The 57,671-nt window shown below is 46.5% G+C and carries 57 protein-coding genes (2 of these 57 only partly in view); 32 read left to right on the plus strand and 25 right to left on the minus strand.

Annotation, left to right across the window (positions count from 1 at the left end):
- Together H6626_07980 and H6626_07985 are read right to left on the minus strand one after the other, a co-directional pair.
- Positions 1-1,286, minus strand: the 5' portion of a protein-coding gene (locus H6626_07980; protein ID USN46162.1) for a DUF3857 domain-containing transglutaminase family protein. It extends 607 nt beyond the left edge of the window; only the first 1,286 of its 1,893 coding nucleotides appear in the window; it begins with the start codon at positions 1,284-1,286; its stop codon lies off the left edge, out of view.
- A 20-nt stretch (positions 1,287-1,306) separates the two neighbouring features.
- Positions 1,307-3,751, minus strand: coding sequence for a transglycosylase SLT domain-containing protein (locus H6626_07985; GenBank protein USN46163.1), 2,445 nt, complete (start codon positions 3,749-3,751; stop codon positions 1,307-1,309).
- A gap of 186 nt (positions 3,752-3,937) precedes the next feature.
- On the opposite strand from H6626_07985, the gene radA reads away from it, so the two are divergent.
- Both radA and H6626_07995 read left to right on the plus strand, forming a co-directional pair.
- A complete protein-coding gene (radA, locus tag H6626_07990; GenBank protein ID USN46164.1) occupies positions 3,938-5,350 on the plus strand; it encodes a DNA repair protein RadA in 1,413 nt (470 codons plus the stop codon).
- A gap of 12 nt (positions 5,351-5,362) precedes the next feature.
- The gene (locus H6626_07995; protein ID USN46165.1) at positions 5,363-5,968 is read left to right on the plus strand and encodes a CPBP family intramembrane metalloprotease; all 606 of its coding nucleotides are present in this window, start codon (positions 5,363-5,365) and stop codon (positions 5,966-5,968) included.
- 220 nt (positions 5,969-6,188) lie between these two features.
- Here H6626_07995 and H6626_08000 read toward each other — a convergent pair whose 3' ends face one another.
- Positions 6,189-7,634 carry a hypothetical protein gene (locus H6626_08000; protein USN46166.1) on the minus strand — a complete coding sequence of 482 codons (1,446 nt, stop codon included), beginning with the start codon at positions 7,632-7,634 and terminating at the stop codon, positions 6,189-6,191.
- A gap of 303 nt (positions 7,635-7,937) precedes the next feature.
- On the opposite strand from H6626_08000, the gene tadA reads away from it, so the two are divergent.
- Positions 7,938-10,442: a Flp pilus assembly complex ATPase component TadA gene (tadA, locus tag H6626_08005; protein ID USN46167.1), complete on the plus strand. Its 2,505-nt coding sequence runs from the start codon at positions 7,938-7,940 to the stop codon at positions 10,440-10,442.
- Positions 10,443-10,536: 94 nt separating this feature from the next.
- Here tadA and glpK read toward each other — a convergent pair whose 3' ends face one another.
- The gene (glpK, locus tag H6626_08010; GenBank protein ID USN46168.1) at positions 10,537-12,024 is read right to left on the minus strand and encodes a glycerol kinase GlpK; all 1,488 of its coding nucleotides are present in this window, start codon (positions 12,022-12,024) and stop codon (positions 10,537-10,539) included.
- 33 nt (positions 12,025-12,057) lie between these two features.
- On the opposite strand from glpK, the gene H6626_08015 reads away from it, so the two are divergent.
- The gene (locus H6626_08015) at positions 12,058-12,825 is read left to right on the plus strand and encodes an acyltransferase family protein (GenBank protein USN46169.1); all 768 of its coding nucleotides are present in this window, start codon (positions 12,058-12,060) and stop codon (positions 12,823-12,825) included.
- Positions 12,826-12,846: 21 nt separating this feature from the next.
- Here H6626_08015 and H6626_08020 read toward each other — a convergent pair whose 3' ends face one another.
- Complete coding sequence (locus H6626_08020; protein ID USN46170.1) at positions 12,847-13,080, minus strand: hypothetical protein; 234 nt, start codon at positions 13,078-13,080, stop codon at positions 12,847-12,849.
- Here H6626_08020 and H6626_08025 point away from each other — a divergent pair.
- Positions 13,068-13,661, plus strand: a complete 594-nt coding sequence (locus H6626_08025) for a TlpA family protein disulfide reductase (GenBank protein USN46171.1) — start codon at positions 13,068-13,070, stop codon at positions 13,659-13,661. The two genes, H6626_08020 and H6626_08025, sit on opposite strands and share 13 nt — an antisense overlap.
- On the opposite strand, the gene H6626_08030 is transcribed toward H6626_08025, so the two are convergent.
- The 4 genes from H6626_08030 to H6626_08045 form a co-directional block, all read right to left on the minus strand.
- Complete coding sequence (locus H6626_08030) at positions 13,624-14,061, minus strand: hypothetical protein (protein ID USN46172.1); 438 nt, start codon at positions 14,059-14,061, stop codon at positions 13,624-13,626. The two genes, H6626_08025 and H6626_08030, sit on opposite strands and share 38 nt — an antisense overlap.
- A gap of 94 nt (positions 14,062-14,155) precedes the next feature.
- Complete coding sequence (locus tag H6626_08035) at positions 14,156-15,436, minus strand: imidazolonepropionase (GenBank protein USN46173.1); 1,281 nt, start codon at positions 15,434-15,436, stop codon at positions 14,156-14,158.
- A gap of 335 nt (positions 15,437-15,771) precedes the next feature.
- Complete coding sequence (locus H6626_08040) at positions 15,772-16,152, minus strand: type II toxin-antitoxin system death-on-curing family toxin (GenBank protein ID USN46174.1); 381 nt, start codon at positions 16,150-16,152, stop codon at positions 15,772-15,774.
- On the minus strand, positions 16,149-16,361 hold the full coding sequence (locus tag H6626_08045; protein ID USN46175.1) for a hypothetical protein: 213 nt from the start codon (positions 16,359-16,361) through the stop codon (positions 16,149-16,151). The genes H6626_08040 and H6626_08045 overlap by 4 nt, the downstream gene beginning before the upstream one ends.
- Positions 16,362-16,760: 399 nt before the next feature.
- Here H6626_08045 and H6626_08050 point away from each other — a divergent pair, with 399 nt between their 5' ends.
- Positions 16,761-17,147 carry a nucleotidyltransferase substrate binding protein gene (locus tag H6626_08050; protein ID USN46176.1) on the plus strand — a complete coding sequence of 129 codons (387 nt, stop codon included), beginning with the start codon at positions 16,761-16,763 and terminating at the stop codon, positions 17,145-17,147.
- The gene (locus tag H6626_08055; GenBank protein USN46177.1) at positions 17,144-17,449 is read left to right on the plus strand and encodes a nucleotidyltransferase domain-containing protein; all 306 of its coding nucleotides are present in this window, start codon (positions 17,144-17,146) and stop codon (positions 17,447-17,449) included. The genes H6626_08050 and H6626_08055 overlap by 4 nt, the downstream gene beginning before the upstream one ends.
- Before the next feature lie 189 nt (positions 17,450-17,638).
- Here H6626_08055 and H6626_08060 read toward each other — a convergent pair whose 3' ends face one another.
- Positions 17,639-18,079: a hypothetical protein gene (locus tag H6626_08060; protein USN46178.1), complete on the minus strand. Its 441-nt coding sequence runs from the start codon at positions 18,077-18,079 to the stop codon at positions 17,639-17,641.
- 318 nt (positions 18,080-18,397) lie between these two features.
- Between H6626_08060 and H6626_08065 the strand changes: the two genes are divergently transcribed.
- Together H6626_08065 and H6626_08070 are read left to right on the plus strand one after the other, a co-directional pair.
- On the plus strand, positions 18,398-19,036 hold the full coding sequence (locus H6626_08065) for a hypothetical protein (GenBank protein ID USN46179.1): 639 nt from the start codon (positions 18,398-18,400) through the stop codon (positions 19,034-19,036).
- Entirely contained in the window at positions 19,029-19,898 is an 870-nt protein-coding gene (locus H6626_08070; protein ID USN46180.1) for a nucleotidyl transferase AbiEii/AbiGii toxin family protein, read from the plus strand. Before H6626_08065 ends, H6626_08070 begins: the two co-directional genes overlap by 8 nt.
- A 412-nt stretch (positions 19,899-20,310) precedes the next feature.
- On the opposite strand, the gene H6626_08075 is transcribed toward H6626_08070, so the two are convergent.
- From H6626_08075 to lptG, 8 genes are read right to left on the minus strand one after another with little or no spacing between them, the layout of a single operon-like run.
- On the minus strand, positions 20,311-20,946 hold the full coding sequence (locus H6626_08075; protein USN46181.1) for a hypothetical protein: 636 nt from the start codon (positions 20,944-20,946) through the stop codon (positions 20,311-20,313).
- Positions 20,937-21,827, minus strand: coding sequence for a MipA/OmpV family protein (locus H6626_08080; protein ID USN46182.1), 891 nt, complete (start codon positions 21,825-21,827; stop codon positions 20,937-20,939). Before H6626_08080 ends, H6626_08075 begins: the two co-directional genes overlap by 10 nt.
- Before the next feature lie 2 nt (positions 21,828-21,829).
- Complete coding sequence (gene hutU, locus H6626_08085) at positions 21,830-23,479, minus strand: urocanate hydratase (protein USN46183.1); 1,650 nt, start codon at positions 23,477-23,479, stop codon at positions 21,830-21,832.
- Positions 23,473-25,005 carry a histidine ammonia-lyase gene (gene hutH, locus H6626_08090; protein ID USN48983.1) on the minus strand — a complete coding sequence of 511 codons (1,533 nt, stop codon included), beginning with the start codon at positions 25,003-25,005 and terminating at the stop codon, positions 23,473-23,475. The genes hutU and hutH overlap by 7 nt, the downstream gene beginning before the upstream one ends.
- Before the next feature lie 20 nt (positions 25,006-25,025).
- Positions 25,026-25,733: a ribulose-phosphate 3-epimerase gene (locus tag H6626_08095; protein USN46184.1), complete on the minus strand. Its 708-nt coding sequence runs from the start codon at positions 25,731-25,733 to the stop codon at positions 25,026-25,028.
- Positions 25,672-26,619, minus strand: a complete 948-nt coding sequence (locus H6626_08100) for a methionyl-tRNA formyltransferase (GenBank protein USN46185.1) — start codon at positions 26,617-26,619, stop codon at positions 25,672-25,674. Before H6626_08100 ends, H6626_08095 begins: the two co-directional genes overlap by 62 nt.
- Positions 26,620-27,231, minus strand: a complete 612-nt coding sequence (def, locus tag H6626_08105) for a peptide deformylase (GenBank protein USN46186.1) — start codon at positions 27,229-27,231, stop codon at positions 26,620-26,622.
- Between the two features lie 25 nt (positions 27,232-27,256).
- On the minus strand, positions 27,257-28,336 hold the full coding sequence (gene lptG / locus H6626_08110) for an LPS export ABC transporter permease LptG (GenBank protein ID USN46187.1): 1,080 nt from the start codon (positions 28,334-28,336) through the stop codon (positions 27,257-27,259).
- Between the two features lie 65 nt (positions 28,337-28,401).
- On the opposite strand from lptG, the gene H6626_08115 reads away from it, so the two are divergent.
- Genes H6626_08115 through H6626_08140 form a run of 6 tightly spaced genes read left to right on the plus strand, consistent with a single transcriptional unit; the run spans position 28,402 to position 32,728 of the window.
- Positions 28,402-29,460, plus strand: coding sequence for a response regulator (locus H6626_08115; GenBank protein USN46188.1), 1,059 nt, complete (start codon positions 28,402-28,404; stop codon positions 29,458-29,460).
- Positions 29,457-30,311, plus strand: coding sequence for a carboxylating nicotinate-nucleotide diphosphorylase (gene nadC / locus H6626_08120; GenBank protein USN46189.1), 855 nt, complete (start codon positions 29,457-29,459; stop codon positions 30,309-30,311). The genes H6626_08115 and nadC overlap by 4 nt, the downstream gene beginning before the upstream one ends.
- On the plus strand, positions 30,304-31,026 hold the full coding sequence (locus tag H6626_08125) for a biotin synthetase (protein USN46190.1): 723 nt from the start codon (positions 30,304-30,306) through the stop codon (positions 31,024-31,026). Before nadC ends, H6626_08125 begins: the two co-directional genes overlap by 8 nt.
- A gap of 12 nt (positions 31,027-31,038) precedes the next feature.
- The gene (locus H6626_08130) at positions 31,039-31,599 is read left to right on the plus strand and encodes a thioredoxin family protein (GenBank protein USN46191.1); all 561 of its coding nucleotides are present in this window, start codon (positions 31,039-31,041) and stop codon (positions 31,597-31,599) included.
- A gap of 1 nt (position 31,600) precedes the next feature.
- Complete coding sequence (locus tag H6626_08135) at positions 31,601-32,197, plus strand: hypothetical protein (protein ID USN46192.1); 597 nt, start codon at positions 31,601-31,603, stop codon at positions 32,195-32,197.
- Positions 32,198-32,728: a GyrI-like domain-containing protein gene (locus tag H6626_08140; GenBank protein USN46193.1), complete on the plus strand. Its 531-nt coding sequence runs from the start codon at positions 32,198-32,200 to the stop codon at positions 32,726-32,728.
- Here H6626_08140 and H6626_08145 read toward each other — a convergent pair.
- Positions 32,707-33,837 (minus strand): hypothetical protein, encoded by a 1,131-nt coding sequence (locus H6626_08145; protein USN46194.1) that lies wholly within the window; start codon positions 33,835-33,837, stop codon positions 32,707-32,709. The two genes, H6626_08140 and H6626_08145, sit on opposite strands and share 22 nt — an antisense overlap.
- A 214-nt stretch (positions 33,838-34,051) precedes the next feature.
- On the opposite strand from H6626_08145, the gene H6626_08150 reads away from it, so the two are divergent.
- Positions 34,052-35,146 (plus strand): helix-turn-helix transcriptional regulator, encoded by a 1,095-nt coding sequence (locus H6626_08150; protein USN46195.1) that lies wholly within the window; start codon positions 34,052-34,054, stop codon positions 35,144-35,146.
- Positions 35,147-35,209: 63 nt separating this feature from the next.
- Here the strand turns inward: H6626_08150 and H6626_08155 are convergent, their stop codons facing one another.
- The 4 genes from H6626_08155 to H6626_08170 form a co-directional block, all read right to left on the minus strand.
- Complete coding sequence (locus H6626_08155) at positions 35,210-37,471, minus strand: aconitate hydratase (GenBank protein ID USN46196.1); 2,262 nt, start codon at positions 37,469-37,471, stop codon at positions 35,210-35,212.
- A 121-nt stretch (positions 37,472-37,592) separates the two neighbouring features.
- A complete protein-coding gene (locus H6626_08160) occupies positions 37,593-38,759 on the minus strand; it encodes a DNA topoisomerase VI (protein USN46197.1) in 1,167 nt (388 codons plus the stop codon).
- Positions 38,760-38,770: 11 nt separating this feature from the next.
- Positions 38,771-40,648: a DNA topoisomerase VI subunit B gene (locus tag H6626_08165; protein USN46198.1), complete on the minus strand. Its 1,878-nt coding sequence runs from the start codon at positions 40,646-40,648 to the stop codon at positions 38,771-38,773.
- A gap of 127 nt (positions 40,649-40,775) precedes the next feature.
- A complete protein-coding gene (locus tag H6626_08170) occupies positions 40,776-41,075 on the minus strand; it encodes an HNH endonuclease (GenBank protein ID USN46199.1) in 300 nt (99 codons plus the stop codon).
- Between the two features lie 92 nt (positions 41,076-41,167).
- On the opposite strand from H6626_08170, the gene H6626_08175 reads away from it, so the two are divergent.
- The 5 genes from H6626_08175 to H6626_08195 all read left to right on the plus strand — a co-directional run bounded on the left by H6626_08175 (position 41,168) and on the right by H6626_08195 (position 45,920).
- Positions 41,168-41,395, plus strand: coding sequence for a BolA/IbaG family iron-sulfur metabolism protein (locus tag H6626_08175; protein USN46200.1), 228 nt, complete (start codon positions 41,168-41,170; stop codon positions 41,393-41,395).
- A gap of 19 nt (positions 41,396-41,414) precedes the next feature.
- A complete protein-coding gene (gene grxD / locus H6626_08180) occupies positions 41,415-41,726 on the plus strand; it encodes a Grx4 family monothiol glutaredoxin (GenBank protein ID USN46201.1) in 312 nt (103 codons plus the stop codon).
- Between the two features lie 64 nt (positions 41,727-41,790).
- Positions 41,791-41,976, plus strand: a complete 186-nt coding sequence (locus H6626_08185) for a DUF2892 domain-containing protein (protein ID USN46202.1) — start codon at positions 41,791-41,793, stop codon at positions 41,974-41,976.
- A 12-nt stretch (positions 41,977-41,988) separates the two neighbouring features.
- Positions 41,989-44,718 (plus strand): hypothetical protein, encoded by a 2,730-nt coding sequence (locus tag H6626_08190; GenBank protein ID USN46203.1) that lies wholly within the window; start codon positions 41,989-41,991, stop codon positions 44,716-44,718.
- A 14-nt stretch (positions 44,719-44,732) separates the two neighbouring features.
- A complete protein-coding gene (locus tag H6626_08195; protein USN46204.1) occupies positions 44,733-45,920 on the plus strand; it encodes a hypothetical protein in 1,188 nt (395 codons plus the stop codon).
- 171 nt (positions 45,921-46,091) lie between these two features.
- On the opposite strand, the gene H6626_08200 is transcribed toward H6626_08195, so the two are convergent.
- Entirely contained in the window at positions 46,092-46,637 is a 546-nt protein-coding gene (locus tag H6626_08200; GenBank protein ID USN46205.1) for a hypothetical protein, read from the minus strand.
- Positions 46,638-47,053: 416 nt separating this feature from the next.
- Between H6626_08200 and H6626_08205 the strand changes: the two genes are divergently transcribed.
- The 9 genes from H6626_08205 to H6626_08245 all read left to right on the plus strand — a co-directional run bounded on the left by H6626_08205 (position 47,054) and on the right by H6626_08245 (position 54,575).
- Positions 47,054-47,791, plus strand: coding sequence for a hypothetical protein (locus H6626_08205; GenBank protein USN46206.1), 738 nt, complete (start codon positions 47,054-47,056; stop codon positions 47,789-47,791).
- Between the two features lie 34 nt (positions 47,792-47,825).
- On the plus strand, positions 47,826-48,203 hold the full coding sequence (locus tag H6626_08210; GenBank protein ID USN46207.1) for a hypothetical protein: 378 nt from the start codon (positions 47,826-47,828) through the stop codon (positions 48,201-48,203).
- A 129-nt stretch (positions 48,204-48,332) separates the two neighbouring features.
- Positions 48,333-49,007 carry a hypothetical protein gene (locus tag H6626_08215; protein USN46208.1) on the plus strand — a complete coding sequence of 225 codons (675 nt, stop codon included), beginning with the start codon at positions 48,333-48,335 and terminating at the stop codon, positions 49,005-49,007.
- A gap of 49 nt (positions 49,008-49,056) precedes the next feature.
- Positions 49,057-49,932 carry an endonuclease/exonuclease/phosphatase family protein gene (locus H6626_08220; GenBank protein ID USN46209.1) on the plus strand — a complete coding sequence of 292 codons (876 nt, stop codon included), beginning with the start codon at positions 49,057-49,059 and terminating at the stop codon, positions 49,930-49,932.
- Positions 49,933-50,114: 182 nt separating this feature from the next.
- Complete coding sequence (locus H6626_08225; GenBank protein USN46210.1) at positions 50,115-50,819, plus strand: response regulator; 705 nt, start codon at positions 50,115-50,117, stop codon at positions 50,817-50,819.
- Positions 50,820-50,831: 12 nt separating this feature from the next.
- Entirely contained in the window at positions 50,832-51,209 is a 378-nt protein-coding gene (locus H6626_08230) for a response regulator (protein USN46211.1), read from the plus strand.
- On the plus strand, positions 51,206-52,570 hold the full coding sequence (locus H6626_08235) for a HAMP domain-containing histidine kinase (GenBank protein USN46212.1): 1,365 nt from the start codon (positions 51,206-51,208) through the stop codon (positions 52,568-52,570). Before H6626_08230 ends, H6626_08235 begins: the two co-directional genes overlap by 4 nt.
- A gap of 234 nt (positions 52,571-52,804) precedes the next feature.
- The gene (locus H6626_08240) at positions 52,805-53,143 is read left to right on the plus strand and encodes an Hpt domain-containing protein (protein ID USN46213.1); all 339 of its coding nucleotides are present in this window, start codon (positions 52,805-52,807) and stop codon (positions 53,141-53,143) included.
- Positions 53,144-53,198: 55 nt separating this feature from the next.
- The gene (locus H6626_08245; GenBank protein ID USN46214.1) at positions 53,199-54,575 is read left to right on the plus strand and encodes an FAD-binding oxidoreductase; all 1,377 of its coding nucleotides are present in this window, start codon (positions 53,199-53,201) and stop codon (positions 54,573-54,575) included.
- A gap of 7 nt (positions 54,576-54,582) precedes the next feature.
- Here H6626_08245 and serA read toward each other — a convergent pair whose 3' ends face one another.
- The gene (gene serA / locus H6626_08250; GenBank protein USN46215.1) at positions 54,583-55,797 is read right to left on the minus strand and encodes a phosphoglycerate dehydrogenase; all 1,215 of its coding nucleotides are present in this window, start codon (positions 55,795-55,797) and stop codon (positions 54,583-54,585) included.
- Positions 55,798-56,238: 441 nt separating this feature from the next.
- On the opposite strand from serA, the gene H6626_08255 reads away from it, so the two are divergent.
- Positions 56,239-57,513 (plus strand): sigma-54-dependent Fis family transcriptional regulator, encoded by a 1,275-nt coding sequence (locus tag H6626_08255; GenBank protein ID USN48984.1) that lies wholly within the window; start codon positions 56,239-56,241, stop codon positions 57,511-57,513.
- Positions 57,513-57,671: the start of a phosphatidate cytidylyltransferase gene (locus tag H6626_08260; GenBank protein USN46216.1), read on the plus strand. It continues 768 nt past the right edge of the window; 159 of the gene's 927 nt are visible here — the first part of the coding sequence; the start codon lies at positions 57,513-57,515; its stop codon lies beyond the right edge, outside the window. Before H6626_08255 ends, H6626_08260 begins: the two co-directional genes overlap by 1 nt.

Below are 57,671 nucleotides of genomic sequence, written 5' to 3' on the forward strand. Positions count from 1 at the left end.
ACATCCACCTCGTGTAAAACCTCAATGCTGCCGCCTTCAGCCAACTGAATTTCAGGCACCTCACTCAATTCGTTGACACCGGTTTTTAAGACCAGAGCTTGTCGGTGATGGGTGTCTGGTAGCGGAGCTTTTGAGTAACTGATGTAATTTGTCGGATCCACCCATAGCTTTTTGTTTTCAGATTCAATATAGACAAAAGCATGATTGAACATACCCACTGACGGCAGCTTCCAGGCCACATACATGGGATCTGTAGTTCGATAAACCAACGACACATAGGCCTTATACCCCAGACTCCGCAGCAGCTTAACTAAACTCACTGAGTAATCTTTGCAGTCTCCGTAACCCGATGACGCGATCTCCGCCAGTGGCCGGGCAATATAACGCCCCTTCACCGTGCGCCAGTCGCCCAAATATTTTATTTGGTCGCTCAACTGGCTCATCAACAGATTAACCTGATCCTCGAGGGCCTTTGCTGTTGCCGCCGTTTCTTTGATTTTAACGTAGTTATCAGGAAGAGGTTCAGAAAGAATGGTCTCGTAGGACTTCGTAAAATAGTCGGCAAACCGTTTCCAGTTCTTTTCTGTGGAGACCTGAACCCATGTATAGTTGGTTGGATCCATGGCTACGAATTTTTCTTCTGTCACTTGCTGAAAAATGGGCTTCTTCAATTGCATTTTTAAAATATGGCGACCGTTTTTTGTGGTCTTTCTTATAGACACCGTCCCATTTGGATCATTTTCCTGTACATGGAGCCTCAAAGCAGAATCGATGACCACTTGCGATGACTGTAGCCACTCGTTCCAACCAAACCCCACCCAATACGAAAAATGCCCTGGCATCACCACCTCGAGGCTTTTCTCCTCGTATGTCAAATGCACCCGGCTGCCCACTTCTAGTTTTTCAAACGCGATACGAATTCTATTCACCTGGTCAAAAGCCAAAGACCCCGCATCAATGGCTCGCTCTTCGATATTTTCTTTTGGCACCGCAAACGTCTTTGCTCCCGTTTCGGTGAATGCCTCTTTCACAGTTATTTTTGAAATACCCGCGTTGTAAGTGAGTGGATAGCGGCTCATTTGTAGGACACCACTTTCACTGAGAATTTCAATGACCAACTCAACCCTTGTTAAATAGGTCCCACTGGAATCCACCGTTATGTATTGATCTTTTTTAAGAAACTTAATGTCATTTTCAGTCGGGTCCATCCAACGAGCTTCCGCCAGATGGCAAGGTCCAACCCAAAGGCCAATTAACAGCAACGGGGCCACTAGGAGTTTCTCCATAATGCCACTCTCCTTAAGAGTTATTGAATCGACTCCCAGGTTTCGCGGGCTGGAGGTCTTGATGAGACCTTTACTGGAATATGTTGAGATAGCCAAGCCAAAGACGCTGGCTGGCGACTATAAAGTTCATTGTATATGCCATAATATCTCACAACTTTTTTCACATAATTTCTTGTTTCCACAAAAGGTATATGCTCAATGAATTCGTCCATTTCAAGGTGCCCGAACTTGCTCAGCCACTGTTCCGTCCGGTGAGGTCCTGCATTGTATGAAGCCGCCACCAAAGGGATTTGCTGTTGGAACTTTTTCATCAAGCGACCCAGGTAGCGGGTCCCAATTCGCAAGTTCACAACGGGTTTTGTGAGGTCTCGCGAATTAAATGTTTCATCGCCCAACAGCCTTGCAACTTGCTCGGCCGTAAAGGGCATGACCTGCATCAAGCCCCTTGCACCCGCTGGAGATATCACATCTTCTCTGTAAAAACTCTCGGCACGCATGATGGACCACACCAACTCTTTTGGCACAACAAACTGGCTTGAGTAATTCTTCACAAAACCTTCATAAGCCTGAGGGTAGGCTGTTCGCCAAATCGAGCGAACGCCATTGATACCGTGGCGACTTCTGTCGTTTGAGAAATAGATCTGGCTCACATAGGCAGATCGATTGAAATAGCCCATTTCTTCGTAGGCCGCCATCAACATTTTTAAATAGGCTGGGTTGCGGGTTTTCACTTCAATGGAGTAAAGCTCTAAACGAGCCAAGTCGAAATGGCCGGCGCGAATTTGCTGCTGAGCCCTCTCCATGTACTGTGTGAACTTTGGCTCTGACGCCAAGCTACTGGCCACATCCGTCTTTAGCCAACTTTCATCCATCAAACTGTCGCCATTTTCTTCTTCACTGTCTTCTTTAGACTCTTCATCACCATCAAGTGCCAACAGCTCTTCGGATTCTGCTTCTTCAGATACGGCACTCTCTGGGGCTACCACCGCAGTGGTCGCGACGGGCTCAACAGATGCTGGCACTCGAACATTGGGTAAATCGGCCAATCGAGTCAGGCCTGGTAATTGGTGAGAGGCTGGTAAGACTTTTAGCCGGTAGAACGAAGCCATACTATAAAAACTCAAACCACGATCCGCTGCTACCTCCGCAAAAAGCTTTCGACTTTCTGAGAACTGTTCGAGTCGTAAATGACTCATAGCCAACCAATACTTCACTTTTTCTTCAGGGTATTTTGACCAACGACGACGATTTTTCTCACGAAGCACCAAAAGCTCTGAAAAAGCTCCGACGGCCCCATCGTAATCACCCCGTAAGTACCGTATCCACGCCAGATGCCACTGAGCATCTCGACTCAATCCTGATTTTTTATATAGTTTTATAAACTGTTCAAACTTTCGGCTCGCCCCATCGTAATCCTGAAACTGATAGCTTAAAAAAGCTGCCGAAAAAAGAGCTTTGCGGCCCGCTTGTGATTTAGGCCGCTGCTCATAGGCTTTGTAGTAGATGCCCACAGCGTCTTGGTAGTGCCCGGCTCTTGATGCCGCCTTAGCTAATAACATCAGATAGTCGAAGTTTTTCTGTTGAGCTTGAAAGTACGGCGTCAACACCTGAAAGGCTTCTTCCACATAGCCCTCTTGGATATAGAACTGAGCGAGTATTTCATCATAAATAAATTTATCTTTGGGTTTAGATTTCTGAATGAGAGAGTCTATCTCTTTACGGGCCCGATCTGAATTGCCGGAGAGCTGCAACCGGCGAATTCGAGATTTCAAATCTGAAGTTCGCGCCGAACAACCTATGATTTTACCGTTCACTTTTGCAAGCTCTAGTTGATAGGTCCAATCATAAACCAGCGGATGATCTGGATGCTTTGAGTAGAGCTTTCGCGCCCAGTTGCATGCCCTGGTGTTTCGATCTCGCTCCTGCTCCACTTGCACCATTCGCCACAAAACCTCTGGGTGCCTGTGGGTGTATCGCCACTTTCTCTCTAGATAGGACAAATGGTCGTAGGCGGCCTTCCATTTTTTCTCTCCCATATCTAGGCCACTTAAAAGAAATCGAATTTCATAGCGAATGCTACTTGACGGCTTCAAGCCCAAGGCAAGATCAAGATGAAAACGAGCGTCCTTCACTTGATTTTTTTTTACATAGACTTCACCTAAATAAAAGTGAGCATACACTGCCTGCACGCTGTTCAGTTGCAAACTTTTTTTAAAATACTCAATGGCTTCGTTGTATTGCTCTAGATCTTTGGCCCACACGCCGAGCGTGAAGTATTTTAGTCCCAAATCAGTTCGACTCAGTTGGCTGTCATCAACCGCACCCAGCGCCGACAACGCCTCTGCGAGCTTACCGCTTAACGCCAATGATCGACTCTTGTAAAACACATCAGTGACTTCGGTCTTTGCATCACCTTGGGACACAGCCATAAACATAAAAAGTAAGACAAAGACAAAATGCCGCAAAACTCTTCTCCCCCCTCAAATACCCCTATGAGGCCTACCGACCCCATCCCTATATGATACCGAAATTGCCGGTTTTTTTTAAGGCCAGCTGATAAAATGTGCCAATGATACTAGACCCCAATAAGGAACAGTGCGCCGACAGCGATTCGTTTTGTCTCCCTAGGGGTATGGTGGTAGTGACTTGGTATGGCGAAAACAAAATCACTATTTTTTTGTCAGTCCTGTGGCGCAGAACACCCTAAGTGGCAGGGGCAGTGCCGAGAGTGTGGCGCCTGGAACACCTTGGTTGAAGAACGCATCTCCACCTCGACCAAAGGCGGGCGCGGCTGGAGTGTTGCGGGCAATGAATCGGTGAGTTCTCCTAAAAAACTGGTGGCGCTGGACTCTGAAGACGTTTCCGTTGAGTCGTCAAGTCGGTGTGCTACGGGCTTTTCAGAATTAGACAGGGTCCTCGGTGGAGGCCTGGTTCGAGGCAGTTATATACTGCTTGGCGGAGATCCTGGAATTGGAAAGAGCACGCTGTTACTGCAAATGGCTGGCGGGCTGGCTAAGAATAATTTAAAAGTCATGTACATCTCAGGTGAAGAAAGTGTGGGTCAAACGGTTTTGCGCGCCCAACGCCTCGGAGTAAAAGAAAAGTCTGTGCATGTGGCCAGCGAAAGTCGCTTAGAAAACATCTTGGCTCTTGCAAAAGATGACGAGCCCGATGTCCTCATCGTTGACTCCATTCAAACGGTTTATTTGTCTGACATCACCTCTGCACCAGGATCCGTTTCACAGGTCCGCGAGTGCGCTAGCCAATTGATGGCGCTGGCAAAAGGACAAAACATGAGTGTTTTTGTCATTGGCCATGTGACCAAAGAGGGTTCTATTGCTGGTCCGAAGACACTTGAACACATGGTCGATACGGTCTTGTCTTTTGAAGGCGATAACAGTCATCAGTTTCGCCTGCTTCGAGCATTAAAAAACAGGTTTGGTGCCACCAATGAACTCGGCGTGTTTCAAATGAACTCACAGGGACTAGAAGAGGTGGAAAACCCCTCTGAGTTATTTCTTGAAGAACGAGGTACTGATCTGCAAGGCTCCGTTGTATTTGCCGCGATGGAGGGCACTCGACCTTTGCTTTGCGAAGTGCAGTGTTTGACCTCGCCAAGCCCCATGGCCATGCCCCGACGAACTTCATTGGGCTTTGACACGAACCGCGTGCATCTACTTGTGGCCGTCTTGGACAAACATTTAGACCTGGAACTGTCTCGAAGCGATGTATTCGTCAACGTGGTCGGCGGCCTTCGACTGAGCGAACCGGCTGCCGATTTGGCGGTGGCCGCCGCCATGGTGTCCACATCGTCACATCGAGAGATCAATGCCCATGCCTGCTTTTTTGGCGAAGTGGGTCTGACTGGTGAAATTCGCGCCGTCACTTTCGCTGATTCACGACTCAAAGAAGCTGAAAAGTTGGGTTTTCGATATTTTGTGTTACCAGCCTCAAATAAAAAACATTTGCGGCAGTTAGAGCGGGAGCTCTCTGGCGAAATTTTTTGGCTAAAGCACATCTCAGAGCTACCTCGTTGTCTAAAATTGATGCTGGAAAGCAAATAGACTGATTCGTATATGAAATCCGTAACTAGTATAACTGCGATCCTTTTTGAACTGGGTTTACTTGTTGTCGCCATGCCACTTTTTATTTTTTGGCTCTCTCCTGAGGAGCGAATTTTAGGAGAATTCAATGCCTACCTACTCGTGCAGGTGATGTGGGGAATGATTCCCCTCCTTTTACTGGGGTGGCTTATGACCCATCCTCAAATTAAAAAGTGGGGCCCAGTTCAAAGAATTCATGAATTCATTGATCAGTCGTTTCTAAGAATATTGATTGATAAAAGCCATCCTCTCACTTTACTCGCCCTTTCTTTAGCCGCAGGCATCGGAGAAGAGTTTTTGTTTCGAGGTGTCTTGCAGGTAAAACTGGGACTCATAGCCGCCTCCATTCTATTTGGGCTAGCCCACACCATCACGTTCACCTATTTTGTTTTTGCCACAATTATGGGACTTTACCTCGGTTGGATTTTCGAACTCACCCAAAGCCTATGGCTAGTGATAATGCTCCACGCCGGATACGACTTCTGGGCCCTCCTGCGCCTTAGGACCCAAAAGGTCTCGGATTCCCAAAAGGTATCGGATTCCCAAAAGGTATCGGATTCCCTTTGGGAATCCGTTTAAAGTTGGCGTTAGATATAACGATATCTTCAGATGCGAGTGACGATATTTCCTTAGAAAAAAGGATTTCTACTGAAAGCACATAAAGATAGGTTTTCCCTGTAAGCCCATTGGCGAAAGCCATTTCGGCTGACAACGACCCACTCGAGCTAAATCGCCCCTTGATACTATTGTCACCCAAGCAGCAAAAAGAGTACTGACCACATTGTCAACCTCAAGGCGTTCACCAATAGTTCCCCTTATAACCCCTTAAATCAGGCATAATCACGCCCTCGTCAATTGACCAAACACTATCAAAGTCAAACCCAATAAACGTGGCCTGGTTATACATATTTACAGATGGCACGCCAGACCCAATAGATAAAACGCAATTTGTACATGCAAGGTCATTGGCAAAGAAAACATTTGTGTAAATTCCGCCACCTGATGACCCAATAATATATCCCGCATCTGGCCCTGAAGTCGCCACGACATTCATCGCAACAAAACAGTTCTCAATATTGTTATTGCCGTGCAAACCGATAAGGCCTCCCACCTCATTTGCGCCTTCAACGACGCCCACCGCATAAGAATTAACTAATTTCGACAAAACACCACCACCGCCCAAAACGCCGCCCACCTTATTGCCCGACGGAGATGTAATAATCCCACCCTTAAATGCCAGGCCATAGACCCCGACCGTTAGAGAGGAGCCTTCTCCGATAATCCCGCCGACATAGTCACCCGTGGCTGTCACATTGCCTTCATAAGATGCCGTATCAATACCGTCATCTATACAACCAACGACACCTCCAACTCTTGTTGCTCCAGTAACGTTACCGCCAATTACAGAGACATTTTTGATAAGCCCAGATATTCGCTTATCTCCTATGACAGAGCCCACGCAATCAACGGCGTTTTCAATTGTAACTGAATGAAACGTCAAATCTCGAACGGTACCACTCGCCCGCCCCACAAAACCGATGTCACCATTGCCTCCCCCATCGATATGCATGTTAAAAATGGTGTGACCAAATCCATCGATAAAGCCATTAAAGACATTGATGCCGCCGCCGATTGGCGTCCAGTTATTTGTTGGAACAGCGCCGCCTTCGGAAAGGTCTATATCGTTTTGAAGTATATAGAGCTTATTTGAGCTAGCAGGCCCATAGGGAATAGCCTGTAAGTCCGCTTTAGAATTAATCTTCACGACGGTAAAATTTGCTGTATCATAGAGTTCTGTGTTGATCGCTAATCCACCCTGAGTAACTGTAACTTGCCTCCATCCAGGATTAATCCCTGAACCAATATAGGGCATATCTGCAGATGGAAGTTGGGAAACATCAAAACTAAAGTATCCACCGCCTTCAACGAGGCACTCGGTGACAAGAAACTCCGAGCTCGAGGATTGAATGCCTGCCCCGCCCAAGGCAACTTGACCTCCCGACGGGTCACAATTGCCGGTAATTGTGAAGATAGCATCAAAATATCGATCAAGAAGATTTGATGTTGCTAAATTTGAGGGGCCGGTAAACTGCAAGGTGTTGGTAATATCAGGGCTGCCCCCCGGCGTTCCTGACGCTTCTATGATTCTGCCGTTAATTCTATTGTCCGCCAACTGGCACCCAACAAGTACACTAATTACAATGGACACTGCCAATCTTAATGCCGCAGCCTCACGTGCTATCACTCTACTCTCCCAAAACGAAACTCTAGCAGAAGGTATCCCTTTACTTTTTGCGTTGCACAGCTGCTACTCCGCAGCGCTGTGCAACGCAAAAAGTAAAGGGATACCTTCTTATGGAATCACATTTCTTCTCGGCAGACTGGGGCCCGAACTTTAGGACGGGCTGCCGTTTTTTTAAGTTTTTGTATAAAAATGGGCCAAATTTAGTGTGAGGCCCAATTTATTTTGAACACCTTTGTCTAGATTCTAAAACTTGGCTTTTCTGTATCGAGCTCGTTGCCGAAAAGACGGTACCAGGAGCACCTTATGATTCATTCAAATGATAAGATCAAAGACCATGTTAAAATTTTGCAAGATTGCTTTTTATTTAAAGACACACCTGTAGATATTTTGCGCGAGCTGGCGCAAAACTTAGAAGAACAAAACTTTGATAAAGGTGATCCCATCTTTTTAGAGCGAGAAACCAGTCAAAATGTTTATTTTGTAAAATCAGGCTCTGTGGAAATCACTAAAAACACTCGCAGTTTAGGACAAGCCATACAAGTACGAGTCATCAAACATCGAGAACACTTTTCAGAACTTTCGGTCCTCACAAACTCCGTACACTCAACCAGCGCCTTTGCGCTTGAAGAAACCTCTCTTTTGGTGCTTAACGGCTCTGTTTTTGTCGATCGCATTCAAAATGATGTGGTGCTCGGCAAAAGCCTTGTGGGTTCACTCGCCCGACAGATTCAGAGTAACCTGAGAAGTAGCTATGCTGTTAGAAAGTTTGACGAAACGCAACTGCGGTTTGACAATAAAATGATCAAACTACTGCCAGCATCCCATGTGACCAAATACAAAGTGATCCCGGTAAAACTAGAGAACAACAACCTTCACGTGGCCATGGTGATGCCACCCAATCCTGGCTTTTTTGAGGAATTTGAAAAAAGTCAGAGTAAGGTAAATCTTCTCCTATCAAATATCGAAGAAGAAGATTTCGAACGACTTCGTAAACCTATGTTAAACAACTACTTGGGTTTTCAAAGAACCATTCACCGAGATTTAGATGAAACTGCACCAGAAGCACCATCTACTGAGGCTGAAATCGTCGAATACCTGGAATTTTCTCTCATGTTTTCGCAGCTTTCAAAGGCCGATCTTGAGCTTATCGCTCCCCATCTACAGTATCGCCGCTTTTCTCGCGACGAGCGTATTTTTTCTGCTGACACACCCTGCAGCGAAATTTATTTAATTAAATCGGGTAAAGTGGATTTGATTAAAAAAGTTGAAGGTCATCCCCTTTATTGCCATGTGGAAACTCGCGAAACCTACGATAGCATGGGTGAAACCTGCATTCTCACGAACACATGGCATAACCTTCACGCTTCAGCCGTGACCGACTGTGAAGTCTATGTGCTGCATCGAGAGGCACTCGAAAAGCTCATGAACCTGTCAGATTTTTTAACTCCACTTGCAATCACTTTAGCTGCCAGACTACAGTCACTCAATCGCCTGCCCGGAATTGAATTAAACGTGAAGGACGAAACTGCATTTACTTCGCTGACTGAAATCACCATCGTTCGCCCGTTTGGAGAAGAAGACACCTCTCACCGGGTCAAACTACAAAGCTCCGAGCCCGAGCACTCGCTTCAAGAAATCTTAGATTTTGCGCAAGAACAAAGAGCTAGCGACATTCATTTTGAATTTCTAGAAACAGGAATGCGAGTGCGCCTTCGTGTGGACGGCGTGATGATTCAGCCCTGGCACGAAATATCCAGTGATTTGGGAAAACAAATCGTCAACCGAACAAAAGTAATTTCACAAATGGATATCACCGAAAAACGCCGACCTCAGGATGCCCAGTTTTCTTTTCGGTCAGGAAAGAAGCCAATGAGTGCTCGGGTATCCACCGTCCCCACTCGCTATGGCGAGAAGGTGGTGATACGACTGCTGGGCCGACGAAGTTCTGTTATCCCTCTAAACCGACTTGCTCCTGAGAAAAGAGTGATTAAGTTTTTAAATAACCTCAGTCAATTTCGCCAAGGGTTATTTCTTGTCGCTGGCCCCACAGGATCCGGAAAAACCACCACTTTGTATTCGTTACTTTCTGAAATCAATAAACTACAATATAACATCGTCACCATAGAAGACCCCATCGAACTGGAGCTTCCTGGCATTAACCAAATTCAAATCAACAAGGACATCGACCTCAATTACGACGTGGTTCTAAAGCACGTACTCAGACAAGATCCGGATGTGATTCTTGTTGGCGAAATCCGAGATGCACGTTCTTTACAAATGGTGTTTGATGCCGCCCTCACAGGCCACCTTGTTCTGGCCACCATCCATGCCTCTAACTCAGTGGACATATTGCCACGACTATTGGATTTGGGTGCGTCTCCGGCGCAAATTTCATCAAGCTTGATTGGAGTAATGGCGCAAAGACTAGTTCGAAGTATTTGCCCTGAGTGTCGCACGCAGCGAGCGATCACCAACGATGAGCTAAGACTGTTTAAAGACTGCCTGCCTGAACTTTCAGTGGGACCCAATATCTCTTACGGAAAGGGCTGCCACAGCTGTAACTACACCGGATATTTCGGTCGAATTCCGATCTTTGAGTACTGGGCCAAATCGGAGCTGATTCGAGTGGCATTGGCCAGCCCTGACCCTGTGGCTGAACTCAACCAAGCCCTGCGCATGGAACCCTTTGAGACACTGGCAGAGTATGGCTTTCGAATGGCAGCCAGCGGATTAACGACAATTGAAGAAGTGCTCGGCGTCACTTATGGACTAAGCCAGCGCCACTCGAACTTATTAAAAATTGCGTAGGTATCTCCAAAAGGTATCGGATTCCCTTTGGTAGCAATAGTGCGTCACTTGAGTGACGCACTATTGCTACCAAAGGGAATCCGATACCTTTTGCCTAGATCACAGTTTTAATGGCTTTATGCCACGACTTTAAGCGCGCAGTTTGTTGTTTTGCTGTTATTTTTGGTTGAAACCCTTGATCTACTTGCCAGATTTCTTTGATGTCTTTTTCTGAACTCCAGTATCCAATACCTAAACCAGCCAAGTAGGCCGCACCTGCCACCGTAGTTTCAATCAATCGGGGACGATAGATTTTTGCGCCCAAGTAATCGGCCTGCAACTGCATCAATAGGTTATTGGCTGATGCCCCGCCATCGACTTTGAGATTCTTTAGCTTCTTTCCAAGGTCTTTTTCCATGGCGACCAGTATATCTACGTTTTGCAAAGCCATGGCATCGAGGGTGGCTCGTGCAATATGACTTCGATTGGACCCTCGAGTCAGACCAGTGATCGCTCCGCGCGCTTCTGGACTCCAGTAAGGAGCACCCAATCCTGCAAGAGCAGGAACAAACTCCACCCCTTCCGCGCTCTCCACCTGTGAGGCCAACTGTTCGATCTCAGCAGAACTTTTGAAAAATTGCATCTCATCCCGTAACCACTGCACAGCAGCTCCACAGATAAACGCACCCCCTTCAAGGGCATAGGTGAATTTCTTTTGATTTTTCAATTGCCAGGCCACAGAGGTGAGTAAGCCATGTTTAGATGTGACCTTTTCATTGCCCGTGTTCATTAAAATAAAACTGCCCGTGCCAAAGGTGCACTTGGCCTCGCCCATTTTAAAACACGATTGACCAAAAAGTGCGGCCTGCTGATCTCCGGCCATCCCTGAAATCGGTATACCATCAGGCAATCCCGGTACATTTTTAGTTTGTCCTAACTCACCACTTGAGGGGCAAATTTCAGGAAGCAAATTCTCAGGCACAGAAAATATCTTTAATAGCTCCTTGTCCCACTCACCCGATTTTATATCCATCAATTGCGTGCGCGATGCATTTGAAACATCGGTTTTGTGAGACGCTCCAGCTGTCAAACGCCAAAACAAAAAACTATCTATTGTTCCACCGGCAAGTTGCCCGGACTGCGCTTTCTTGCGAGCCCCTGTCGCGTTTTCAAGGAGCCAGCGAAATTTAGAGCTTGAAAAATAGGGGTCTATCACCAAACCCGTTTTTCGTTTTATGTATTTTTCTAAACCTTTTTTCTTGAGACCTTGGCAAAATTCAGTAGTTCGTCGACATTGCCAAACAATGGCATTGTGAATGGGCTTTCCGGTCTCACGCTCCCAAATCAAAGTGGTTTCTCGTTGGTTAGTGATACCAATACCGGCAATTTCTTCACCCCGAATTTGCGCCTCATCCAGCACCTGCCTGATGCAAGTGAGCACTGAATCCCATATATCTTCGGGGTTGTGCTCCACCCAGCCCGGCTTTGGATAATGCTGCCGAAATTCTTTGTTCACTTTCGCCTTCGGTAGCCCGCGCTGATTGATAATTGCCACGGTGGTTCCGGTTGTACCCTGATCGATGGATAGTATATACTTTGACATGTTTACCTCTTCGCCCATGAGCCAGGTACCATAATGAAAAAGTTTTGGCCAAAGCCCAATAAAAAAATCGACATGAATCAGAAAGCTTCCGACGCCCTGCTTTATCGAATGATCCCCCACGCGTTAGGCGATCTGTTTTCTCGGTACTTTCGACTTGAAGTGGCGGGCGCCGAAAACCTGCCACGTACAGGGTCTGGAATCATTACCCCCAATCACTCAGGATATGCGGGTGTGGACGCGCTTATGATCACCTATGAAATCTACAAAGGCACTGGCCGTATACCTCGGGTGATGACCCACTATTTTTGGTTTTTAAGCCGCCTCACATCAAACCCCATGCAGAAAATGGGATTTGTAAATGCCACAACCACCAATGGAATTTATCACCTGAATAAGAAAAACCTCATTTTGTTATTTCCCGAAGGCGAGTACGGAAACTTTAAGCCCACCAGCCAAGCCTATAACTTGCAGGAGTTCCGCCGTGGGTTTGTAAGAATGGCGATTAAAACACAATCTCCCATAATACCCACTGTGGTTATTGGTGCCGAAGAAACCTTTATTAATTTGGGCCAAATAAAATTAGAAAAGTGGTTTAAGAATTTTGTTTTGCCACTCCCGTTAAATTTGGTGCCGTTGCCCGCTCGATGGAAGATTCAATTTCTACCGCCAATCCACCTACCCTACTCGCCCGATGCCGCCGATGACAATGATCTAGTGCATGAAATCGCTTCTGAAATCAGGGAAGATATGCAGCTCGCCATCAACAAAGCCGTAGAATCTCGCAGCACCATTTACGTTTAGTGAATTTCAAATGAGTCGAAATTACGGCGCATCTGCCGTGTCATCACCTATGGTTTGAATGATCGCACTCCAGGTTTTAATCAAGAACCCCTGATCGTCAGGGTCTGGATTCCGACTCACCACGAGACGTGTGATGATCAGCGCCAAACTCACGCCCACCATGAGCAACAAGACATACTCCACCACTATTTGCCCACGACTTTGGCTTTGACGCCTATCGCCTTTAACACTATCTTGTGGCCGTGAATCAAACATCTAAAGCCCTATTTATTATGAAAACCGCAGCAACGGCCCTTCTCTTTGCAATTTTGGCTCTGCTGTTTATTTATTCTAGTATCGATCCTTCGCAAAATCGACAGCAAACCCCTCAAAGCCAGACCTCTTTGTTATTGCATGAGAGTCGGCTCCAAGCCCCCCGCCTTGACGTTCTTGTTGATGGTACAGAGGTCGAACTCCAGCAAATGCTCGGACAGGTGGTGTATGTGAACTTCTGGGCTTACTGGTGCCCTCCCTGTATTGAAGAGTTGCCCCTGTTGAACACCATCAGCCAGTCGGCTTTGACCTCGGGAGCCTTTTCATCTTTGATCATTAATCTCGACACGGATGAACAAAATATTGTGAAGGCGCAGAAATTTTTGCAGGAAGCGGCCCCTGAGCTGAGTTTTGTACGTCTTTCCACTCATTCGCAAGCAAAAGACAATTATTTGGTGAATTCTCTTCCTCTGCACATCCTAATCGACAAAAAAGGACGTGTGGCACTCAGGTACACAGGCACCCTTGTGGACAAAGGCGACCTGTTTATAAAGCTTGTGCGTCAACTGCAAGGCGAAGATTAGGGCCTGCTTGAGCCTTCCACTGCGATAGGGTCTGCCGCAACACCGAAAACGCGCTGTCAAAATCTGTCTCGTCATTGGGGTTGCAAACTCCAACTACATGATCTTCGCCCCAGCGTTCGTTGGCGACTAAACCTTCAATGGGAGATTGATCAAATGATCTCTCAAAGGTTTCGGTCGTCGGATATAACATCACGTAGACCGTTCGCCCACGCAGGTGACTGGCATCTTTGTAAAACTGCAGCAAATCACGCATGTCTTTTTGCATGCAAAAATAAAACTTCAGCGCCAATGTTTCTTGGTATTGCGCAAAGTAAATACGTACTGGTCCGTCAAAAATTGCACCGTTGAAAGCCGGCGAATAGAATTTTGACTGAGTTAAAAACGACACCGCTTGACCCATGGCTTTTGCCCCCCAAATAAATCTTCCCCTCAAACCTAAGACTAGAAAATTTTTTTAGCTAAATGCAAAAGCTTTTTCACTTTCTTACATAAATTTATCGGTGCTGAAAGATGTTTTTGCCCTGTTTCCAGGTGGCCCCAACTGGATGAAAGCCCACCTGGTAGAACAAATCCCGCCAAGAACCATCGATCACAACAAAGTCGCAAATTCGTCCCGGCAACAAGGCGCCAAGGTCTCGACCATGGTCTAGGGCATGGGCCGCGCCCAACGTGTATGCCACTATAACTTCAGGTAAAGACATTTTCATCTCTAGGCGGGCCAGCATTCCCACAAGCGACAAATCCTGCGTGGGCGAGCTCCCTGGATTATAGTCTGTGGCTAGAGCCACACGAGCCCCGGCTTCAATTAAATCTCTGGCCGGTGGATAGTTCATTTGCAAATAAAAATCAGCAGCAGGTAACAAAACACCTGTTGTCTCTGATTCTGCTAATTTTTGAATGTCTTTTTTGCTGACTTGCACCACATGATCAGCAGATAGGGCGCCCATCTCAATGGCCACCTCAGTTCCGCCCTGTCTTGTGAGCTGCTCCACGTGAGCAGACACTTTAAAACCATAAGCACGAGCTGCTTGAAAATACCGACGGGCTTGATCTGTTGAAAAATATCCTTCATCAACAAAGGCATCCACTCGATCTATCAGTTTTTTTTGCGCTAAAATCGGCAAAACATTGTCTATGACATGCACCAAATAAGACTCAGAGTCGGCGAATTCAGGAGGTACCGCATGCAGCCCCAGATAGGTGGCCACGGTTCTTACGTTTTGTAATTGCCTTGCCGTCCGTAATATTTTTGTTTCTGTTTTTAAATCTAGTCCATAGCCACTTTTTATTTCTAAAGTAGTCACTCCTTGCCTAATGAATCGATCTGCACGTTCTTGGGCGAGGTCAATCAAATCCTGTTCCTTGGCCTTGCGGGTAGCCCGCACCGTCGACAAGATTCCTCCGCCCTTTTTAGCTATTTCTTGGTAACTGGCCCCCTGAGTTCGCATTTCAAATTCATCAGCACGGTTACCAGCAAAAACTAAATGCGTGTGACACTCCACAAAGGCCGGCATCACTGTGCCACTCTTCAACGAAATTTCCTTGGGCTTGCCAAATTCTTTCCAAATGTTTTTTGAGAGTTTTTTCTGTGGCCCCACCCACAACACGCGGCCTTTATGACAAACCATAGCGGCATTTTTTATAATACCGAGGTCCTTCTCTAAAACCCGACGAGCGCCTTTTTTTACAGCCCCCTTGAGGGTCAAAAGCTCTTGTATATTGGTAAATAGGGTAACCTTAGACACACTCACCGCCTTAGTTTTTGCAGCGGCCATTGTATGCTGAGTTTGCAGGAGTTGTCATGGCCTCTCCCGAAAGGTACCCGGTTCAATTTTGATTTGCAGTGCGCTAATGCCCCCCCCAATGTTAAGGCAAGCCTTTTTGTGAAACTTTTTTGCGATATTGCGAAGCTACGAGTATCGCATTGGGTTTTGTTAATTGATCACGGGGGGCGCCGATACTCAATAACCGAGCCCTTGTTTGGGTGGGCGGGCCCGAATACCGTCTCCTGAATCGAACATTTGTTGCGTGTGAAAAAGCAGGGGCGACCAAATGTGACGCCCTGTAAACAGGACGGATACCTAACAGAAAGAAAATCACACCAAAAGCCTCAAATGACCTGCATATGCTTTTCCAACCACCTAGCGATTTCTTCAATTTCAGCTTTATTTTCAATCACTCGATGGATGAGGAAGGATTCTCCGTTGTCGGGATCGACCCTTAGCCTAAATCCATTCAGGCGTAAAAAAATAGCCGTGGTAGCAAAGGCCACTCGTTTATTGCCATCTACAAATGCGTGGTTCTGGGCTAAGCTTTGCAAAAGCGCAGCGGCCTCTAAGGACAAACTAGTGTAGTATCCCGTTTGGGGGCGCATAAGAGCACTCTCTAGCAAACCCAAATCACGAACACCTTTTGTGCCACCAAAACGCTCGATGAGCCTCGTGTGCAACTCTAAAGTTTCGGCAAGGGTCGGATAAAGCGTAACTTTCATTTCGCTAATCGTTTTAATAACTCTTGATGGTCATCTAAAACTTCATCCATCGCAGCGCGAAAGCCAGGTCGTATTTTTGCCCGATGGATATACTCTTCGACGGCTTCAGTGACCACACTTGAAATACTGCGGTCCGTAGCTTTTGCGTAAGACCTCAATTCTTTTAAGACTTTTTCGTCTATTTGAGTGGCAAACTTCTTGGCTTTCATAGCTATCTCCTGGCTCAACAGGCTATCATGAAAATTCATGATTTGTCAAGTTCTCTATGAGAATTCACTGATCGCCTATAAAGCTCATTAAATTTGGTCATGGTTTGTGGACCTTAGCTTTTTCTCACAGGTATCGACAGCAGCAGCAATTGCCTGCCCATTTCTAACATTCTCAAGCAGCTGATCTATGAACGCGCATGAGGCCACAGATGATTATTAAGGCGGCCAGCAGGTCTAAGGTAACGCCCTGCAAATCAGAATTGAACCGGATACCTCTAGCCCTTGCTTTGAGCAGAGGTTTGAGTGAAAATCGTGAAGTTAAAAACGGATTGAGCTGGATGGGCGGTTTAAAGAGGTGTCTACTCAGGTTTCCCGTCAGCTCCTGGAGCAGGACGCTGAATGGCTAAAGTAAGTCTCATTGAATATGAAAAAGCTTTGTCGACGCTCAATGAATCATTAGAGCTTTATAGGAATTCAGGTAGTGGATCGGTAGAGCAGCGTGCCTTCCGGGACACTTGTATTCAGCGCTTTGAGTTTTGTGTGGAGCTTGCTTGGAAAGTGTCCAAAAAGGTCATGGGTACAGGGAGCACCGCTCCCAAAATGGTAATCCGAGAAATGGCACAAAACAATTTCATCGACAATCCCCAGTTGTGGTTGTCCTTTGTAGATGCCCGCAATAAAAGTTCACATACTTACGATGAAGATATTGCCGCAGAAGTGTTTACTGTGGTGAAGATGTTTCCGCAGGAGGGCGTTCGACTTTTGGAGTCGCTAAAAGCCCGATGATTCAGGGTCTAACTCAAGCCGAAAACGAGCTTCTAGAGCATCTAGCCATCCGACCTCTAAAAGAAATGGGCTGTGAAGTTTGGGTCTTTGGATCGCGGGCGCGCGGTGACCATCGAAAGTTTTCAGATATAGATTTGTTGTTTAAACTTCCGGTGGGTCAAACACTGCCTCATGGCTTTGTATCTGAATTAAATGAGGCGCTTGAGGAGTCAAATCTTGTATATAAAGTGGATTTGGTTGAGGAGAAAGACCTGGCTGAATCCTACCGTGATGGTGTGTTTAAGAACCGAGTATTGCTATAAAAGCCCGATTCGTATCGGGTACCCGGTTCAATTTTGATTTGCAATGCATCAGCATAGAGTCAATGAATTGGTCTGCCGGGTAAGGTCTAGGCTGAATCCACGGCTCGGTTTATCAAAGTCCGCCCAGAACCCCTTGACTTAAGACGAGCGCCTGCATGCATACGGAATTGCTGAGCAGAGCCCGACAGGCTAGATCTTGAAAGGCAATTGGTCTGTGGGTATTTTTTCCTGTTCAATTAAAACTCCCTCCCGACAAACTAACTCATAGGTCTTCTGCAGTGAACCCAAATTTTTGAATGGCCCGTAATATTCCTCTTTACGAACTGATAAATGCTTGTACTCGCCCACTGTGGACAAGCCCATGAGCACGGGCCGAACGTCAGGGATTCGCTCCATTAGGTAGCCAACAATCTCGTAGCCTTCCTTATCAATATCTCCCCAATAAAAAAATGTTGAAGGCAGCCTTTCATGAAATCCCACTAGCTGGGCCACCTTCCAGCCTCCTCCAAAGATCAAAAGCGTATTGCAACACTGTCGGTGTAGAAAACGAAAAGTCTCAAGATTTTCCACAACTAGAGTCTGCGACAACGATGAAAAATCATAGTCATTGACCCAATCACTTGACAACACGCCGTGAAAGCTGACAACGTCATGACTCTGAACTCGGCAGCGTGGAGCGAAGAAGCGAAACTCCGGATGACTTCTTAGTATTCGAAATCGCCTAAAAAAAGTCGACCAGTGAGACTTTTCCTGGCGCCCTTAATGACGCCGATAGTCGACCGTAATCCCTGACTGAAACTTCGCTACCCCTATGTCCCAAGGAAACCGGCCGTCACTCGCTTTCTCCCTCTTATTTTAACCGGTACATTAGATTTATTCTAATATACTGGACTTTATTTTGAAATAAATAACTAGTATATTAGAATTTATCGAACTTAGTGGTTGAAAATGAATAAGTACGAACTTAGGCAAAAAATCGGCAGAGAGGAGTTTAGTTACCAGAGTCTGATGGTCGCACTAAAGGCCTACAAAGCGCCCCTGCAGAAAATCAATGAGCTCTTGAAATCAGGACAATTAATCCGAGTCAAAAAAGGATTGTACGTCCTGGAACCAGACCCATTCGCGGCCTACAACCCTCTGCTGTTGGCCAATCTTATCTATGGTCCTTCTTATATCTCTTTTGAAACAGCTCTTTCCATTTGGGGTCTTATCCCCGAACGAGTCGAAGAAATTAAAAGCGTGACTAGTAAACGAAATAAATCATTTACCACTCCGATAGGACGCTACAGTTACCGCTATGTGAATCCTAAAAAGTATAAGTTAGGTATAATGCGAATGGAACAAGCCCCATCGGAAAACATTATTATAGCGAGTCCTGAAAAAGCTTTGGTTGATACAATGACATTAGCACTTAAATCTACGGAATTTTCATTTAAAGACCTTTTGGTCGACTTAAGAGTCGATGAATCCAGACTGGTCGAGCTTGTCCGCCCGGCAAGAGTGCGGAAAATAGTTCGACATTATAATTCACGACAGTGCCAAGAATTTTTGAACTACATAGAAAACCAAAAGGAATCGAATGGATGAGGTCATTGTAAGTATGCTGAATGCATACAGCTGCAAAACCAAACAGGACTACGAAAATGCTTTCAAAGAAATTATTCAAGAGGTGGCACTTCTTGGACTTTGGCGCTCCAAATTTTTTGAATACGCCGCTTTTTATGGAGGAACTGCCCTGAGGGCGCTTTATGGTTTGAACCGTTTTTCAGACGATCTGGATTTTTCGTTACTGATTACCAACAAAACTTTTGATATGGCTCCGCACCTTACCGCCATAAAAGATGAACTTGAGTCTTTTGGCTTTGAAATCAAAGTCGAATCAAAGAGCAAAAAAGTCGATTCAAACGTTGAAAGCGCCTTTCTTAAGGCTGGAACAAAAATTCAGTTTTTGAACTTGCGCGTACCAACTGACATTGCCAAACAAGTCCCACACAATGAAACGCTTAAGATTAAATTCGAAGTGGACACAGATCCTCCAAGTGATTTTTCAGTGGAAATGAAAAACCTCATGAGTCCCATTCCCTTTCAGGTAAAAACCATGACATTGGATTGCCTTTTTGCCGGAAAACTTCACGCTGTATTGGCGCGAAAATGGAAAACACGGATAAAGGGCCGCGACTTCTATGACCTCCTATGGTACTTGGGACAAAAGGTCGAGCCAAACTTACTTCATTTGAAATCACGCCTTGTGCAAAGTGAAAATTGGAATGTAAAAGATGAATTTTCGAAAGCAGATTTAGGTCGTTTACTCACCAAGAAAATTAAAGAAACAAATTTTTTGGATGCTAAAAACGATGTAGCACCGTTTATAAAGGCGCGAGAGCTCGCCAGTTTAGACTTATGGAACAAAGAATATTTCCTGGAAGTGTGCTCTCCTTTGTTCGGCTGATGTTGGATCAACAGCAGTGTAGCGAGAACAGCCGCCTCGCTACAACACGCCAAAATCAAAAAGGCCGCCGCTCTATTTCACATTTTGTTCACGGACTGTTCAGGCGTCTCAAAAGAAGACAAGTGAACACCCGTTAAACACAGTTAATGCGCTGAAATTATTAGTTTTTTTTAATCAAAAAAAAGATAAAAAAAGGCAAAATTTCACTAAAGTTTTCTCACAATGAGCCGAATAGGCCTTAAGTCTAGTGTCTTATTATGAGGCGGGGCTGAAACTAGTGCCTCCTAGTTTCTAACGAGATTCCCCTGTTACCCGGCCTCAGTGATTTGCACAGATGCTTAAGGATTTAAAGATTCATAAATTTAAATCTTTAAGTTCAGACCTCTCACGCCCCCAATGGACTGGGGGTTTTTTATTCTGAGGCGTAGAAGAAAGCCGGAATCCAAATTTCATCAAATCCCAGTGTTCGGGTTTCCACCTGCAGTGATCCGTTGGTGAGAATTTTGAATCCATTTTTGAACATCTTATTCTCAAGATTATAATCGTGAGAGTCCATGATGGTCGAAAAATATTTGCCATCACCAATTTCTTCGATTTTTGTGTAGTAAAATCGAAAATCCTGATGACCCAGATCAAAGATAACTTTTAATAATCGGTCACTCATGACTATCATCAAGCCGTTCCACTCATTCAAAAGTGTCCCATGTTGTGTCACACTCGTTGGTGCCAACGTGTACAAATACGCCGACGATGATTTCGGGCCAAGCTCAAGCGGATCCATTGACGTAGAAAAATGAGCCAATCCAAAAACGATCTCAGCTATGAGCTTGCGCTCAGAAACATCTAACAGCTCATAGTTGAGAACCAAACGCTTTAAGTGATCAAGTTCTCCCAGAATATCCCGATCCACATCATTTCCGCGCAACAATATCTTACAGTAAGGCAATCCCTCCACTGTTTGATCAAAGGGTCGTGGCTCTGCTTGCGATATTTCAGAAAAAATCAATGCACCACCAAAGAGTGCGATGATAAAAAACCTCAATACCATTGGCCGGCCGTCTCTTCTGAATGATAAAAATTCCAAATTACCCCCACCACCAGACTTGATGTGTGAGTGGTTTTTAACAGCGGGCTCGATGAGTTGGCAACGCCGTGGTAGAAACTCTTAACGAAGGCTGTAAAAAATAAAACTCTATCGGTAAATCGGTTGGTGACGGCCACCGAGACCTTGCTTCCCAACAAGCCTGGCCGCGCTTCATAGGCCGGGCGGGATGCCGTGGCGTACTCAAGGGGCACTTCATAGTAATATTGCATCAATGGACGCGTCGCATAAATGAGCGACCAGCGGGTAAAAAACTTAACATTCTCGTCAAACAACGACTCATGGGTAAAATCAAAGCCGGGTTGAAATACAAAACCCCTGTCATCCACGCGGGTAAAATCCGTAGAAAACACCCATCTTAACGGAAAGTTCAGATCGAGAGCCACAATGGCTGAATCCTTAACCGCATGGTAGACAAGACTCGGTCCCACCTCCCCGGTCCAATCAAGACTGGGCATTCCTTCACGGGCTCGATTGTCTTTTGATTTTGATGGAAACCCGGCCCCCATGCTCACGTCAAACTCTAAGCGGTCTGAATTGAAAAACCGGCCTCTGACTCCGTCTTCCTGGTCAGCGCGCAAAACCTTACCTCGATAGATAAAGTAAGGCACTCCCAACGTTCGAATTCGCCCTTGCTCCGCGCCCGGATAGTCGGGAGTATCAAACAGCCCGCCCATGATCCCAACTTCATAAAGGGGCTTATCCATGTCTTCACGCAAATAGGCCAACGCGGGTGAACCAAGGCCCTGCAACGTTAAGCACAAAAGAATTGCCCCAAAGGGGCGCTTCAATAAAAGATCAAGACCACTTAAAATAACCATTCTCAATTTTAGATCCACAATGATTTAGCACCCCGCTCACGAGCGGTATTGATCGCAACGTCATATCCAGCATCAATGTGCCGAAACAATCCCATGGCAGGATCTGCCGTCAACACTCGCTCAAGGCGTTCCGTCGCTTTTTCAGTCCCGTCACAAACAATCACTTGTCCTGCGTGCAGACTGTAGCCCATCCCCACGCCACCACCATGATGAAAACTCACCCATGTGGCTCCACAAGCCGTATTGATCAATGCATTTAAAATCGGCCAATCAGCCACCGCATCAGACCCATCTCGCATGGCCTCAGTTTCGCGGTTGGGTGAGGCCACCGAACCGCAATCGAGATGATCTCGACCTATCACAATGGGCGCCTTCACCTGTCCCGAGGCCACAAGTTCGTTAAATCGTTTTCCCGCTTTGGCCCGCTCGCCATATTCGAGCCAACAAATTCTGGAGGGCAGTCCTTGAAAAGCAATTCGCTCTTCAGCCATCGTTAACCAATTTAACAAATGAGTTTTCTCGGGAAAAAGTTCCCTTAAAGCATCGTCAGTGACTTTAATATCATTGGGATCTCCAGACAAAGCCACCCAACGAAATGGCCCGCTGCCCTTACAAAACAAAGGGCGAATATACTCGGGCACGAATCCAGGAATATCAAAAGCATTGGTGACACCTTCATCTTGCGCCACCGCCCGAATGTTATTTCCATAATCGAAGGTAATGGCCCCCTGCTTTTTCATCTCCAACATACCTTGCACATGTTTGGCCATGCTCGCCTTTGCCAAACGCACATACTCTTTTGGGTTCTCACTTCGCAAAATCGATGCGGCCTTGATATCAAAGCCTTCTGGTATATAACCCTCAAGGGGATCGTGAGCGGATGTTTGGTCAGTCAATAAATCAGGTACAAATTTTTTATCAATGAGCTGATGAATAACTGTGGCCATGTTACCAAGAAGAGCTACGGACCGCGCCACTCCCTGTTCTTGGTATCGCTTTATTCGGGTAAGGGCATCATCGAGATCATCTGCCACTTCATCCACGTATTTTGTTTTAATACGTTTTTCAATGCGATCCGGATCCACTTCCACTGCCAAAACACAGGCACCGGCAAATACTCCAGCGAGTGGTTGTGCGCCACCCATTCCGCCAAGGCCTGCTGTTAGAATGACCCGCCCCTTAAGGTCACCACCAAAATGGCGCCGACCGGCTTCGGCAAATGTTTCATAGGTCCCTTGCACTATGCCCTGACTGCCAATGTATATCCACGATCCCGCAGTCATCTGGCCGTACATCATGAGGCCTTGCTTGTCTAATTCGTCAAAGTGCTCCCACGTAGCCCACTTTGGAACAAGGTTTGAGTTAGCCAGTAATACCCTTGGTGCATCTTCGTGAGTTTTAATAATACCAATGGGTTTTCCTGATTGAACAAGCAGGGTTTCGTTGTTTTCAAGCTCTTTAAGGGCCGATAAAATTTTATCAAAACACTCCCAGTTTCTAGCGGCTTTTCCTCGGCCTCCGTAGACAATGAGCTCATCTGGTTTTTCTGCCACTTCGGGGTCTAGGTTATGTTGTATCATTCGATACGCCGCCTCTTGCAACCAGCCCTTACAATTTAACTTCGTGCCTGTCGGCGGATGAATTTCTCTTTTTACCATTCGAGATCCCCCACTGTGTTTTTCACGGTATCAATTAGGGTGTTCGTACGAATTAAACGCTTTATTTCTTCAATGTCTTTTGCAAACACCCGATCTTCTTGTGCAAAGGGCACTGTTTTATCAAGAACTTGGTGCACGGATAGAACCACACCCGCGGGTTCTATTGGTTTTAACAAACCCAGTGCTTGATTCGCGCACAACATTTCCATGGCTACTACGTTTTCAGCATTTCGCACAATTTTGCTTAACTTTCTTGCCGCTATGGTCCCCATACTCACATGATCTTCTTTGTCGGCGGAAGTGGGAATACTGTCTACAGAGGCCGGATGGGCCAAAATTTTGTTTTCGCTCACAAGCGAAGCCGCAGCCACTTGCACAATCATCATGCCGCTGTTGAGGCCACCTTCTGGAGCTAGGAATGCCGGCAACTGGCTCATTGCTGGGTTGATTAATTTTTCAATTCGACACTCAGACATACTGACCATAGCACTCATAGCAATACCCAAGTAATCAAGAGCAAAGGCCACCGGCTCACCATGAAAGTTACCACAGGACAAAACTTTATCTTCGTCGGCAAACACGAGCGGATTGTCCGTGCTTGAGTTTGCTTCTATTTCAAGAGTATGAATCACTGACCGTAAGGCGTCTTTGGCCGCCCCGTGCACGGCCGGCATACATCGCAGGGAATAAGCATCTTGCACCCGGTTGCAGTCTACGTGACTATCAGCAATGGGAGATGTTTCCCCTAAGATCTTTAACATGTTTCTTGCGGTTTTCGCTTCTCCGGGATGCGGGCGAGTGGCAGCTATGAGGGGATCAAATGCTGAACGAGTTCCCCGCAGCGACTCCAATGACATAGCTCCGGCCAAATCGGCCATCCACGCCAGACGCCGAGCCTCATAGGCCGACAGCAGTCCCACGGCCGTCATCACCTGACAGCCATTAATTAAAGACAAGCCCTCTTTAGCCTGTAACTCTAAGGGCTCTATCTGCGCATGCTGTAAGGATATAGGTGTGTCAACAGCACCCCCTTCACCCCAGACCTCACCTTCGCCGATAAGCGCAAGCGCCAAATGTGACAGCGGGGCGAGATCCCCACTAGCCCCCACACTGCCTTGTTGTGGCACACGTGGGATCACATCTTTGTTGAGAAACTCCAATATTTTTTCTACCACTTTTACGCGGCAACCGCTGTGACCTCGCGCTAAAGCGTTGGCGCGCAAAAACATAATAGCGCGAGTTTCATTTTTGCTAAAAGGATCTCCCACACCAGAGGAGTGCGATCGAATCAAGTTCTGTTGAAGCTTAACTATATCTTGTTGCGAAATGCGAACATCACTGAATGCCCCAAACCCCGTATTCACACCATACATTACATCGCCGCGATGAATTCGATTTTCAATATACGATCGAGATTTTTGCATGGCCTGTCGAGCAGATTCAGCCAGCACCACTAGTGGGCGAGGTTCCGCATGCGCCACCTGCCAAACTTGATCAATGGTCACTCCCTCACCAGAGACAACGATTTCTGGTCGCATTCGCGCCCTCAACTTTCTTTGGATAATTTTAGGGTTTCAATAGCTCGCGTATAGTCATTTTTAAAAACATAGCTGCCCGCTACTAATACATCAGCATCACGGCATTTTTTTGCCGTTTGTTCGTTGATGCCCCCATCAACCTCGATCAATGCTGAAGATCCTAGGTCGCCCAATCGCTTTTTTAATTGTTGAATCTTTATAACTTGATCCTCCATGAATGACTGCCCCCCAAACCCGGGGTTCACGGTCATTACCAAGACCAAATCAACTAGCTCCAAAAACGGCTCTAACTCATCCACTGAAGTGGCTGGCCGCAACGTAATGCCAGGCTTACATCCCAAACTACGAATCTGCTCAATGACGGCGCGCGGATCTTGTGTGGCCTCCACATGGATGGTCAAATAATCAGCGCCGGCGGCCACAAAGCTTTCTACAAACCGTTCCGGAGTTTCAATCATCAAATGCACATCGAGCGGCAATTTGGTCACCGGACGCAAAGACTTAACGACGGGGGCTCCGATGGTCAGATTCGGCACAAAATGCCCGTCCATCACATCAACGTGGATCCAGTCCGCTCCCGCTTTCTCCACAGCGTGGATTTCTTCCCCTAATTTTGAAAAATCCGCAGATAAAATGCTTGGTGCAATTAAGAATCTATTGTTCACCCCATTGGTCTCCGACGTTAACTGTGTAGCCTTTAAGATAATCGGCCACATTCATTCGTGCCCGCGACTCCGGCTGCACTTGTAACACCTTTAAAGTGCCATGACCACAGCCAATCAAAATGCCATCGCTTCCCACCGCCAACACTTGCCCGTGATGGGAGCGTGTTTCGTCAGAGCCAATAACGGCCTTGTGAATTTTCAGCATTTTGCCTTGCGTAAATGTGAAGGTGCCAGGGCCCAGTTGCAGACCCCTGATCTTATTGGAGATGTCTTTGGCGCTATGGGTCCAATCAATAAGACCTTCTGATTTATCGATCTTGCTCGCATAGGTGACCAATGTTTCATCTTGCGAGGTCGGAATGAGCTGCCCCTCCAGATAATCGACAAACTCTTCATGCAAAAGTTCTGCACCCAAAGGCATGAGCGCATCATGCAACTCCACAGCACTCATGTCGTCTGTAATCAAAATTTTTCTCACCCCGATCACGTCTCCGGCATCGAGCTGTTTCACCATCACCTGTAACGCCACGCCGGTTTCAGGATCGCCCGCCATGATGGCCCTTTGAATCGGTGCAGCCCCTCGCCACCTGGGCAATAAACTCGCATGTACATTGACCACCCGCTGAGGATACAAATCTAAAAATCTCTGCGGGAGAATTTGGCCAAAGGCCACCACAACCGCCGCATCAGCATTCCACTCAGCGAGGGCTTCAAAAACTTCTTCCGTATTTACTTTTTCTGGGCTCACTACAGGCAGTCCGTGCTGCAAAGCCAGCTGCTTAACCGGACAAGGCTGTAGTTGCATCTTTCGACCGGATTTGCGATCCGGTTGAGTCATTACTCCCACCACCTCAAACCGCCGGTCATCAATTAAAGATTGGAGGTGATATTGGGCAAATTGCGGCGTGCCCATAAACACTACACGGTAGGTAGACACTTATAAAGACCCCACACCGGCAGGCTCTTTGTTTTTATTCTCTTCGTCTTGTTCTTCTGGATCAGGATAACCATATTTTTTGATCTTTGATTTGATCCGATTGGATTTCACTAGGCTCAGGCGATCAATAAACAGCTTTCCATCCAAATGATCAATTTCGTGCTGAATGCAAATGGCAAGGAGTCCGTCTGTTTTTATGGTTATTTTTTTTCCGTTGATGTCTAAGGCTTCCACTTCAATCAGGTCGAATCGCTCCACCGTTTCGTAATAACCGGGCACGCTGAGACAACCCTCATCGAACGTGGTTTTTCCCTCTTTTTTTACGATGACGGGATTAAACAAAATCAGGGGCTGATCGATGGCTTTTTCTAAATCGGTCTGCTCCGAGTTGTCATAGCGCTTCCCCTCTTCATTTTTTGGTCGGGTATCGACAACCAACAGCCGAACGGTGCGGTCCACTTGGGCCGCGGCCAAACCAATACCATTAAAAGAATACATGGTCTCAAGCATGTCCTTGGCCAACTGCTGCAGCTCTGGAGTGACTTTTTCTACCGGTTCACAGCGTCGCCGCAATCGCGGATCTGGAAATTTCAATACCTCTAGCAATGTCATAGTTCTCCGCTTATAACACGCCGCTTTATTTTTTCAACCGATAGAAGAAAAATCCTGCGGCCCCAGCCATTATAAAATTGGGCCCCAATGCAGCCATAACGGGAGGCAAAATTTCATGCCGCCCCAGGGTGATAGAAGAGCTATAGAGAATCCAATAAGAAACCGCAAGCCCTATTACGATACCGATATTGGCCATATTTCCACCAGAGCGCTGCCTCCCCACACTAAATGGTATGCCAAGCAAAGACATGACCAAACCGGCAAAGGCAAAACCAAATTTGGCGTAATAGTCCACTTCATAGCGAATGGTATCTAGCCCCGCCTCTTTATTTCTTTTTATAAAAGCACTGAGTTGAGCGAGGCTCTGAACATCTGACGAATTGGCCGCGGCAGTGAGATCCGAGACATCGTCGCTCATCAAGACTGTCTTTGCACTAAAGCTTTGAGTCAGCGGAAAACTGGACTCTGGTACAAACAGTGTGACCACGCCGTCTGATAAAATCCACTCCCGATCTTTGATTTCCACATTCTTCGCCTTAATGACTTGCACTAAATCCCAGGCTCCATCGAAATAATACATGGTCAAACCTTGGGCCCGCGATTCCTGGGACTTTAATGTCTGAATATTGAAAAGCACATTCTGTGACCGATACCAAATCCGATTGGTTTTGACCGTTGAATACATGCCTGGTTTTTTCTTGATCTCCACATAGTAAGTGAAGTTCTTTTTTTGGTTGGCCCCCGGCAACACCGTATCACTCAACCAAAAACTCACCACACACACACCGGTTATGAGCGTTAAAATGGGAAGGCTCACCCGGGCCAAGCTCACACCAATACTAAATAAGGCCGTTAACTCGCTGTTTCTGTTCAAACTCGATAGTGTAAACAAGGTGGCCATCAGGCATCCCACAGGCACCATCTGATACAAAATTCCCGGAGTCCAGTAGGCGTAATAGCGAAGAATCGTAGAGCCTGACACGTCCACATTTACAAAGTTGGACATGAAATCCACAGTGATGTAGACGGTCGTAAAAACTGCCAATCCCACAAAGAAATAGACAAGAAACAACCGCGCAATATAGCGATCGATAATTGTTAACACAGTCAGTTATCGTACTTAAGTAAACCTGCCTTGACTAGACTTTACAAAAAGCGTTTACTTTTATTATGGCTTTGCGCGTCTTATTGGCAGATGAAAGTAGCACCATTAAGAAAGTTTTCCAACTTTCTCTTCAGGACTATGCCGTTGAGGTGGTTACCGTCAACGTAGGCCTTGATGTGATCGATGTGGCCCATCGATTCAGACCGGATATTGTGTTTGCCGATGTCTTACTACCTAAACGCGGTGGCTACGACGTGTCTTCAGATTTAAAAGCAGACAGGGAGCTCGGCGATGTGCCGGTGGTGCTTGTGTGGAGCGGGTTTATGGAGCTCGACCAAGACAAGTTTCAAGCCTCCAATGCCGATGCTCAATTAGAAAAGCCCTTTGACGCCAGGCAACTGCGCCAGCTTATCCAGCAACTTGTGCCAAAGACAAAAACGCAAAAAATTTCTCAATTTCTGACCTTTCCAACGATGCCAGAATTTCAAGAAGGTGAAGTAGCAGCTCGTCCAGCCCCCCCGGCCCCCAGTGCCGGCGCTGGAGGCCTTGAAATGGCCACGTCGCCCCCGCCATTTCCCGACGAAGACACTATGACGCGGTCAAATGTTCTCGGAAGTGATCTGGACGATTTTCAACAAGTTCAATTAGCGGCCCCCGAAATGGACACGCATTCACAGGCCTCATCTATTGCGGACCCCTCCCCTCAAGAGATTTTGTCTGATTCTCCGGAAGATGATGAGGGCGGTTGGGTTCAGAAAACCATTTCCAATTATCGCTTAGAACTCGACCACGATGACGAAACGGGCTCTGATGCGATGAAACTTCAGTATGTGGTCCCCGAAGACAGTGTCAGCACGACCGCCCCTCCACCAATTGACCCTGATACTAGCTATTCTAACGATGTGGATGGTGAAGACTCAAATGAATATGCCGTGGAGACAGCCCCGCCAGCCCCTGCGTCGCAAGTCCCCCACCTTTCAGCGGATGAGATAGAGACCATTATCCGCGCTCAATCCGCTGATGTGATTGAATCTGTTGTGTGGAAAGTCGTGCCCGATCTCGCTAAACAAATCATCGAGCGAGAGCTTAAAAAATTGCTTGATGAACAAGATCAAAGCCTATGACCAAGACCACATCCCCTATAGAAAAACTCATCGAGCACGCACTCGATGAAGATATGCCAAGCGGCGATATAACCACCGATTCATTGGGCGTGCCCGAGCAATGGGGACGAGCTCGACTGATCGCCAAAGAGGATTTAGTCCTATCGGGAATGCTTTTTTTTGAAGCAGTCATGCGAAAACTTGAACCGCAAGCCGACATTTCATGGCAGTTTACTGAGGGTCAATTTGTCGTATCTGGACAAACCGTGGGGACCCTTAGTGGAAATCTTGTACAAATTCTCAAGGCCGAACGCGTGGCCTTAAACTTTATTGGACACCTCTCGGGAGTGGCCACCCTCACTCGTTGTTTCGTTGCCAAAACAGTGGGGACCCGCTGTAAAATTTTGGACACCCGAAAAACATTGCCGGGACTTCGCATTTTTGAAAAGCAAGCCGTGGTTCACGGTGGGGGCGAAAACCACCGCATGAATTTAAGTGATGCCATTCTCATCAAAGAAAACCACATCCGGATGATGGGCGGCATACGAAAAGCAGTAAATAGCATTCGCAGTCGAAGCGCTCTTCCCATTGAAGTTGAAGTCACCAACCTTGATGAAGTGAAAGAATCTCTGGCTCTCAAAGTTGACCGTTTGCTCTTAGATAACATGAGCGCGGAGGAAATCAAAAAGGCCTTAGAGTTCGTCCCCTCATCAGTTAAAACTGAAGCCAGCGGCAACATGACCCTTGATCGAATCAGCGAAGTGGCGGCCACAGGGGTTGACTATATTAGCGTAGGTGCGCTCACCCACTCAGCACCCACTGCTGATTTTAGTTTGCAGTTTGATTGGAGTGAGGCTGGTAATAATGGGTGAAATCAACATTGCAAAATGGACTTCGGATTGGGCCAGTCAAACTCAAACGTCTTACTGGTTTGAAAACACAACCACCAGCACAAATGATGTAGCCAAACAAGAGTTTTTAAGAATCAATGAGCCCTTAAAACTTTATGTTTGTGGTTTTCAAACGGCGGGCCGGGGAAGAGACAACAACACCTGGGTGACTCCGGCAGAAAATGCCAGTCTTCTTTGTAGCTGGTCACTGGCCATGGTCTCGCCTCCCCAGCACATTTCAGCACCCCGCTTGGGTCTTGGATTGTTTCAATCCGCACAACAAACTTGGCCACAGATTGATTTTAATTTGAAAGCCCCTAATGACCTCTACATCGGGTCGAAAAAAGTGGCGGGCCTATTACTAGAAAGTCAAAGTCAGGGCGCCTCTCACCGCCTCATTGTGGGAATCGGCTTCAATGTGGCCTCACATCCTGAACAGATCCCCGAAAGCACTCACCTAGGTGAGTTTCACTCCACATTGTCTGAACTCGAATGGACCCAGTTTCTCAGTGCTCTGAAGCACGAAATCATTGATGCACAAAAAGATTGCCTGCACCCCCACCTTGGGGATGGGCCGCGCCGACGACTCCTCGAGGCACTGAATAAACACCCCTTGCTGTCTGAGCCATACATTGATATTTCTGAACATGCTGACTTAGTAACGGGTTCAGGAATTGTACCCTGGGCGACCCTTTAGCTGGAGAATTGCATGGCTTTGACTTACACTCCCTCACCAGAATTTGGACAAGCATGCCCTGAATTTGCACTTCCAAGTGTTGACGGTCAGAGCTTTCAGCTCTCTGACTTTACCGGCACAACAGCCCTTCTCGTGATGTTTATTTGTAACCATTGCCCCTACGTGAAAGCCATTGAAGATCGAATCATTCGCCTAGCTCGCCACATCGCTGATAACGGCGGTGCTGTTGTGGCCATTTGCTCAAACGATCCTGCTGAATATCCCGAAGATGCCCCGGAAGAATTAAAAAAGCGGTGGCTAGAGAAAAATTATGGCTTTCCCTATTTGGTTGATGAGCAACAAGATGTGGCTCGCTCTTTTGGAGCCGTTTGCACACCTGATTTTTTTCTATACGATAAGAACATGAAACTGGCTTATCGCGGTCGACTGGACGATTCATGGAAAGACGCTTTAAAAGTAGACAAACAAGAATTGAAAATGGCATTTGAGGCCATCGTTGAAAACAAACTGCCGGCCAAGGATCAAGTGCCGTCAATGGGTTGTTCTATTAAATGGAAAGGCACGGGAGGCTAAAATGTTGAGGGATAAATTCTTAACCATCGTCACTGTGGTTTTACTGGCAGCGGGACTAGGATGCATTGGTTTTGTTGTACTTAGTGTTTTGAATATTGAAAAACATGTAAAAGAAGTGGGTCATGAAGAATGCATTGATAAGTCAATTAATGCGGTGGCCTTTGACGCTCACATGGCAGGCCTCATTGAAAATGGCGGATCATATACTGTTTTGACTGGCTTTTATGACTGCAACGAAATCAAACGCGAAGATTTAGTTTGGTTTCGTTTTTCACGAGTGATTGAGCCCGTCCCCAGAAAAGTCTACGGTTTACCTGGGGACACATTTGATGCCAACCAAGACTCTGCCGACTTGTCTAAGTGGTACATTCAAATCAACGGCGAACGTATCAAAAGTCTCTCCGGAGCGGATTATTTCATTCAATCACAGTCCGTCCCGCCCTTAAAAACCTATGCTCTGTCCCTCAAAGGGACTATTCCTGAAGACAAATTTATAATTCTTTCTAGTGAACCCCCTGGCCTCACCGACAGCAGCAATCTTGGACTCATTCGACGAGATGCCATTGCTGGAATCGTGAAACTACGTGAAAGCAAATAGATGAAGTGGATTTTATTTTTTGTCTTCAGCGGCATAGTTGTTTTTGTTACGACTTTGTATTTTAATCTGGGCGGACATAAAGATGTAATTTTGAGCGAGGTCAACACAGACGGATTTCACGTGATCTATAAACTTCACGATGGTCCTTATCATAAAATTATAAATACAATTGAGTCTGTTGAGGCATGGGCCGCAAAAAATAATATCCCGTGCCCGCAAACATTTGGCGAGTACCTAGATGATCCAAGATCCGCCGATGAGTCACGTCTGCGCAGCCATGGCGGTTGCATTTTAAGTTCGCCGGTATCCACCGTAGAACAGGGCTTGATCCAGCGCTTTATCTTGCCAGGTCACTACTTAAAAGCCAGCTTCGAAGGGGCGCCGTCAATTGGGCCATTTAAGGTGTATCCAAAAGCTGAAGACTGGGCACGTAGTCACCGAATTCAATTCACTGGCCCGGTGATCGAGGTTTATACCGTCAAAGGTCCTCATTCGATGGTTACGGAATACTACTTCCCCATGCCCAAGTGAGTGGATGTCTTAGCGAGAGAGGCCATGCCATCTACACGGCTGAAATCAATGGCTCGGCGTGGACTTTTATCAGCCCCTTTGGTCGGATAGCCTGCACGAAATCCCATAATGGGCTGTTCGATATTCATAGCTAATATTTCTTGAAAAAACTTTTTCGAAGAAGACAGGGCAGATCTCTCAGAACCTGTTAAATGGGATTTCTTCAAAAGTCCCAGCGCAACCAACGTCACACTCACTGGCTGAAAGGCGATACCCTGACGATTGAGCTCGGTCCATATATGTTGATAGGCAAATCCAAAATCAAAACAAGTAGAAAACTCGGTATTCGGCGCCTGCAAAAAGAACACGCCACCCGCATTTTTAAGGGGTGCTGCAAAACTCTGTTGCGATACCATGTATTGCCCTCCCACTTTAAACATAAACCTCATGGGCGGTACGCTTTTCATCATCTTAATCATAGACTGATCTGCAGCCTTCACGCCCAACTGATCGGCCGGTATGCCAAACGGAGATGACTCTGTGAAATCGATCTCATCAAGCAGCGAGTCTAGTAGATGAGAACTCTGCCACCGGACTCTCTCTAAACCAATGGACGATTTGATCAACTCGTCACGATGTGAAGTGGCATCAACAAATTTAATGCCGTTGTTTCTTTCGGAGGCCAAGGTGACTAGTTTTCGGCAGGTGAGTTCTGGAAGTGGATCATTTTTATAGGCTTCACGATTAGTACGGCGGAGGTAAACATCCTCTACTTTGTAGCTTGAGGTGACATTGTTTTGGGGCTCAAATGTCAATATCACCTTCCCATTCCAAAGTGCGGTACCAATCTCAAACTGGGTAGTGGTCCATGCGTATCCATCGTGGTTTGCCATGATTTCTAAATTGAAGGCAAGTCCACCCAGCGCCATCACCGAAGCTATCCCGTCCACATCCATGGGAGACACCCGCTCGCTTGAGTAGTCCTCCCCGATACTGAGAGAGAGTACCAATCTCTCTCCTTCAAAATCGCACTCCACCTTCCACGGCTGGGCATTTCCACCGGACGCGGCCCATTTCGCATGCTCTAACCAATGCTTCAATCTGTTCTCTAACTCGATGATTTGACCCATGTCCCCTCCAAAATCCCCAAAAGGTATCGCCAAAAGGTATCGGATTCCCTTTGGTAGCGCGTGTGCGTCACGCAAGTGACGCTACCAAAGGGAATCCGATACCTTTTGGCGATACCTTTTGCCTTTCAAGAATAAGAGGCATTGATTTTTATAGGCATATCTGTTGCCATTGAAAGCCACCCCGTGTGCGAAACTAGAAACAAAAGGAGGACTGATGGACAGCGAAACCTCATCCTTTGTCGGGGCACCCATTGACTCTCTTCATTCTCGCGCAAAATCATCCATCGATTATGATTTATTAGCGCAGGAGATGATTTCCTATTTGCGCGGCCCTATCACACAGCGAAGCCTCAGCGACCTGCTTGGCTACACATTTAACCAGGTGGGAAAATGGGAAAGTGGCGCCACAAAAATAAAGTGGAGTGATTTTGTCCAACTGTGCAGCACTCTAGAAGTTCCGCTACGACTCTCCACCGCCCAATTTTTTGGAAAGCCTCCGTCTCATATCCACCTGGAACGGCTGGCTGATACTCTTTTAGATAGCTATGGCTTGATTGATTTAAACAACACAACCATTCGAACAAAACTCAATAAATGGCGCCTAGGAAAAATACAGATTCATCTATCTGATGTGTTGGCCATTTTAGACACTTACCCCTCTTCGCTTTTTGCTTGGCTAATGGCTTTTGTGGACGGCGAGCAGCTTCGATCCATTCAAGGCCGATATCATCATTTTTTAAAGACCATGCAAGCCGTCTCCGATAATCCCACATATATTTACGTGAATACCGCACTGAAGGTGAAAGAGTACGTGGACCTTACTGATCACAGCGACGAAATTCTCGGCAAACACGCGCTCATGCCCGTGAAATCCTTGCGCCGCGCCCTTCAAGAATTGACCTCTTTGGGACTTGTCCTCTTTGACGGACGAAAATTTTTACCCTGCCCATTTGATTTTAGTTTTTCAAATTTACGCCACCAAAACTTGCGGCGCTTCAACAAGTACTCCACTCTTTTAGCTGGCCACGGCTATCCGCTCTCCCTGGGGCCGCTTCAAAGATATGAATCTTTAAATGCTTCAAGATCCTCCGTTCGAGTGAACGCCCTGTCAAAAGAAGCGGCAGACAAAATTAATGACCTAATTATGCACTTTCATAACAGAGCCACTGAAGTCATCCAAAATGACATCGGCCCTAAAAACAATGTACAAATAATTGTATTGCACAGCTTCGCATCAACACTCATCGACCCAGATTTGGCCGAGGGGGTGCTTGATAGCTACTCCAATGATAAACTGTTGCCGAAATAGAGTGTGGCCAAACGCTTTAGCCCCCTTGTTAAGACGGCCATAGGTAAGGCAACGTTTAATAAACTAATGTTTTCGCAACAGGTTTAACGCCGAACCCGCCTGAAACCACTTAATCTGTTCACCGTTAAAAGTGTGAGCCAAAGGCACTTCATCCACAGACCCATCGGCATGTTTCAGCAACGCTGTTAAATTTTTACCCGGACTAAATTCTTTAAGTCCCTTGATATCAATTCGATCTGTCTGTTGAACTTTATCGTAATCAGATGGGTTCACAAAAGTGAAAGCCAACATCCCTTGCTTTTTTAAATTTGTTTCGTGAATTCGGGCAAAACTCTTAGCAATAACAGCCACGCCACCAAGAAACCGGGGCGTCATGGCCGCGTGTTCGCGACTTGAGCCCTCACCGTAGTTCTCGTCGCCAATAATCACCCAAGGTTGATTCTTTGACTTGTAATCACGAGCTATGGCCTGAAATTCTAGGCCAGTCTCACCAGTGAGAATATTCCTACCCTTACCGATTTCGTCAGTGAAAAAATTAGTCGCACCCAATAACAAATTGTTTGAAATGTTATCGAGATGACCGCGGTATTTCAACCACCGCCCTGCCGGACTGATATGGTCGGTCGTACACTTACCGCGAGCTTTACAAAGAACCAATGCCTCTTCACAATCTTTGCCATTCCACGCCGAGAAGGGATCGAGCAATTGCAGGCGATCTGACGTGGGTGCCACCTGCACTTCTACGCCAGACCCTCTCGGTGCCTGATAGGCTTCCGGATCAGACACAAAACCCTTTTCGGGTAACTCCGGTGCTTCTGGTGCCGAAAGCTTTATGGACTGTCCATTTTTACCCTTTAACTCATCCGTTTGTGGGTCAAAATCAAGTTTTCCGGACAACCCCAGGGCCATCACAATTTCAGGGCTTGCAATAAACGACAAGGTCTCCGGATTTGCATCATTGCGGCCTCGAAAATTACGATTAAAGCTACTCACAATTGAGTTCGGCTCGCCTTTTTTAACATCGTCTCGCTGCCATTGACCAATACATGGTCCGCAGGCATTGGCCAATACAGTCGCCCCCACTTCGTTGAGCGTTTGCATTTGGCTGTCTCGTTCAATAGTTTTCTTGATTTGCGAAGACCCCGGTGAAACCAAAAAAGGATGCGCCATAGAAATGCCCGCATCAAGTGCCTGCTTTGCTACATGAGTGGCGCGGCCAATATCTTCGTAGGAAGAGTTTGTGCACGAGCCAATCAACGCCGCAGATAAATTTGTTGGCCAGCTGTTATCGGCAGCAGCCTTTTTCATTGCACTCAGTGGGCGAGCGGCATCAGGAGAGTGAGGGCCAACTATGTGGGGCTCCAGCGTGGACAGATCTATTTCAATCACTTCATCATAGTACTTTGACGGATTGGCCAACACTTCGGCATCAGCTGTGACCAGGTCTTGATTCTCGCGGGCAAGCTCGGCTAAATCACCACGGCTTGTGACTTTCAAGTAGTCTGCCATTCTTGAATCAAACGGAAAAATGGAGCAAGTGGCACCCAACTCAGCACCCATATTGGTTATTGTGCCTTTGCCCGTGCAGCTGATCGACTCACATCCTTCACCGAAATATTCTACTATTTTGTTAGTTCCACCTTTTACGGTCATTATTCCTAACAATTTAAGAATAACATCCTTAGCCGATGTCCAGCCCGACATCTTGCCTTTTAAATGCACTCCCACCACTTTTGGATTCTTCACTTCCCAAGGAAGGCCCGCCATCACATCAGAAGCATCGGCGCCCCCCACTCCCACAGCCACCATGCCTAAACCACCTGCGTTGGGAGTATGAGAGTCTGTCCCGATCATTAAGCCACCCGGAAAAGCGTAATTTTCTAAAACCACTTGATGAATAATACCAGCACCAGGCCTCCAAAACCCAATGTGATAGCGACTAGAAACCGATGAAAGAAAATCAAAGACTTCTTTGTTTTCTTGCATGGCCACTTTCATATCGTCTGTCATTCCCTCGTGAGCGCGAATCAAATGATCACAATGAACCGTCGCCGGCACAGCCGATTCTTCTCGACCAGACAACATAAATTGTAACAAGGCCATTTGGGCAGTGGCATCTTGCATAGCCACTCGATCTGGTCTTAACAGTAAAAAGCTTTCGCCACGGGTGAGGTCTTGCCCCTTTGGGTCGTCCAGATGTCCATAGAGTACTTTTTCCGCCAGTGTCAGCGGCCGACCCAATCGTTCGCGAACGATCTTCAATCGATCCCGCGAGGTTGAGTAGACGTTTTTAACCATTGCCGCTGTGGTTTCGATGGTTGCCATGAAACATGCTCCTTTTTCATGTGAACGTTGCCGCTCAAACTATAATCCAAAGAAATACATAAAGACACCAGCTACCCACTGATGAATGCATTGCATAAATAAGTATTAATGAGACTGCGAGTTACACGTAAGATTTCGACCTGATTTTATCTACGATGATCTTCTCAGGCATGGTCGGATCCTTGGGGTTCACTGAAAAAATCGACTGCTGTTCGCAACGAACCTTTTCTTTAACCAGCCAACGTAGAATGTCAGCCAACTTTTTGTTTCGCTTGTCCTGAAAAAACGGATCATTTTTAAGAGCATCTTTGGCCTTCTTCAATGACCGAGCTTCAGAGGCATCCCGTTCCCCCACTTCATAATAGTCGAGGTCATATTTTTTGACGTCCTCCGGCAACACTCCTAAAAACTTCACGTCGGGCGCCGAAAACTCCGCATTTCTAATCAGACTGGCCGCTGAACCCGCCTTCAAGGTTCGATAAATATTTTGCAGCGTGTACGCATCCAGATCTCCGTAAAAATACATGGGAACACCCAGTTGGGTTTGAATGGTGTGACACCAGCCGCGCACGGCATTTGAGGGAACACCTTGAGCACCAATAATGATGCAATTATTTCGCTTCGTAAAACCGTTTGAAACCAATGTATTTGTTGTGCCCTCTGATTCTACAATCAAACAAAAATCAATTTTTCCCTTTCTTGGCTTAAGCTTGAAAACCTGGGGCTTATTTTTAGGTTGAAAAGGTGTGGTTCCCAAAGTACTTAAATCGACCACCGCAGTTGTGCCATCGGGCAGAGTTTCAGTCACCACCAAGTTTTTTGAGTAAGTTTGGCCACCGCGATCGTTTGCAAAACAATTTAGTTCTTCGCGATAAACCTCAAGCATGTCACAAATAAACGAAATTACAGAGTCACTTTCCTCTTGCGTGTCGAAATCAAGGGGCTTTATGTCTTTATTCCCCTTCACCATACCTTTGGCCATATAGTAAAGCTCACGCTTGGTATTCACGCCACCGGATTGAACATTACCCAGTAAAAGCTCTAGCATAAATACAGTTCGCGCTAATTTCTGAACACTGGAAACATTTAACTCGGTCCCCACCTTTTTATCACCAGGTGTGAGATATCCCACCTTTGGATCATACAAGGCGTTGTCGAGGCTGGCTTTCACGGCCTCAATTCGCGGTCTTTTTGCCTGCTCCAAATCTCGAAGCATGCCATCGCATAGGTTCTTTGCAATTTTAGGAATATCTTTAGACGATTCTCGTAAGCGATTCACTCGCGCCATGGCTTCGATCCTTATTTTTTATTTCGAACTGTCTTTTTCTTTGAAGTGGTTTTGCCCTTGGCCGCCGGCCCCTTCTTCTTTGCTACAGTCTTTGTGGTCGTTTTAGATAGTTTTTTGCTAGCTGCTTTTTTTGAAACGGCTTTTTTACTGGTCGTTTTTTTAGTGGTTCGCGGTTGCGACTCTGACTCTTCATCCAATTCGAAATCTCTTGAGTCATCATCAGAATTATCGTCAGAATCTGAATCTTCCAAGCCCGATCCCAATCGCCGCCGTTGCTTGGCCTTTAATACAGCCAAACGACTTTCTGCCTCTTCAAGTTCAGCCTCGGCCACTTGCGTGTCTCGACCCAATAGTTTCTCAAGTCCTTCTATGGCTTTTTGCTTTCGCTTCTCTGGCGCACCCACAATGCTTGCCAACCCCTCAACAAGAATGGGGCCGAACTTTTCAATGTGTTGCATTTTTCTCTCAAGGTCGGCCGCTTTGTGCTCGCGCTTGATATGGCGTGAGAGTTTTTGGCCAGCACGCATCAGCGCCAGTCGAATTTCTTCCACAAGTTCATCACTGGCATCGATGGTTTCTTTTGACGCATTTTTAAATTTAATAAAGGGCGAAGTCATACTCACAGCAAAAACATACGGCCCTTGCGGCAAACTACCTTTGGGTTGTGATAAACCATAAGAGCGCCAATTTACCGATTCTACCGCCTTTGTGATGGCACATGCCCCTTTATCAAATTGTAAGGGCACCCGGTTGGCAAACCGCAGCAGCTGCACAGGTTCATCGTTGGCAGAAGCCGGACGATCCAGAAACCTGGCAATGGCCACTTCAACAACCACCGGTTTAAAATCACAAATTCGCGGCTTTCTTGTCACCACGCTAAAAAAATCAATTTCTCCGAGGCGCTGAATGCTTTTTGATAACCCCTCTTCACCCACCGTCAATACGGATCGAGTGCTCGGGTTAGCCAGATTTGTATCTTGAATAGCTTGAAATACTTTTTTGAATTCGGCCTCTGAGGTTTTCGTCAACGTCTTGCTCAAAAAACCCTTTGGCAACCCATGTTGGGTGAATTCTTTGATCGTGGCCTCAGTCACCCGCGAAAAACCTTTTTTCAAGAATTTCTCTAAGGTCATATTTCCATACAAATGGGCATGGGTCATAAATTCTCCAAGCTTCATTGTATGGGGGTGTGGCAACGTGGGCGCTGGAACTTTCGGCACATCTTCTGTCACCCGACTCACCACCACGGGCTCGTTGTCGAGAAGTTCATATTTTAGTGTGAGGTGCGGATTAACTAGCGTGGTTCCCTCTAAATAAGTCAACAAACCACCATCGCCCTTAAGCTGAACTCGGCCGTCGATTCTAAACTCCACGCGGGTACCGTGATTGATATCCCAATCCACCAGATTTTTATCTTTAAGTAAGCCTTTGTTGCCTTTGATATCAACGTCGACAATGGTGCTTAAAGCCTTCCGCATTTTTTTTGTTTTAGACAACACTTTCACACCTGAAGCGTTGGTCAGCTGGGCCCATGTGGTGGCCGCTGAAATCCCTATTCCTTGTTGCCCACGGGAACACTGTCCTCGACCAAATTTTGACGAAGCGAGATATTGCCCGAACACCTGTGGTATGTCCGATTGATCAATTCCAGGCCCGTTGTCCTGAACCACCACTTCCACCAAGTCGGTGCTTCTTGATGAGCCCTTACCGACCTTTTTCACAGAAACCAAAATTTCAGGAGCAATCCCAGCCTCTTCACAGGCATCCAAAGAATTATCCACAGCCTCTTTCAATGTGGTTAAAACAGCCTTGATCGGGGATGAAAACCCCACTTGTTGTAGGTTTTTTGCGAAATACTCTGCCGTACTACTTTTGGTAATGGTTGCCACAGCGTCTGCTATCCTTGATGAAAACCAAAGCTGGCCCGACGATTAAAATACCTCAATGGTATCGGTATGTTAACCGCACACCTAAACTTCAATAGTTGTTTGAAAAATCAAAGTGTAGCAGAATAAATTAAGAATTTCCAAGCCCTAGGTCGGCAAGTTGTATCTCGGCCGGCGTCAAATGGGCCTTTTGGGTATTGCAAGACTTGCAGCTGACAACCACATTGCCCTTGGTGCTTCGGCCTCCGCGCCCCACAGGCACAAGGTGATCCATGGTCAGGTCTTCCGGCGCAAACCGTTGCCCACAGTGGTGGCAAATTCCATCGGCCAACTTTTGCTTCCACCATTGAGAGCGTTTTAGCTCGCGAGCTTTGGCCCGCTGCCGACCCTTGTGTTGAGGATCTGCGGGAATGTAGTATTCAGACGTCATGCGACCTCAATAACACGCAACGTTAAGAAATTCCACCTGATAATGCGCGATATAAGCTGGAAATGGACGATTTCCCATGTTAGTTCCCCGCCATGACAATCATCGAAATGGAAGACCGTTTAAGACAAGCCTTTCCCGGCAGTGATGTGGTGGTTATTGATACCACGGGGGATCAGTACCATATGGAGGTACGGATTGCCGCCCCGCAATTTGAATGCCTTTCGCGGATAAAGCAGCACCAAGCGGTGATGGCCGTATTTGACGACGAGCTTAAAAGTGGCGCCTTGCACGCCCTGAGCGTAAAAACTTTAAATAAATAGAAGCTGGCAGGAGATATAAATGGATGCAGATTTAAAAAAACGCATTGATGACATGGTAAAAAGTGAAAAGGTGTTTTTGTTTATGAAGGGCACGCCCAGCTTCCCTCAGTGTGGTTTCTCGGCCCGGGCTGTGGCGATTTTACGCGAACTTGAAACGAATTTTGGATCTTTCAATGTCCTAGAGGATGAATCCATTCGCCACGGAATTAAAGAGTACGGCAACTGGCCAACTATCCCCCAACTCTATGTAAATGGAGAACTGCTGGGCGGAAGCGATATCATGCTCGAAATGTTTGAAACTGGCGAGCTGAAAGACAGTCTCAATAGTTGATCACGCCTTCTTTGCACAAAGTTGCTGGTTGATGACATCACCGAGTTGCTGTTAGATATTGTTCATGCAAAAAAACATCGCCCTTTGGGACCGCCTGGCACGACTCACCTTTGGAACTCTTCTTTTAGCCTATGCGATTGCTGGTGGCCCCGCATGGGCCTACCTTGGCATATACTTTCAAGCCACCGCAGCTTGGGGTGTAAGCCCCTTTTATTGGCTGATTCGAAACCGCCGCAAAAAGGCCATGTAGGACAATAGCTCGGTGAAATCAGTCATTCGCAATTCGGTCATCTTATTCTCAATTGTTTTATTTTCGGTTCTAGTTGCATTAGCTTACACAATTTTTAGTTCACGCATAGAACCGAAAGTAACCACCACTAGCCAAAAAGTGCACGTGGCCTTGGGTTTTCACATCAACTTGTACCACTCTTTTCGGGGCGATACGGCTGATGAGGATGGCTTTGGTAAAGACCTTCGAATCATCCGCCACACCTTGGATGTACTCGATCAACTCAACAACGAGGGCATACCCGTGCGAGCCACGTGGGATATGGACAACCAGTTTTCCCTAGAAGAAATTCTTCCCCAACATGCCCCTGATATCATTGATCGCATCAAGGCCCGTGTCGAGGCTGGTAAAGATGAAGTGATCGTGATGTCTTATAACAACGGACTGGCGGCCGCAATGACGGCCGATGAGCTCGAGTCCTCTATTAAGATGGCCCTCAGTAACGACAAAAAAAGTGGCCTCAAAGATGTATTTAAGACGGTCCGACCTATTGTGAGACCGCAAGAAATGATGACCTCCACGGGCCAGTTTTCTGCCTACAAAAAGCTAGGGATGCAGGCCATTTCTCTTTACTACAGCGCGATCACATTTGACAGCTTTAGGCTTTTTACGAGACCTCTCACCTTGCAGGAAGCTCACAATCCCCTGCGCCTGACTGAGGGCTCAAACAAAAATGCCCTCACACTAATTCCCACATATAATGTGGGAGACCTCATCGAAAATGTAAGCCTGGCTCACTGGACCAAAAAATTACACCAACAACAAATTGCAGGGGCACTTGGTACAGATGCTCTTGTCTTTGTAAACTTTGATGCTGACGATGAGTATTGGTACGGTTACAAGCTGCCGTTTTATTTAAAATGGCTACCTAACACCGGAGGCCTGGAGCAACTCGTTCGCTCAGTGGCCAAGCGGCCCTATGTTCAATTCACCACGCCTTATGAATATCTTAAAAGCCACTCCGCTCAATCAAGCCTTGAGATCCATCAAGATCTGGCAGATGGAAGTTTTAACGGCTTTAACTCATGGGCTGAAAAATCTTACACAACAAATATTTGGACAGATATTCTTCGAAGTCGCAAAATAGCAGCTACAGCTAAAAATTCAGCTTCTGGCCCTCCCTCGCCACCACTTCAGTCTCTCCTTGATGAAAGTGAGAAATTTCGCACCCGTTTACTTTCAACCACTCATTTTGGCATGTCCACGCCGTTTTTAGCCAAACCCCGAGAAATTGTTGTCATGGATTTACTCGAAAAACTAGCAGAGAATGATAAATTGATTCTGCAATTTCTTTATCCTTCACGAAAAAAGAAAATGGGTAAAGTTCAACAACAAGCTCTTCCTCCCCCTGGCATCACTTACTTAGATACAGTCTACCTTGATACAAAACAAAATGGCCGTTTTTTGAGCCTCCCTCTGGCTGAGGGCAACGAGCAATACGAAAGCTACGTTTTAAAAACGCCAAAAGGCCGCCAATACGAGGTCGCAGCCCTCCCGGAGCCAGATAAAAAAATAAAACTCCTGATCAAAAACGATCTGCCCCCCGGAGCATACTTTCTTTATGGAAACCGCCGAGAGAGCACCGTTCCAAAAGGGGTGGTCGCGTCGGCTGGACTACTCAAAAATAAATATGTCACCGTAAACTTTGATGAAAGCGGTCAATTGCCCCAGGTGGACTACAGAAATAAATCCGTTTTGAGTTCCGGAAGCCTTCTTCCCAAAATGCGCTACAATGATCAATGGGTGCGAGCCCAGAATGTTGAGGTTTTAGGCTTGAAGGATGGCAGCCATAGCGTAGCCTCAATCAATATTAAAGGCCAAATCACTCTGGGTGAGAACTCCCTCGAAAAATCAATGGGTCAGTTCGATTATATTTTGAGTGTTTATGAAAATGAGCCGCACTTATTTGTTTCAGGGTCTATTACCTGGCCAACTACCCATAAACACGATTTGATAAAACCTCACTCACCCACTCTGGCTCGTTGGGTGGACCTGAAATGGCAAGAGGTCCTGCCCTTACCTTTGCTTTGGTCTGCCAAGACTGACATCTCAAAACCATTTTCTGTTTTTAAAAACAACTACATGAATCATCAGGGCGAATATCAACTGGATTATCACCAACATCATCCCGACAATCTAAACTTGGCCAATGTAAATAACCACATCACAAATGGGTATGCGGGAGTGGGCCTCTCGAATCAAAATATCTATGTCGCCCACGCCGAAGATGTGTCGGCAAATTTTGCATTTATGCCTCTTCAACAACGCTCCTCAAGCGATGCGCCACCTCTATCCATCACCCTGGGTCCATTTGGTACCCTGTATGGTCCCCAATACAAACAGCCCACTTGGGAAAAAGGGTACGGCTATGAAGCCGCGTTTGTCACCGGCCAACAGTACGCTTCTTCGGCCCCCACGTTCAATGGCTATCATCAGAAGTTTTCAATCATGTTGGCGTTTTCAGATGAAAATGAAAATGTGTCTAAAAAACTAGCCGCGTTGAAATCATTCAGCCACCCTGGAATGTTGTGGTCACAGACTCAGCCTCCTGTGGTTTCTGCTTCGTTTACCCCACAATCACTGCCGCCAAGTGATAAGGACATTCCGCCGATCAAATTGAATTCAAACAAAAAAGGCCCTAGCATTCCCATGTCTCTGCAGATTAAGATTCTTAGAGAAAACCTTCAGTTAATGTTCCAGTAGAAAGATGTGTGATCTTGAGCCCGTCCCCGCACCACAAACTTTTTGAAATTGCAAAAGCGGGTCTGGAAGCCAACATTGTAAAAGTGGGCAACGGTAGTTTTCTCAGTGCTGGCAGCAATCATTTTCGAGGGTTTTGGACGCGAGATTTTTGTCTGTCAGTTCCTGCCCTCCTCAAGCTCGGGCACAAAAATGTGGCCGCCCATCACCTAAACTGGCTCCTCGATCACACTCGCGAAAAAGACGGCTTAGTGCCCCGAGTGATTGATAGCCTGGATACGCGCTTTCGAGTTCCTGCCGCATTACTTCGGCAAAAACTGCAGCTCTCTTGGCCCAAGTTCTCGGTTTCAGACAACTTGGCCCCCGAATATTTAGGAGAGCACAACACAGTGGCCATTGACTCAAACCTTTTTGTGTTGATGTCTTTGCTACAATTAAAAGAGTATGATTCGAATTTGGATTTATTTAAAATCCGCGCGAAAACGCTAAAAAAAATTCTTCACTTCTATGCCCCCTATTTTTCAGACGGCCTTATTTACCAAAGTCGATTTGCTGATTGGCAGGACAGTGTGGATCGCTCTGGTCGAAGTTTCATAGTGAACCTTCTTTATTATGTTGTAGTGTCTCGCGTAAGTCCTCTACTTGATTTTGAATTTGATGCCGAGGGATTTCGAGCTCGCCTCTATCGCAAATTTTTTGACACCCACTCAGGCCTTTTTCGCACGCATGAGCAGCTTCCCCACATAGGTTTAGACGGCAACTTATGGGCCATTGAGTGGGGGCTGGTGGAAAGCGAAGAAAAAACCACGCTCTATGAAAGACTAAAGAGCCACTCATTGTGGCAAACGCATGGCCAGCCGGGATATGTGACCGATCGCGATTACCCAGGTCATTGGCATAGTTGGACGGTGCAATCCGTCGGACTGAACCACTACCACGATCGCCTTTATTGGTCGTGGCTGATGGCTCTATCGGCAAAGGTGGCGCATCTTTGTGACGACTTCATCGAATCAAAACGGCTGTTGAACCGGTTACAGTCGCTGGCTGAGCGCGATGGCGCTATTGGAGAAATCTACCAACCCAACAAAGATTTGACGCCGTTTTCTTCGTGGGCTTATCAATCAGAGTCTCCATTCAGTTGGGGATCGGCCAAGATCGTCGAGGCTGTTTTGGACATGGCCCATCTTGGTGGGGCAACAACCTGAATGGGCGGGACCATAATGTCATCCCGCCCTGATTAAGGCCGCCCTAATAATATTACGCTAGGAAGATAAAATACATCGAAGCGACCCAGCAACTGACTAGCAATATAACCAATGCGATGGTTACCGGCTTTGAAAAGGGTCTTTGTGTATTTGATGGTTTCATAAAATCTCCTAAATGGCTTTTGGAATGGGTGTATAGGGGCCATCATCTTTATAGTTTATTTTAATTTTCTTAATGTCACAGGTATTTCCTGTCCGCCCAGCCAGCTCGCACAGTGTGCTTTTGATTTGTTGCTCCACTCGGTAGTTTTCATCACTATCGCACGGGATATTAGACACTGCAAATTTCGCCACGCGAAGCACCACACCAATTGTGCCAAAGGTGACGGCGGCCTGTACACCTACGCCTCCTGTGCAGGCCAGGCTTAAGACGGCGGCCGTTTCAAAAGTAATAGATATGGCTTCTAGACCGCCTCCCAGAGCTTCGTAATTTTCACAACGAATCTTCACCGGTATGAGATAAAGACTGCCGGGCACAAATTCATAATAGGCCAGGTCTTCGCTGAAACGAGCTGCATCTCTCGACGACAGCCCCATGTTGCTGACATCCTCCAGACAAACACTGGCTCCGTTGCTCAATTCAATCTCTTGAGCTTGAGCGGGCAGAATTAAAAAAATCGCCACGAAAAAAGTAAAAATTTTGGTCACTGTTTTCATAAAATACTCCATTTGCGTTAACATCGCTTAAATAGTTCACCGTTCGCAGTGGGTGTATAAGCAAACAAAGGACCAGGAGGCCTAAGGCTCAAACCCTCATGATTTCGTTCTGAGACCCTGGCCGTCCGAAACCTCGGAAATCCTGTCTTGAAGTGGAGAAAATTGATTTGCGGAAAATGGCTATCAATCAATAAGGCAACAGAGATTCGACTCCGCCAACTCAAAAAATAAACTTCTCCCTAAAACCAAAAAATTTCGATACGTAACGGCACTTTATCGAAATAAGCGCCATCGAATTGGATCTCAGATCTCCACTCTTAAAGTCTAGCCTATTGAAAACCCAGCTTCTTTTGTGATGCTAGGCTCTTCATAATAGAAAGAGGTGCCTAGTCTTTTCCAAAAGGAGATTCGTTTTCATGCGAATTATATTTTGTTCTATTATTTTGGCCATGTCTTTGTTTACGAGTCTTGGTGTATGCGATTCTCTTCGGCCAAGGGAAAGCCTTCCTGCATCGGCCCGCGATGAGGACATTCAGAATATTCTAAATGAAATCAGTGGCGAACTTCCTTCCTCTGCGCAAAAGCTGATTAAACGCGGCACCCTTGGCATTAGTGTGGCAGAACTAATTCCTGGCTCTAAAGAGCGAAGATGGGCCTCAATCAATGGAAAATCCTCGTTATGCGCAGCCAGTACACTTAAAATAGTTTGCGCTCTCGCAGCGTTTGAAGCTGAAGCCAGGGGGCTTGTTGAAATTTCTGACAGCAAACCCACTTCGACGAACCCTTCCCATCTGACCGACAAAGTTTATATCAACTCAGAAGACATTAAGAGCAGCATTCTTTACCACAAACCAGGCCATGCGACGGCTGGAAATCGCGATGCAGGTAAGGTCTGCAAAGCCGTAAATGATGCTTTCATTCTCCGTCAAGGCGGCAAACCAAATTCTAGTTCATATTCTCAATGCTTTGTGAACAGCCTGCTCAAAGAATGGGGATTTCACGACGATGGGCCCGAAGGCATGTGGCTGGGTTTACAATACGGGTCAAAAACCAGATGTAATGTTCCCCCCCCCAAACAACGGATATGGCTTACCCACACTAACCACACAACGAGCCACAAGTCAGGGCCTAAACTCTCTGTGGACGGCTATTGAGCTGGAAGAAATACCGAGCATTGACCCCATGGCCATGAAGCGATTTAAAAAAATAATCGGCACCGGCCCCGTACCAAAAGGTTACCTGGGAAAATATCTATGCAAATCGCGAGATGTTTGCGCTGTTAAATACGGCAAAACTGGAACTTACAATTGGAAAAGTAGCAACCTACGTTGCCGCAACGATGCCAGAGTCTTGGAGTTTCCCAACTATGCAGGGGCAAAAATTGTAATGTCGGTTCTTTGCAATGACCGCCATTCGGCCAATACGTGTACTGCGTCGGATCTTGCTTTGATTTCAGCTAAAATCAAAGAAAAAATGGAAGCTCGGTGGGTGAAAATGGGATTAAAGGGCGTAAGCTCACGCCCCATTATGCCCGTAAAGGCCATTCAGAGAAGAGCAGTACAATAAACTAAGTTCTTGCCCTGGCAAGCGGAAGCGCTGCCAACTAACCACAGCCACCATGCGGGCAAAACACACCTCGATGCGCAGCAAAATTGAGGGTAGCTGCCCCCAACAGAGCGGTGGACATATTCCCTGGTGACTACTAGTATTGACGTTTATATGTTTAAACTGCGAACGCTAATATTGATCATGTTGATACTTCCTGGATACGCTCGCGGGGACGAATGCCTCGGTTGGTTCTTGCGAGCTGGTCTGGCAAAGGAAACTTCGGATTGTGAACTAAAATGCAGTGTCACCCCTGTGGATATGGGCACATTCTCCTGCCCACAACAATGTGAAGATTTATGTCAAAAGGATACTTTCGATCTGGTTTTAAAATATACACCCCGCCTTACCGAAGGCGATAGAGTCGTCATAAAGAAATATCCCTTGGATGCTTTAACTGTGTATCGGCTAAAATCAGAAGTTGACTCTCTCACAGATAAAGTTTTTGGAAAAGCGTCTACCGGAGATGAAAGTGATGCTTTTAGACATTTTGTATGGAGCGCACGCCTCTCTATTGAACTGGGTAAAGAAAAGGCCAAACTGTTTTTAGACGCTCACGAACAAGACTCCACCCAGAGCAGCTTAGATAAAAAAATGGATATTGAAAATAACTCCCAGGGCATGAAATTCATAGACGCGCAGGTCGGGGTAAAACCGGAAATTGACGCCATAGAAAAAGAAGCTCTTCAACGGCTGCGAAGCAAATCGCTGATCGTGAATGAACCTAAACTCAAAAATATACCTGGTGGATACTATTCTAAATAGGTTGGTCACATCAATAAGCGCTGTTGTCCTTTTCTTTGCACTTCTATCTGTGTTTGAGGCATCGTATTGGCCATTTGAAATCGTCGCCAACTTTAAAGAAATCATATTTTGGATGACCGGGGCACTCTTCTTATTGGCCCTATTTTCTAAAAAAAAACCACTCGCTATTGCTTTATCGGGTGCTTCGCTCGTATTTTGCGGGGTATCAATCATACCCTTTTATTGGAACTCACAAGTAGGCACGTCAAATCCAAAAGTAATTAATGAATCGCCGTACCGTCTTGTATTTGCAAATATTAACTCGCAGAATTTAAATAAACAAATGTTGGTTGAGTATGTGTCTGACCTCAAGCCAGATATTTTAATGCTTGCTGAGGCCAGTCCCGAATGGGAGTCCGAAATCAAAATTCTTGAACAGGATTTGCCCCACTTGAAAGGCATTTTTTTGGACTCTAATTTTGGATTGGCTGTTTTAAGCCGAATACCCATACAATCAGATAGGGTTTTTTTGGATCGAGCAAATACGATCCCTGCTCTTCTGATAAGCTTTAAATCAGCATCAGGTCCACTCAACGTGGCTGTGCTACACGCATTTCCACCGTTGGGTTGGTATGGAACGATCAGTAAAAACCAATACATTCGTGGGCTCGCTCAACAGCTGGGCGAATTAGATGGTCCATTGATCGCCTGCGGCGATTTCAATACTAGCCCATGGCTCAAGACCATGCTTGAATTTTCTCAGATATCGCGGCTGCGACTACCAGGAACCCCAATCGGCACTTGGCCGGCATTTCCTTTTATTCCCAAGCTGCCCATTGATAGCTGCTGGACAAGGCACGTTGAAGTTATCAACTATGCGAGAGGTCGTGACATTGGCTCCGACCATTATCCGTTGGTACTGGAATTTGTGTTGAAACACGATTGAAATTCGAAGAGTGGTTCAAGATTTCGTGCACCTTTATTCCGGGTTTTGGCCGGCACCGACCAAATATTGCACAAAAAAACAGACTTTCCTCGGGTCTATTGAAGATGACGTAAGTCACTAATTTTTTTCATGAAATACTCAAGTTCCTAGCCTTTGTTCCGATATAGAACAACGGAGGGAGTATGGCCAAAATTCTTTTGGTGGACGACGATCACGATATTCTAAGAATCGGCGACAAGCTTTTGAGTATGGCAGGTCACGAAGTGCTTGTGGCCAGTGATGCCATTCAGGCCATGGAGCACCTTAACACCTCTCACTTTGATGCTATTATTTCAGATGCCCGCATGCCCCGGTTTAGTGGGTTTCAACTAATTCAAACTCTAAAAAACGATGACCGCTATGACCATATGGCTGTGGCCATGTTGACCAGCCTGAGAGAACGTCGAGATATTGAAAAAGCGATTCGATCAGGTGTTGACGACTACATCGTAAAACCTATCGACCCAGCGCTGTTTTTAAAAAAGGTCGAAGAGCTTTTTAAAAAGAAACCTCCTAAAGAGATCATGGAATGGCAATTGCCCGCATCAAACCGCTTTGTCCGCGCTAACGCCGTTGTGGACGTGGATTTGAAAGTGATTTCAGAACTCGGTGTTGTGGCGCTCATCTCGTCGCCATTGAAACCTGGCACCCTTTTTAAAATTAACTCTGAGGTGTTTGGTAAAATCGGAATTGAGCCTCCGTTTCTTAGAGTGTTATCAGTGAGTGAGGTTGAAGACGGACTTTGGGAAATTAAGACCGGCTATTTCAAATTGCATTTCTCAGATCGACAAAAAATTAAGTCATGGCTTTTTAATCAGCCCGGCATGAGCCTGACAAATGTGAGTTAAAGGAAACAATGTATGCGTATCTTGCTCGCTGAAGATGACATGAACATTTCAACCATTGCCAAACTGGCTCTTGAACATATCGGCGGACACACGGTGGATCTAGCCACTGATGGCGAGGCCGCTTTAGAAAAGGCCCTTCACGGCACCTATGACTTGATCTTGCTTGATGAAATGATGCCAAAGAAAAATGGAATTGCCGTCTGCCAGGAATACTTGGCACAAAAACAAAGTCCAACTCCAGTGATCTTTATGAGCGCCAATACTCAAGAAAGTTCAGTGACAGCTTTTCATCAATTGGGGGTGGGTCACATTCCTAAGCCTTTTGATCCCGCCACGTTGAATCAACAAATTGCCGAACTCTTGAGAAAAGGGTCAAGGAAAGCTGCATGATCAACTCCCTGCGCGTTAGAGTCATACTGTTAATGACGGTTGGCCTGACCGCCACGGCGGGATTTGCTTATCTCACAGTCAATGCCTTTTTGAATTTTGAAAGAGCGTCTAATGAAACTCATTTGAGCTTCGCCGTTCAAGACCGTGCCGAGAACATGCTGGATCCGGCCTCACGAACCCAAGCTTTAAAGGAACTCTCAGAGCGCCAAAGCACGAATGACCCTCCCCATCGCAAAGAAGGATTACCAGAAATTATCAAATCCGCAGAGGGCAAGCGCATAACCAATTTAAAAGCACAAGTTCATGCACTCATCAAAAATGAAAAAGCCTACCGACAGTACATCTCTCCCCTTCAGCAATACTCAAAAAAGAGGATGCTGTATTTTGGGACTTTCACATTGTTTTCTGCGTTGATCTCTTTGGGCCTGGTCTTGTGGTTTTTGCTACGTGGGATTTTTCGACCCCTTCGAGATCTATCAGAAAAAATGGTGGATTTTCAAAATGACAAATACACCTATCAATTCTCAGTTCCCCCCCCCAATGAAGTGGGTGACCTTCAAAAAACATTTAATGCTCTTGCTCAAAGAGTGCTTACCAACATGGATGAACTGAAGTCTCTGGATAAGGCAAAATCTGAATTCTTAAGTATTGCGAGCCACGAGTTGAGAACACCGCTCACGTCAATTAAAGGTTCGCTCAGCCTCCTAAAGAGTGGCGTAGTCGGCAGTTTCCCAGACCCCGCACTTAATCTTTTGAACATTGCCGAAACAGAAACCGATCGACTAGTGCGTCTGATCAATGAGCTTTTGGATTTGGCAAAGATCGAAGCCGGCAAGTTTCCGCTCAATAAAGGCTGGGGCCGTCTAAGGCCCATCGTTGATAAAACCATTGAAGCTCTTAACGGATTTTCTCAAAAAGCCAATGTGACCATTGTGGCTCCTGATATCCCTAGCGTAAAAATTCATGCTGACGGCGACCGCATCCAGCAAGTGCTTACAAACTTGCTGTCAAATGCTATCAAATACAGCCCTGAAGGAGGCCAGATCACATTGACTGTTGAAGCTGAAGAAGGGCATCCTCTTCGGATTTCAGTGACTGACCAAGGGAAGGGCATTGCCCCAGAGGACCAAGAACTTATATTTGAGCAATTTCGACAGGCCACCGGACCATCAAACCCACTGGTTAAAGGCACAGGCCTAGGTCTAGCCATAGCAAAAGCACTGGTTGATGAGCACTGTGGGACCATCGGGGTATATTCGGTGGTCAACGAGGGCGCCACATTTTACTTTGATCTTCCTGACTGGGAGTGGGCGCAAGAGGCCGCCGTAGAAAAGACAACTGACGAGTCCGTGGCTGCGTGAATTTTAGCCTTAGATTCTATGGCCACTCCTGAGTTGTCTACGCAATGCCACCAACAATTTAACTCGGCGACCCATGTTTACTGCACGTAATCTGTCTCCCTACTTTAACTCTGCGAAAGGAATGTTCGCACATTCGATTGATTGCTATATTATGATATTGAAGGTTTATTTAGGCGGCCCTAAGTAAGGCAACAATTGTGGCCCCTGCTGTTTTGCCAACAAAAAGAGAACACTATGAATTTAGATGCTATGCTTGCCCAGCTCCAAAAAGACTATGTGACTGAGCTCCCCGATAAAATCTCACAAATGGAATCACATTACACCACCGGTGACTTTGAAGCCCTAAGAGATGACTTCCATAAAATTAAAGGCACCGGTAAAACCTACGGCCTTCCGGAGGTGAGCCTTTTGGGAGAAGCCACAGAGAATCTTTGCATTCACAAACCTCAAGCTCTGCCCGAAGCCATCCCCCTGGCTATTGCCATACTCAAAGACATTCACCAAAAGCGCAGCCAAGGCCACGAGATGCCCATCGCCACCGACCCACGCTACCAAAAGCTGACCCGCTTGTAAAAAGGGATACCCATCTTCGGTGAGGTGGTTTATTTATTTTATAAGCGGAGGCCTTATGAATCTTGATGAACTAAAGCAAATATTCTCTCCAGAAGATATAACCACCGAGCCCTCGGCACTTGAAACCTACGGCCGTGATTGGACCAAACATTTTACCCCCGCCCCTTCTGCCATTGTATTCCCCCGCAAGACGCCGCAAGTGCAAGAGCTCGTAAAATGGGCCAGAAAAAACAAAGTGGCTCTTGTGCCCTCCGGGGGACGCACTGGCCTTAGTGCCGCTGCCTTTGCGACAAATCATGAAGTGGTGGTTTCTTTTGAGAAAATGAACCGCGTTTTAGATTTTAACGCTATTGATGAAACGGTCACTTGTCAGCCAGGCGTAGTCACGGAAGCACTTCAAAATTATGTAAAAGCCCAGGGTTATTATTTTCCTGTGGATTTTGCAGCTCGAGGTTCGAGTCAGATTGGTGGAAATGTGGCCACCAATGCTGGTGGCATTAAGGTGATTCGCTATGGTCTGATGCGAAATTGGGTAGCTGGATTAACTGTGGTGACTGGCTCTGGCGATACATTGTCCCTTAATCGGGGGCTTGTGAAGAATGCTACGGGATATGATTTTCGCCAACTGTTTATCGGCAGCGAAGGCACGCTTGGATTTATTACCGAGGTGACTCTTAAAGTTACTCGGATGCCCAAAGACCTTACTGTTTTTGTTTTTGGTGTTCCTGAACTTGAGGCGGTAATGAACATCTATGAGGCCTTCAAAAAGAATTTTCCAATTATGGCCTACGAAATGTTTACTGACCTCGCCCTTCAATATGTCACAAACCAACAAGGCATAGAGCGACCGTTTGAGACCAAGACACCCTATTATGTTCTTTTGGAATTAGAAAAAGACTCAGAAGAGACCTTTGAAAAGGCCATGGAAATTTTCGAATCCTGCTCTGAAGCCGGCTGGATTGAAGATGCAGCTGTCAGCCAGGACTCTCAACAGGCGCAAAATCTTTGGCGGCTACGTGAAGACATCACTGAAGCCACGAGCTACAAACAGCCTTACAAAAACGACGTATCCGTTTTGATCTCAAAGGTTCCACAATTTCTTACGGAAATGACCAATATCATTGAACAACAACATCCCGACTTCGAAGTAGTCTGGTTTGGCCATATCGGCGACGGCAATCTTCATATTAACATCTTAAAACCCGACAATCTCTCGAGCGAAGAGTTCGTAAAACGCTGTAAATCAGTGGACGAAATCATGTTCACTATGATTGAAAATCTCGGTGGTAGCATCTCTGCCGAGCATGGCGTGGGCCTGACTAAAAAGCCCTTTTTGCAGCACACAAAAAGTGCTCAAGAGATTGAATACATGAGACAGGTCAAACGCGTGTTTGACCCTGACGGGATTATGAATCCCGGCAAAGTTTTTTAATCGCAACTTACAAAAGCCGCGTTTTTAACGACGTGGGCAGCTCAGAGATTTTTTTCGTTGCCTCCTCCGCATCACCGCTGCCCATATCCATGATTAAATATCCAATATGCGGATCCGTGGAGAGGTGTTGTGCTTGGATATTACCACCACACTGGGAAACAATGCTGTTTATCGCTCCCAACACACCAGGTACGTTCTTGTGAAGGTTGACGATTCGAGGAACTCCTTCAAGGGGCATAGCCACATCTACGGCTGGAAAATTAACCGCACCGGAGGTTGCGCCCGACTTAAAGTAACGGATGATGCTTTCAGCCACCTCATACCCTATGGCCTCTTGCGCCTCCTCGGTACTGCCACCTATGTGAGGAGTAAGAATCACATTTCTCATGTTCTGAAGTTCACTGGTGAACAAGTCCTCATTGCTTGCCGGTTCTTTTGGAAAAACATCTACAGCAGCTCCGGCCAAATGCTCTGTTTCAAGAGCTGTTGCCAAAGCGGATATGTCTACCACAGTTCCCCGACTGGCGTTCATCAAGTAGGCCCCTTTTTTCATGAGCGCTATCTCTTTTTGACCCATCATATTTTTTGTTAATGGCGTTTCGGGAACATGAAAACTTACAAAATCTGATTTTTGCAACAAGTCTTCAAGGGTCGACTCTGGGGTTGCATTACCCAGTGGCAATTTCTTGACGATATCATAGTAAATCACGTTAAGGCCCATGGCCTCAGCCAATACACTTAATTGGCTACCAATGTGCCCATAGCCTACAATTCCTAAGGTCTTACCGCGAATCTCATTGGCACCCACAGCTGACTTTTGCCAGACCCCTTTATGAGCATTCATGTTTCTATCACCCAGCTGACGCGCCAGTGCTATCATTTCACAGACCATCAACTCAGCCACACTTCGAGTGTTAGAATAAGGCGCATTAAAAACTGGTACCCCCAAAGCATTGGCGTGATCCAAATCAATTTGATTTGTACCAATACAAAAAGCACCGATCATTTCTAAATCCGGGAGACTTTGTAATATTTGAGATTTCATTTGCGTCTTAGACCGAATACCTACCGCGTGAAATCCCTGGGCTCGACTTATCAACTCCTCACCCTTAAACGCCTTAAGCTCTCGCTCCACATAAAAACCCGACTCTTCCAAACGCTTCTGTGCAACGGGATGAATGGCTTCTAACAACAACACTCGGTAAGAGTTTTTAACTGACATTCTCAACGGCCTCCTCAAATGATCTTGCACCATACATCAGACTCCTCTTGGCAGAAACGCCCAAGAAACTGAGGATGCGGCGCGCGATCTCATTGTCATGCGCTGCGTCCCACTGCCCATCTAACATTCCTGCCTCGACCAGTCTCGTGTAGGATAAGACCGACAACTATGACTCATTCTCTAGGGAGATCCTCTTGGCCGTGCGAAGACCTTGAAGCCCTTTTCAGGCGAGGGCTATCTGGGTTGGTGGCAATTGAATGACTTAAACTACCGCAAGTGGTTGGCGGAGAAAGGCCACTGGTCACAGCCTCGCACGCTCAAAATTTTCTCTTTCGAGAAGCGGTCGTTTCCAAATAGAAACCTAACTCAGGAGATGGTTTTGTGAGTTTTTTTCGAGTGCTTGCCGTTGATGATGACGACTTGGTCTTACAGAGTTTGCGCATGGCCCTTCCTGAACCATGGAAAATGCAAGGAACCAGCGACTTTAAAAATCTGCCCACAGAAAAATTTGATGCGGCTTTTGTGGATATGCATCTCACCGGAAATCTCGAAAGGGCTGAGGGTGTTGATGTCATTCAGCGTTTGCACGATCAAGATCCTCATCTTGAAATTATCGCCATGTCCGGCGACCTCGATCGCGATTTAATGGAAAGGTGCTTAAAAGCGGGGGCCTCTCGGTTTTTGGCCAAACCGCTCAACCAAGACGAAGTGGTTTTAACCTTAGAAAAAATTGAAGCCTGGTTACTCCTTCAAGACGCCACCCAATCTCGGCAAGTTCCGAAAATGCGGTGGGTGGGTTCTTCCGATCCGTCAAAATCCACGCAACGGTTGATCGCGGCCCTACGCGGCGAACCTGGTCCCATTCTCATAGAGGGCGAAACCGGAACGGGAAAAGAAGTGGTCGCTCATCTACTTAATCAACAAGACCAACGTAAACCATTTATTACGGTGAACGTGGCGGCCATACCTGAAAACCTTTTTGAGTCTGAAATTTTTGGGCACGTTCGAGGTGCATTTACGGGTGCCGATCAAAACAAAATGGGATTGGCAGAAGCGGCCCACGGCGGCGATCTATTTTTAGACGAGATTGAAGCTCTGCAACCGGCGATGCAGGCTAAACTTCTGCGTTTTTTAGAATCGGGTGAAGTGCGAAGAGTGGGATCCCGTGATGCCATTCATGTGGATGTTCGAGTGATCTCTGCCACCAATCAGAATCTTGATCAACTGGTAAAAGAAGATAAGTTTCGCGAGGACTTATTATTTCGTCTCAGTGGTGCTAAAATTCAGCTCCCACCGCTTCGTGAACGCAGCGAGGACGTTACTGAGCTTTGCCAATTCTTCTTTTCAAAGAACAAATCTCGATCAAAAACGCTAGAACCAGATGCGATTGCCGAACTCAAAGCCTACAAATGGCCGGGCAATGTTCGCGAACTTCGAAGAGTCTGTGAGCAACTGCTGCTCCTAGCTCCCCTGCCATTTATTCGCAAGCAAGATGTGTTGCGAGTTATTCACCCATCACCAGAAGGGAACACTTCCTCCGCCCCTGTGGATTTAGACCGTGGATTGTCGGGTTTAATGAATGACTATGAAAAGCAAATTATTCTCTTGGCCCTAAAAAAACACAGCGACATCGGAGATGCCGCCAAAATATTGCAGATCTCCCGCTCAAGCCTATACAAAAAAATCAAAGACCACGAAATCGATTGGAAACCCTAATGAGCGACGAGGCCCTTTGGAACCATCAAATGTACCGAGAGACCGCAGGCTGGGTCTTGCTGTTTTTTGCCGTGATTGGACTGGCTGTTTTCTTTTTGCAAAAGAGAAGTCCTAAATTTTTGGGCGCTTGGGCCAGCTTAAAAAGTTGGCTGATGATG

Source organism: Pseudobdellovibrionaceae bacterium (assembly GCA_023898385.1).
Taxonomy (GTDB): domain Bacteria; phylum Bdellovibrionota; class Bdellovibrionia; order Bdellovibrionales; family UBA1609.

Coding starts and splice junctions, on each gene's coding strand:
- tadA (USN46167.1), top strand. CDS start 7,938: ATGATTCATTCAAATGATAAGATCAAAGACCATGTTAAAATTTTGCAA.
- H6626_08075 (USN46181.1), bottom strand. CDS start 20,946: ATGGTATTGAGGTTTTTTATCATCGCACTCTTTGGTGGTGCATTGATT.
- H6626_08135 (USN46192.1), top strand. CDS start 31,601: ATGTTGAGGGATAAATTCTTAACCATCGTCACTGTGGTTTTACTGGCA.
- H6626_08185 (USN46202.1), top strand. CDS start 41,791: ATGCAAAAAAACATCGCCCTTTGGGACCGCCTGGCACGACTCACCTTT.
- H6626_08170 (USN46199.1), bottom strand. CDS start 41,075: ATGACGTCTGAATACTACATTCCCGCAGATCCTCAACACAAGGGTCGG.
- H6626_08200 (USN46205.1), bottom strand. CDS start 46,637: ATGAAAACAGTGACCAAAATTTTTACTTTTTTCGTGGCGATTTTTTTA.
- H6626_08125 (USN46190.1), top strand. CDS start 30,304: ATGGGTGAAATCAACATTGCAAAATGGACTTCGGATTGGGCCAGTCAA.
- H6626_08240 (USN46213.1), top strand. CDS start 52,805: ATGAATTTAGATGCTATGCTTGCCCAGCTCCAAAAAGACTATGTGACT.
- H6626_08115 (USN46188.1), top strand. CDS start 28,402: ATGGCTTTGCGCGTCTTATTGGCAGATGAAAGTAGCACCATTAAGAAA.
- H6626_08210 (USN46207.1), top strand. CDS start 47,826: ATGAAGCGATTTAAAAAAATAATCGGCACCGGCCCCGTACCAAAAGGT.
- H6626_08035 (USN46173.1), bottom strand. CDS start 15,436: ATGGCCGCTGCAAAAACTAAGGCGGTGAGTGTGTCTAAGGTTACCCTA.
- grxD (USN46201.1), top strand. CDS start 41,415: ATGGATGCAGATTTAAAAAAACGCATTGATGACATGGTAAAAAGTGAA.
- H6626_08255 (USN48984.1), top strand. CDS start 56,239: ATGGCCCTTCCTGAACCATGGAAAATGCAAGGAACCAGCGACTTTAAA.
- H6626_08235 (USN46212.1), top strand. CDS start 51,206: ATGATCAACTCCCTGCGCGTTAGAGTCATACTGTTAATGACGGTTGGC.
- H6626_08245 (USN46214.1), top strand. CDS start 53,199: ATGAATCTTGATGAACTAAAGCAAATATTCTCTCCAGAAGATATAACC.
- H6626_08140 (USN46193.1), top strand. CDS start 32,198: ATGAAGTGGATTTTATTTTTTGTCTTCAGCGGCATAGTTGTTTTTGTT.
- H6626_08130 (USN46191.1), top strand. CDS start 31,039: ATGGCTTTGACTTACACTCCCTCACCAGAATTTGGACAAGCATGCCCT.
- H6626_08050 (USN46176.1), top strand. CDS start 16,761: ATGGCTAAAGTAAGTCTCATTGAATATGAAAAAGCTTTGTCGACGCTC.
- radA (USN46164.1), top strand. CDS start 3,938: ATGGCGAAAACAAAATCACTATTTTTTTGTCAGTCCTGTGGCGCAGAA.
- H6626_08150 (USN46195.1), top strand. CDS start 34,052: ATGGACAGCGAAACCTCATCCTTTGTCGGGGCACCCATTGACTCTCTT.
- glpK (USN46168.1), bottom strand. CDS start 12,024: ATGTCAAAGTATATACTATCCATCGATCAGGGTACAACCGGAACCACC.
- H6626_08205 (USN46206.1), top strand. CDS start 47,054: ATGCGAATTATATTTTGTTCTATTATTTTGGCCATGTCTTTGTTTACG.
- H6626_08015 (USN46169.1), top strand. CDS start 12,058: ATGAAAAAGTTTTGGCCAAAGCCCAATAAAAAAATCGACATGAATCAG.
- H6626_08230 (USN46211.1), top strand. CDS start 50,832: ATGCGTATCTTGCTCGCTGAAGATGACATGAACATTTCAACCATTGCC.
- H6626_08225 (USN46210.1), top strand. CDS start 50,115: ATGGCCAAAATTCTTTTGGTGGACGACGATCACGATATTCTAAGAATC.
- H6626_07995 (USN46165.1), top strand. CDS start 5,363: ATGAAATCCGTAACTAGTATAACTGCGATCCTTTTTGAACTGGGTTTA.
- H6626_08095 (USN46184.1), bottom strand. CDS start 25,733: ATGTGGCCGATTATCTTAAAGGCTACACAGTTAACGTCGGAGACCAAT.
- H6626_08030 (USN46172.1), bottom strand. CDS start 14,061: ATGGGTCAAGCGGTGTCGTTTTTAACTCAGTCAAAATTCTATTCGCCG.
- H6626_08155 (USN46196.1), bottom strand. CDS start 37,471: ATGGCAACCATCGAAACCACAGCGGCAATGGTTAAAAACGTCTACTCA.
- H6626_08020 (USN46170.1), bottom strand. CDS start 13,080: ATGTTTGATTCACGGCCACAAGATAGTGTTAAAGGCGATAGGCGTCAA.
- H6626_08160 (USN46197.1), bottom strand. CDS start 38,759: ATGGCGCGAGTGAATCGCTTACGAGAATCGTCTAAAGATATTCCTAAA.
- H6626_08070 (USN46180.1), top strand. CDS start 19,029: ATGGATGAGGTCATTGTAAGTATGCTGAATGCATACAGCTGCAAAACC.
- nadC (USN46189.1), top strand. CDS start 29,457: ATGACCAAGACCACATCCCCTATAGAAAAACTCATCGAGCACGCACTC.
- H6626_08045 (USN46175.1), bottom strand. CDS start 16,361: ATGAAAGCCAAGAAGTTTGCCACTCAAATAGACGAAAAAGTCTTAAAA.
- H6626_08145 (USN46194.1), bottom strand. CDS start 33,837: ATGGGTCAAATCATCGAGTTAGAGAACAGATTGAAGCATTGGTTAGAG.
- H6626_08065 (USN46179.1), top strand. CDS start 18,398: ATGAATAAGTACGAACTTAGGCAAAAAATCGGCAGAGAGGAGTTTAGT.
- def (USN46186.1), bottom strand. CDS start 27,231: ATGACATTGCTAGAGGTATTGAAATTTCCAGATCCGCGATTGCGGCGA.
- H6626_08040 (USN46174.1), bottom strand. CDS start 16,152: ATGAAAGTTACGCTTTATCCGACCCTTGCCGAAACTTTAGAGTTGCAC.
- H6626_08055 (USN46177.1), top strand. CDS start 17,144: ATGATTCAGGGTCTAACTCAAGCCGAAAACGAGCTTCTAGAGCATCTA.
- hutU (USN46183.1), bottom strand. CDS start 23,479: ATGGTAAAAAGAGAAATTCATCCGCCGACAGGCACGAAGTTAAATTGT.
- serA (USN46215.1), bottom strand. CDS start 55,797: ATGTCAGTTAAAAACTCTTACCGAGTGTTGTTGTTAGAAGCCATTCAT.
- H6626_08175 (USN46200.1), top strand. CDS start 41,168: ATGACAATCATCGAAATGGAAGACCGTTTAAGACAAGCCTTTCCCGGC.